Here is a 57,671-nt window from a genome sequence, read left to right as displayed (position 1 = left end):
TCGAATGCGCCCAGGTCGGCGCATAGGTCGCCTTGGTGTTGCTGGCTCGGTATCGCCAGGCGAAGTACACGGTCAAAACCATGACGGGGATGACCACGAGCAGCATCAGCCCGAGCGCGACGAGGATCAGCGTCCTCTCCTGAGCACCGATGTCGCCCTTCGGGGCCATGAGCTGGATGTTGTTGCAAGCGGTCAGCGGGAGAAGCAAGAAAAACAACGTCGCATGCCGAAACCACCGGAAGAGGTCAGTATGCACACCGCCCTTGCCTTCGATGGCGCGAGGCCGCGAAGAGAAGAGCCGTCCTTCCCGGCGGCCGGCGACGATATCGCCCGTACATTTTTCAGACATTATATGCTCTATAACCATACATTTATCGGATTGCTGCGTATGCGGTACCAGCAAAATATCAGGCAATCAACACATACATTCTGTATGTTGTATGGGTGCGACAAACTGCGCGCGTATGGCCGAAAAGCGAACGGGCCGCGTCGCAAGCTTTTCGGGCCTGGCTGCCTGCGAGGATGCACGGACAAAAGCCGGACAATTGAAGCATGGATCATATTGGCGATGGCCCGGCATGGGCGCCATGCCTGACCTGCGGACTTCGACGTCGATGAGAGCGCGCTCCAACCGGTGGGTGCTTGGGTATGCGCTCACAATCGACGCCCCCAGACCGGCTAGGCTTCCATAGAGTCTACGTGATGCTACATAGGCTCGGTTCATTTCCTTGTTATCTTTGCTGGTGCCATCCCAAGAGGTTGGTCAGGCGAGCATTCAATTCTGGAAGGGGCCCGAATGGTTGTTCCAGCGAATAGCAACCGAAGGCTCGGCGCTCCGCGCACACGCAAGGCGGAACTCCTGATTTTTTTGAGCCTTGCCTTTGGAGTTTGGCCTATTCTGGCCGTCGCTTTCGTCGGTGGCTACGGTTTCTTGGTCTGGATCTTCCAGATCATTTTCGGCCCTCCCGGCCTCCGGGGCATTGAAGGCGATGGCCATGGCGACGAGATTGCTTTCGCGGAGACAACTTCTGGGCGGCCACTGTGCCCATCCGGACGGCGCGCTTCGATCTGGTGCGACTGCCGATGCCGCCTCGTTGCCTCTCATAGCAACGATAGGCGAGCGATGTCTGGGAATGAATTGCGTCGCCTGTCAGTGTTGCAGGGACGTCTGCCCTAAACAGGCAATCAATTTTCGCCCGCGCTTGGGCGGGCCGTTCGTTCCGACCATCGATGAGACGATCTGCACCGGGTGCGGCGAGTGCGTTGCGAGTTGTCCGGTCGGTGCAGTGGTGCTGCGAAGCGTCGAAGCGGAGCGTGCCGATGTCTAAGGGCGCACAATGGCACATCTCAAGTGCAGTCGTGATGACCAAACCCGGCTCATTGGAGCCTACACTCGCGTCGCTTGCGCAAATGCCGGGGGTGGAAGTGCATGGCCACGCAAGCGGGAAGATCATCGTTGTCATCGAGGGCGAGGGGCCAAACGTCCTGGGGGACCGGCTTCATCGCATATCGCTGCTCGACGGCGTGATCAGCGCCAACATGGTCTTCGAGCATGTCGAACGGGAGGAGAATCAGGATGTCCGGAGAACTGAGCCGACGTGACATTCTCAAAGCCCAGGCTGCCGGAATTGCCGCGATTGCCGCGGGAATTGCACTCCCTGCTCGCGCACAGCCCGTGCCCGGCGGCGTCGAGGCGTTGCAGATCAAATGGGCGAAAGCACCCTGCCGCTTCTGCGGGACGGGGTGCGGCGTCATGGTCGGCGTCAAGGAAGGGCAGGTCGTTGCAACGCACGGCGACATGCAGGCCGAGGTCAATCGGGGGCTGAACTGCATCAAGGGCTACTTCCTGTCCAAGATCATGTACGGCGAAGATCGGCTTCAGACCCCGCTCTTGCGCAAGCGCAACGGCGCTTACGCCAAGGACGGCGAATTCGAGCCGGTGAGCTGGGATGAGGCGTTCGATGTGATGGCCGCGCAATGCAAGCGGGTCCTGAAGGAGAAGGGGCCAACGGCGGTCGGAATGTTCGGCTCCGGCCAATGGACGATTTTCGAAGGCTATGCGGCGACCAAACTGATGCGCGCGGGCCTTCGATCAAACAACCTAGACCCCAATGCCCGCCATTGCATGGCGTCGGCGGCCTACGCATTCATGCGCACGTTCGGCATGGACGAACCAATGGGCTGCTACGACGATTTCGAGAACGCCGACGCGTTCGTGCTTTGGGGTTCGAACATGGCGGAAATGCACCCGATCCTCTGGACCCGCGTTGCGGATCGCCGCCTTGGGCAACCGCATGTCCGGGTCGCCGTTCTTTCCACATTCACCCACCGGAGCATGGACCTCGCCGACATTCCGATCATTTTTAAGCCCGGCACCGATCTGGTCATCCTGAACTATATCGCCAACCACATCATTCAAACTAATCGCGTCAACCAAGACTTCGTCACCAAGCACACGACGTTTGTGAAGGGTGTCACGGATATCGGCTACGGACTGCGTCCCGATAATCCCCGTGAAACCGGAGCTGCCAATGCGGCCGATCCCGCAAAGACGGAGCCGATCGATTTCGAGCAATTCAAGGCCTTCGTCTCCGACTACACGCTGAAGAAGACCGCCGAGATGACAGGCGTCGATCCGCAGTTTCTCGAGCAGCTTGCTGAGCTATATGCGGACCCCAAGCGCAAAGTCATGTCGCTGTGGACCATGGGCTTCAACCAGCATGTGCGCGGCGTGTGGGCCAACCAGATGGTCTACAACCTTCATCTGCTGACCGGCAAAATCTCCGAGCCGGGCAACAGCCCGTTTTCGCTGACCGGGCAGCCGTCGGCTTGCGGTACGGCGCGAGAGGTAGGGACTTTCGCGCACCGCCTACCTGCAGACATGACCGTCACCAATCCCGAACATCGCGAGCACGCGGAGGAGATCTGGCGGATCCCCCACGGCATCATTCCCGAGAAACCCGGCTACCACGCCGTCCAGCAGGATCGCATGCTCAAGGACGGAAAGCTCAATTTCTATTGGGTGCAGGTCAACAACAACGTGCAGGCTGGTCCTAACACCGCCAACGAGACTTGGCAGGGCTACCGAAACCCGGAAAACTTCATTGTCGTGTCTGATGTCTATCCGACGGTGACGGCAATGAGCGCTGATCTGATCCTTCCCGCGGCGATGTGGGTTGAGAAGGAGGGCGCTTACGGCAATGCGGAACGCCGCACTCATGTCTGGCACCAGCTTGTCCAGGCCCCCGGAGAGGCACGCTCGGACCTGTGGCAGCTTGCAGAATTCTCAAAGCGCTTCACGACCGACGAGGTCTGGCCCGCGGATATCCTCGATGCCAATGCCCAGTATCGCGGGAAGACATTGTTCGACGTCCTGTTTCGCAACGGCCAGGTCGATCAGTTTCCGCTCAGCGAGATCAGTGAGGAATACGACAACAGCGAGGCTAAGGCATTCGGCTTCTACATCCAGAAGGGGTTGTTTGAGGAATACGCGTCGTTCGGTCGTGGGCACGGTCACGACCTCGCACCCTACGACATGTACCACGAGGTCCGCGGATTGCGCTGGCCGGTGGTCAACGGAAAGGAGACGCTCTGGCGCTATCGCGAGGGCTTCGATCCGTACGTCAAGCCGGGCGAGAGTGTGAAGTTCTACGGGAGGCCGGACGGCAAAGCGGTGATCTTCGCCGCTCCTTATGAGCCGCCGGCCGAACCGCCTGATGAGGAATTCGACTTCTGGCTGGTCACAGGGCGCGTGCTTGAGCACTGGCATTCCGGATCCATGACGATGCGAGTGCCCGAACTCTACAAGGCGTTTCCGGGTGCGCGTTGCTTCATGAACGCCGAGGACGCTCGCGCGCGAGGCATCAATCAGGGAGCCGAAGTCAGGATTATTTCGCGGCGGGGTGAGATCCGTTCGCGCGTCGATACTCGAGGCAGAAACCGCATGCCGTCCGGCGTGATCTTCGTTCCCTGGTTCGACGCCAGCCAGCTCATCAACAAGGTCACGCTTGACGCGACCGACCCGATCTCCAAACAGACGGATTTTAAGAAATGCGCGGTCAAGATCCTTCCCGTGGCCTGATCCGAGATTCCGGAGGCCGGCTCTTCGCCCTCGTCGGGCTGGTGTTCGTGGCGACGGCCGCAGGCGGCCAGATGCTGCAGCAGGAGGTGCCCCAACTCGAAGGCCCGACACCATCGATGGCGGTTATCGGGGCCGCGCCGCTTCCCAGGTGGGTTGTCGACGATCAGCGTCGAATGCGAGCATATCCGGATCAGCCGCCGATCATCCCGCACTCGATCGAGGGCTACGAGCTTTCGGTCAATGCCAACAGATGCCTGTCCTGCCATAAGCGGGAATTCACCCAGGACTCCGGGGCGCCGATGATCAGCGTGACCCACTACATGACGCGTGACGGCCAAATGCTCGCGGACGTATCGCCCAGACGGTACTTCTGCACTGCCTGCCATGTGCCACAGGCCGATACCCGCAATCTCGTGGTCAACAAATTCAAGGATATGAGCGAACTGGGCATCAAGCCCGCCGGAAGCGAGTGATCCGATGATTTTGTGGCTCAAGAAGATACTACTCTGGGCCTGGTCGGTCCTGACCACGCCTGCCGCGACCATCGGCCTGGGAGTCCTCACGCTCGGGGGCTTCATCGGAGGCGTCATGTTCTGGGGCGCATTCAATACCGCGCTGGAGCTTACCAATACCGAGAAGTTCTGCGTTTCGTGTCACGAGATGCACGACAACGTCTACCAGGAGCTGACGCGGACCATCCACTTCTCTAACCGCTCCGGCGTGCGGGCGACGTGCCCGGATTGCCATGTGCCGCACAACTGGACAGACAAGATCGCCCGCAAGATGCAGGCGTCGAAAGAGGTGTGGGGAAAGATATTCGGGACTATCGATACGAGACCTGAGTTTCTCGCAAAACGCCTTGAACTTGCGCAGCACGAGTGGGCGCGAATGAAAGCCAACGATAGCCTCGAGTGCCGCAACTGCCATTCGTCAGTCGCGATGGATCTCCAAAAACAAGCACCGCGTTCTGCCGACATTCATTCCCGGTACCTGCTTCCCGGAAAGGCGACGTGTATCGATTGCCACAAGGGTATCGCTCACGAACTTCCGAACATGCAGGGCGTCGATCCAGGCTGGAAGATGCCGCGGGAAGTCGAAGGCAAGGAGATGACCGCTGCCTCGCCGATCGATGATCTCGAAAGGGCGATGGCCGAGGCACATGCTGCCGTCGTCGATGCCGTTCCATGAACCGAACAAAGCATGTGTAGCGGACAGTACCGGATGTGTCCTGCCCAGGGATGCTGCCTGTCACCGCGATACGACGCATCGAGCGCCCGGCGTTCCGAGGCGTCGCCGCGTTCGCCTGCTACGCACGGGTCGTAGCCTTTTATTGCGTCAGCGTTTGTGGCTTCAGGTCGCCTTCAAGCGTCTCATCGGCCGGAAGTGGTCTCCTTTTTCGCGTGAGGGGCTGCTCCACGATCGTGGCCGGGACCGCGACGGCTGTCGCAGCAACGGTGCCGATATTGGTCACCGTCCCGCCGACGACAGCCGTAATGCCTTGAGCCAGCGTGACCTTGGAATCGGTGAGCGTCTGGCCGGTCATCAGGCGCTCGCCGATGAGCTGGACGATCTCCGGGCTTTCGGCGAACTTACCGTGATTAAGGCGATCGCCGGTTTTCACCTTCGTCAGGTCAATGGCAGTGATGCCGGCTCTCTCCAGCTTCGTGCGATAAGGCTCTTCGGCCGGGTTGATGGCACCGAGGCGGGACACGCGTCCAGTGATGAAGCTCGAGATCGCCAGGGCCCTGTCATCCTGGGAGACGAAGATCGTGAACTTCGGCCGCGGCTCTCCCATCTCGACGTACTGCTTGGCAAAGACCTGGATGTCGATGTCTGGCGAGGCAAGGATGACATTGTGGATCTTCGGGTTCACGTGACCATCACGGATGCCCATCTGTCGCAAGGATTCCATGGCAAGCCAGGTCCCCATTGAATGGGCCATGATGGTGATGTCCTTGACATCGGGATCGGCGGCAAGCGTGCGAAGCGCCTGCTCCAAGGCGGTGCGCGAATAATTCGTGCTTTCCTTGTCGTATTCGTAGGCGGTGACCTCCGCTCTCGACGGCCAGGTGAACAGCAGTGGCGTCGCCTGCATCTTGCTGTCGTGCACGATCTGGGCCAGCCGGAAAACCGAATCCTCGTATGTGTTGTTGAAGCCATGGATGAAAACGAGCGCATGCCCGCCGTTCACATGCTGCCGGAACCAGGTACGCCCTTCGGCCACGGTATCTATCTGCTGGACATTGGTCACGGCAAAGTCCGTCGCCGGATTGGGCGGCAGGCGCTGCGGCCATTGCACTGTTCCAGGTTCGCGCTTGGGCGGGATCGAAACCGATATCTGGGTGAGATGCGGCTTCGGGCTTCTCTCGCCGTTGAAGAGCGTCGCAGGATCTCCGGATGGCTCGCGTGTCGTCGCAACCAGCATGTCGACCTTGGACGTCGGCGGGGCGGATGCAGAAAGGGAGATCGGCGTCATAACGCCACTGGGATGTCCGCAACTTGTGAGGAAAACAAGAAAAAGAGCTGCACTGCGCTTTGCCATTCACGCGTTCCCGCAACTAACTCGAGATGGGGCCTCTTTCAAAGCTGGACGCTAACATCCTGTTCCGCCTGACGCCCGTAGAATCTCGTAGCATCTATCGCTGTAGCTGCCGGGTCGTTGCGAAAATGCAACAGAGGCTGCGGCCGCAGTACCATCAGGTTACGCGAAATGGGCGGAGCTATCCTCGATCGCGATGTCACCGCATGCAGGCCCTGATGGATCTCTCCATTCAGAACCGGGTGACGCCGCCATCGACGAAGAGTTCTATATCGCCGGTTGTCCTACATGCATTTGCCGGGCCGCGTCCGAGAACGAGCCGGTCTCAACGACTCTGGATGCGAGGTCGATCGCATCACCTCGCACTACTCTGTAGGAAGCCGCAGCGCACTGCCCTTATGTTCGGTTCTTTGCAACGCCGTTCAGAAAGAGGTCGGCGCACATCCGTGCTCGCGCAGCGATCTCCTCGATGCTTGGTACCGGCTGCTGACCCAGCATGGCGGCGCGCTGAGGTTCCATGATCATCATTCCGCGCAGCATGCCGCAGGCGGCATGCGGATCTTCGAGTACGATCGTGCCGCGATCGACCTGCTGGCGCAGCCAGTTCTCCATCAATGTGTTGGTCCGGACGATCGCCTGCTCGTAGAAGGAGGTCGCAAGCTCCGGAAAGCGGTCTGACTCGCCAATAACGAGCCGCATGATGGTGACGGTGTCGCCGGCAAGCGCCAGCATGCCATAATCCGTCAGCATCCGCTCCAGCGCCTGCCGCAAATCTGCTGTCGCAAGCGTCCTTGCGTCCTGCGCCAGCAGAAACCGGCCGGTGCGAGCGGAGACCAGGTCCGAAAAGAGATCGCCCTTCGTCGGGAAAAGCCGGTAGAGCGTTTTCGTGGAGACGCCTGCCTCCTGTGCTATGTCGGAAATGCACGCTGCCGCATAACCCTTCTCGTGGAACTGCTTGCTTGCAGCCTCGATGATCACGCGCCGCGTGTCATCGTCGCATCGCACCTGCGGCCTGCCGCGGGATCTCTTCACGTCTTCGTTATTTTGGAACATAACCATTTTCCAAATTTTTGTTGACTTCAATTTTATACGGCATATTTTGGAAAACGTCAAATTTCCTATTTCGACACCAGAGGCCGCAGCCCCCATGAGACCGCGACCGGGATCCGGAGAAAGCAATGACCATCCAGAAGCTGCATGCCCTGAACAACAATAGCGTCCCGATCTCTGAAGCCGTCGCGGAAGCCTCTCCGGAAACGCTTGAAACAGGCAAGCCGCTCCGCGTTGCTGAGGCAGCTACTCCGCCCGCCGCCGAGCCGTCCCGCAAGCGGCCGGGCAGGGCGCTATTGCTTGGCGCAAGCGCCCTCGTGCTGGTAGCGGGCGGCGTCTACTACGGCCACGACTATTGGACCGTCGGTCGCTTCCTCGTTTCGACCGACGATGCTTACGTAAAGGCCGACAACAGTACGATCGCCCCCAAGGTATCCGGCTATATCGCCGAGGTGCTCGTCAAGGACAACGAAGCTGTCAAGACCGGCCAACCGCTCGCGCGCATCGATGACCGGGATTTCAGGGCAGCACTTGACCAGGCCAAGGCGGATGTTTCCGCCGCCGCTGCAACGCTCAACGCCAAGCAGGCGGCCCTCGACATCCAACAGTCGACGATCGCCGCTGCCCGCGCCACCGTCGAGGTCGACAAAGCCAACGAGACTTTTGCCGAGCAGAACAACAAGCGCTATGCGAGCCTTGCCAACAACGGTTACGCCCCGGTTCAGACCGCCCAGCAGGCAGCCTCGCAGATTGCGGCGGCACAGGCTACCATCGTGCGCGACAGCGCGGCCCTTGATGCTGCCGTCAAGCAGGTCGATCTCCTGAATGCCGAAGTTTCCCAGGCAAAGGCGGATGTTGCCCGCAGCCAGGCCGTGGAGCGCCAAGCCGAACTCAATCTGTCCTATGCCACGATCGTGGCTCCGGTCGATGGCACCGTCGGCAACCGGACGCTTCGCGTTGGCCAGTATGTCCAGGCGGGCACGCAATTGATGTCCGTTGTCCCGACCAGTGCGGCTTACGTGATTGCCAACTACAAGGAAACGCAACTGACCGACGTGCACGCCGGCCAGCCGGTCGATATCGAAGTCGATATGTTCCCGGGCCGCACCTATCACGGCCATGTCGACAGCATTGCGCCGGCGAGCGGCCAGGAATTCGCCCTGCTGCCGCCTGACAATGCCACCGGCAATTTCACCAAGGTCGTGCAGCGCATCCCGGTAAAGATCGTGCTCGATGGCGACAGTGCCGCCTCCGGCGATCTTCGCCCCGGCATGTCCGTCCAGCCAAGCATCGGCACCAAGACCGATGCCGATCGCAAATAACGCGAGGGCCGGGAGATCGTGTCATGTCCAGCATCGCAACAACCGCCATCGCCGCACCGCAGCCGCGCGCCAGCACCAAGGAATGGATTGCCGTTCTCGCCGGTATGATCGGCGCCTTTATGGCGATCCTCAACATCCAGATCACCAATGCCTCGTTGCTCGACATCGAGGGCGGCATCGGCACCGGCGTCGACAACGGCGCCTGGATCTCGACCTCTTATCTGATCGGCGAGATCGTCGTCATTCCGCTCACTGCCTATTTCAGCAGCGTCTTCTCGTTTCGCCGCTACATCCTGGTGAATTCCGTCCTCTTCCCGCTGTTTTCGATGGCCTGCGCCTTCGCACACGACCTTGGCACAATGATTGTGATGCGCGGCCTGCAGGGATTCGCCGGTGGCGTGTTGATCCCCATGGCCTTCACCATGGTGCTGACCAAGCTGCCGAAGGCCCAGCAGCCGCTCGGCCTTGCGCTCTTTGCGCTGTCCGTCACCTTCGCGCCGGCGATCGGTCCGACGATCGGCGGCTACCTCACCGAAAACTACGGCTGGCAGACGATCTTCTTCATCAATACTATCCCCAGCGCCGTCATGGCGATTGCTCTTGCCTTGACGCTCGACAAGCAGCCGATGCAGCTGCATTTGCTGAAGGAAGGGGACTGGGCGGGCATCGTCACGATGGCGATCGGCCTTTCGGCCCTGCAGACGGTGCTGGAGGAAGGTAACAAGGACGACTGGTTCTCCTCGCCCTTCATCGTCAAACTCAGCATTGTCGCCTTTGTCTTCCTCGCAGCCTTCATCTGGATCGAGCTGAAGGTCGAAAAGCCGTTGGTGAAGCTGCGGTTGCTGAAGCAGCGCAACTTCGGCATCGGCGTGCTCGTCAATGTACTGGTGGGCGTCGCTCTCTTCGGCACTGTCTATATCCTGCCGCAATATCTGGGCCAGGTGCAGCGCTACAATGCTGAGCAGATCGGCAACGTACTTGCCTGGACCGGCCTGCCGCAGCTTCTGCTGATCCCGCTGGTGCCGGTGCTGATGAAGCGCTTCGACGTTCGCTACATCGGCTTCATCGGTATCTCGATCTTCGCGGTGAGCTGCTTCATGAACATCACGCTCTCGGCGGATAATGCCGGCGACCAGTTCTGGATCCCGAACATCGTGCGCGCCATTGGCCAGGCCCTGGTGCTGACCCCGATCACTGCGATCACGACGGCCGGTATTGCGCCGTCCGATGCAGCGGCCGCCTCGGGGCTGACGAACATGCTGCGCAACCTCGGCGGCGCCGTCGGCACGGCAACGCTTGGCACGATCCTGACCAAGCGCGAGCAGTTCCATTCCAATATCATCGGCCAGTCGGTGACGCTGGCTCGCGACGAGGTCCGCGCCCGCCTCGGCCAAACGACCAACTATTTCCTGGCGCACGGCGTCTCCGACCCGGCCGTCGCCACCCAGAAAGCCATCGTCGCCCTGGGCCAAATCGTCAAACGCCAGGCCCTCATCCTTGGCTTCAGCGATACTTTCGCGGTGATCGGCACCGTGCTTGCCATTGCCGCCCTTGCCCTGCTGCTCACCCAAAAGCCAAGTGCAGGCGGGGGCGCTGGCGCCCACTGAGCACCGACGTGCCATGGTTTGACGCGAGGCAGATGAACGGCCTCGCGGATTTCTTTGAATGCACCGAAACAACGGATTACGGACCGCTGAAGCAGGCGGACGCAAGCCGTTGAAGCCGTAACAAAATCCCCGCATCAGCCGGTAGGCTCCCGTGATTCAACGTAGATGTGATCCGCAGAAACATTTGACAGAGGCCGATATCGCCTGTAGTTTTGCGAAATAGGAACATCGTTCCCTATAGCAGAACATCGATGGAATTTTTGGCGGGGCAGGAAAAGCCGGTCGCGCAGATGTTCATTCAACGCGGAGGAAAATGTGAACAAGATGATTCTGAGCGCCGCCCTCGCCGGGTGGATGTCATTGGGCTGTCTGCAGGCAAACGCGGCAGACATGACGACGGTTAACGTCGGAATTGCGAACTCAAGCAGCGACGTCGCCTTCTTCATCGCTGACAAGAAGGGCTACTTCCACGATGAAGGCATCGATGCGAAGTTCATCCCGTTCGATTCTGGAGCAAAGATGGTGGCTCCGTTGGGCGCTGGCCAGCTTGACGTGGCAGGCGGATCGCCTTCAGCCGGCCTCTACAATGCCGTAGCCAGAGGCATCGGCATCAAGATCGTCGCCGACAAGGGCTCGACGCCCCCCGGATACGGCTACCAGCCGCTCTTGATCCGCAAGGACCTTATCGATAGCGGCAAGTTCAAGAGCCTCGCCGACCTCAAGGGCATGAAGGTTGCCGGCAGCGCCAATGGCAGCGCCTCGACCTCCACCATGAACGAAGCACTGAAGAAGGGCGGCCTGAAGCCGGCCGACGTCGAGCGCCTCTTTCTCTCCTTCCCCCAGCATGTGCTGGCGCTCGAAAACAAGGCGGTCGATGCCGCGTTGACGACGGAGCCATCCGCATCGGAGGCGGTGCGCCGCGGAGCTGCCGTGCGCTTCATGGGAGACGATGAAATCTATCCGAACCACCAGCTCGCCGTCGTGCTCTATTCCAGCACTTTCGCGCAGGATCATCATGACGCGGCCGAAGCGTTCATGCGCGCCTATATCCGCGCCGTGCGCGACTACAACAACGCCCTTTCCAACGGCAAGCTCGCCGGCCCGAATGCCGCCGAAGTGATCTCGATCCTGACCGAATACACCTCGATCAAGGATCCGGAGACCTTCCGCACGATCGTGCCGCAGGGCACAAATCCGGATGGCAAGCTGAACCTCGCAAGTCTTCAGACCGATCTTGATTTCTTCAAGTCCGAAGGCGTGATGGAAGGCGGCGATGTCTCGCTCGACAAGGTCGTCGATGCCTCCTTCGCCGAAGACGCCGTCAAGAAGCTCGGCGCCTACCAGCCGCAGAAATAAAGGATAGCGACATGGCGAGATCCCCCCATCTTCGCAGTCTGCCGGAGGCATCCCACGAGACGCAGACGAAAATCCGGCTGCGCAACCTCACGAAATCCTTCGAGACGCCGGCCGGGACCATGACAGCGCTCGACAACGTCTCGCTGGACATCGCCGAAGGCTGCTTCTTCATGATCGTCGGCCCGAGCGGCTGCGGCAAGACCACGTTGCTGCGCATCCTCGCCAATCTGGAAACGGCGACCTCGGGCAGCGTCGAGATCACCGCGCCGGCGCAGAACCGGCCCGGCAACTCCATGGTCTTCCAGGGCGATTCCCTATTTCCCTGGATGACCGTGTGGGACAACGCGTCCTACGGGCTGCGCCTGCGGCACGTTCCGAAGGCGCAGATCAAGGAAGTGGTCGGCCACTATCTGGATCGGACGGGGCTGACCCGCTTCGCGCAAGCCTATCCCCACCAGCTTTCCGGTGGCATGCGCCAGCGCGTATCGATCGCCCGCGCTTTCGCCAACGATCCGGACATCCTCTTGATGGACGAACCGTTCTCGGCGCTGGACGAGCAGAACAAGCTGCTGCTGCAGGAAGAACTGCTGCGCATCTGGGAGGAAACCCGCAAGACGGTTCTCTTCATCACACACAGCGTCGATGAAGCCGTCACTCTCGGCGACCGGGTGATGGTCATGTCGGCCCAGCCCGGCCGCGCCAAGGAGATTGTGGACGTTCCCTTTGAACGCCCACGCTCCGTGCTCGAATTGCGTTCGCGCCCGGCCTACGGCGAATTCGTGTACTCGATCTGGGGTCAGCTGCGCGACGAAGTACAGCGCGCCCGTTCACGCGATCTTGGGGAGACGAAGGCATGAGCATCGCATCTAACATCACGCAGGCCGGCAGCAAGGCCGCCCGCCCGAAGAAGGGGCTTTTTGTCGGCGAAAACCGCGACCGGATGATCAGCATCGCATCACCGCTGGTGCTGCTGCTCGTCTGGCAGATCGCAGCCCAGGTTGGCTTGATCGACCAGCGCTTCTTTCCGGCGCCGTCGAAGATCTTTTCCAGCTTCCTGTCGCTCGTTGCCGACGGTTCGCTCTGGAGCAATACCTGGGCGACGCTGCAGCGGCTCTTCTGGGGCACGCTCGTCGGCGGCATTCCGGCACTGCTCCTCGGCGTGGCGGTCGGTCTGTCGCGGCCGCTGAGGGCCATGGTCGATCCGCTGATCTCGGCCACCTATCCCGTGCCGAAGAGCGCGATCTTCCCGCTGCTTCTGCTGGTCTTCGGGCTCGGCGAAGGCTCGAAGATCGCCATGGTCGCGATCGGCGTCTTCTATCCTGTCCTGATCAACACGGCGACCGGCGTTCTGGAGATCAACAAGATCTTTCTCGACGTGGGGCGCAATTACGGTGCCAACCGCTGGCAGGTGTTCACCACCATCGCATTGCCTGGGGCGGTGCCGCACATCATGAGCGGCATCAAGCTCGGCCTCGGCCTCGGCCTGATGCTGATCGCGATCGCCGAGATGATCGGCTCCAAGAGCGGGCTCGGCTACATGATCTGGAACGCTTGGGAACTGCTCTCCGTCGAGCAGATGTATGTCGGCCTGCTCGTCATCGCTTTCCTGGGCTACGTCATCTCCGTCATCCTGACCGAGTTCGAGCGCAAGCTCGTGCCCTGGAAGAAAACCGCACGATAACCTCCCAAGCCTGACCGCAAGAGCGGCCGCCATCCGGGCGGCCGCAACTGTTCCGGGCACCCGTGCCCCTGTTATCGGACCGCTAACATGACGAAAAACACCGAAGACCGGCATAACCTCGCCCGCGCGATCCTGATGCTTGAGCGCGCCGGCATCATCGACTTCAACGGCCATGCCAGCATGCGCCTGCCGGGCGGCGATGGCATGCTGATCAATTCCGGCGCCTCGGTGCGCAGCGCGCTGACGGCGGACGACATCGTTGCTGTCGACTTCGACGGCCGGCCGATCGACGGTGGTCCCGTGCCGCCGATGGAATTCCACATCCACTCGGAAATCTACCGCCGCCGCCCTGACGTCAACGCCGTCATCCACGCCCATCCGCTTTGGTCGACGCTTTTCAGCTCGACGGGAAAAATGGTCAAGCCTGTCATCATGCAGGCCGCTGTGCTGGGCGAAATCCGGGAATTCCCAACCATCGCCTCGATCAACACCAAGGCGCTGGGCGAGGAACTCGCTACCACGCTCGGCGAACGGCGCGTCGCGCTGTTGAAATCCCATGGCGCGGTCATTGCAGCCGGCAACATCCTCGAGGCCTTCGTGCTCGCCGTCTACCTGGAAGAAAACGCCGAGCGACAGCACCGCGCCGAACAGATCGGCGAGCCGGCAGTTCTCACCAAAGAAGAGGTCGCCGTCATTTCTTCGAACCTCTGGAAACCGCATTTGCTACAGAAGGTGTGGGATTATCACGCTGCAAAACTCGCCCGGGTTGGCCAGTGAGCATCGATATCTTGGCCGGATACTTGCGTGTTTGAAGCGCACCCGCTGCAAGCCTGCCGGCGCTGCTATCGCAGGACGAGCCTCAGCGCCCTCTGTGTCTCTCGTAGCAGCGGCAGATAGCGGGCCGGCATCTCGGCGGCCGGCACGTGGGCTGCCGGAGCGCCGATATTGATCGCCGCGACCGTTTGCCCGCGGTCGTTCTCGACGGGGACGGCAATCGAGCAGAGGCCGATCTCCAGTTCCTGGTCGATGACCGCATAGCCTTGCTCGCGCACGTGCCGGAACTCAGTGAGCAGTTCTTCCACGTCCGTCTTGGTGTTCGGCGTATTGGGCTTGAGGTCGGTGCGGGCGAGGATTGCTCTGGCTTCGGTCTCCGGGAGCGCGGCAAGCAGGACGCGGCCCATCGATGCGCAGAAGGCCGGCAAGCGGCTGCCTGGCGTCAGGTTGATCGACATGACCCGGCGCTGCGAGGCGCGCGCGACGTAGACGATCTCTGTACCATCGAGCACTGAAGCCGAGGCGCTTTGCCCGGCTTTCTCGGACAGTTGATCGAGATGCGGCTGGATAAGGACGGGCAGGGGTGTCGCCGAGAGGTAGGCGTGTCCGAGCCGCAGGATCCTCGGCGTCAGCGTGAAGAACTTGCCGTCGTAGTCGGCATAGCCGAGTTCGGCCAGCGTCAGCAGCGAGCGGCGGGTCGTGGCGCGGTCCAGCCCGGTGAGTTTCGAGGCGTCAGTGATGGACAGGCGCTGGTGCGTCTCGCCAAACGCCTCGATGACCTTCAAGCCGCGAGCGAAGCCGCTGACGAAATCCGTTTCCCGCATCATCGACATTGCACTTTTGATCTGTCCCTACGATGAAATCTCATCATTGTTTTTACTGCAAAATTTCGAACATGTATCTCTTTGTTTTGGGTATTTTGTGCCGATTGGCGTGTCCAGCATAATTTCATGATATTCAGGCTGTCGAGAGATCCTTGGGAATGACCTCAAAGAGGCGATGATCAGCCGCCCTGCGCCGTGGCTGATCGGTGCGATTGTCACGATCCATGCCTTGCTTCTTCAGCAATCCGACCAGCAATCGGCTGAAGGAAATTATGAGGCGTCTAGGCGCTGCGCCTCGCCTGCGCGCACGACGCTCTCGATGAGCGAGTCGCAGATATTAACGAACGGTGCTGGCAATCGCCGTGCGCTGTCTCTCGCTAGTGCGCTGACTAGTTCTTCGCCCTAGGAAATCTGGCCCAGGAAGGTCTTCAAGCGCTCGTTCTTCGGATTGCCGAAGAATTCGTCTGGAGCGCCCACTTCGAGGATCTCGCCGCGGTCCATGAAGATCACCCGGTCGGCGACCTGACGCGCGAAGCCCATTTCATGGGTGACGCAGAGCATGGTCATGCCTTCCTTGGCAAGGTCGATCATCGTGTCGAGCACCTCCTTGACCATTTCCGGGTCAAGCGCCGAAGTCGGCTCGTCGAAGAGCATGATCTTCGGGTTCATGCACAGCGCACGGGCAATCGCCACGCGCTGCTGCTGGCCGCCGGAAAGCTGGGCCGGGTATTTTTCCGCCTGCTCGGGAATGCGCACCCGCTCCAGGAATTTGCGGGCGGTCTTTTCCGCCTCGGCCTTGGAGATGCCGCGCACCTTCATCGGCGCCAGGGTGCAGTTTTCCAGCACCGTCATATGCGGGAAGAGGTTGAACTGCTGGAAGACCATGCCGGTCTCCTGCCGCACGATATCGACATTCTTGCCGCCGGCGGTCAGATCATGGCCGTCGACGACGATCCGGCCCTTCTGGATCGTCTCGAGCTGGTTGATGCAGCGGATCAGCGTCGATTTGCCGGAACCGGAAGGACCGCAGATGACGATCCGCTCCCCCCGGTTGACGGAAAGCTCGACGTCCTTCAGCGCGTGGAAGCCGCCATACCATTTGTCGACGCCTTCCATCCTGACAGCCAGATCGGAAGCTCCCCGCGCGCCTGCTGCGGATGTGTTTGCGCTGATCTCATTCATACGAGGAACTCCTTTCCTATGTATTCCAGCCTTAGTTCTTGGCGTCTTTCACGAACTGCGGGAGTGGCGAACCGAGCCACTTCTCATGGATCTTCTCCAACTCTCCGTCGTTCATGACCTTGACAATGAAGTCGTTGATCGCTGACTGCAGTTCCGGATTGCCCTTACGCATTGCGATGCCCTGCAACTGCTGATTAAAGACGAACTTCTGGTCGAAGCGGCCGGGAGCGGCCTTTTCGATCTGGGCAAAGACCACGTTGGAGACGCCCATCAGCTCGACCTGGCCGGAGAGGAGTGCCTGCACCGCGCTTGCATCGTCGTCGAAACGCTGAATTGTCGCATCCTTCGGCGCGATCTTGGTCAGCGCCGTGTCCTGCGTCGACGCCCGCGCAACGCCGATCGTCTTGCCGGACAGATCTTCGGCCTTGGTGACGTTGGCGTCCTTCACGCCGAAGACGCCGATCGAGATACCAGCGTAGGGGCGGCTGTAGTCGATACTCTTCTTCCGCTCCTCCGTGATACCCAGGCCCGCGATCAGGATGTCGACCTGATTGCTTTGCAGGTACGGGATGCGGTTCGGGCCGCTGACGGGCACGATCTGGATATCGACACCCCATTCCTTGCCGAGCAGCTTGGCGACGTCGGCGTCGTAGCCGTCCGGCTCGTTGTTTGCGTTTGTAAGGCCGAAGGGTGGGAAGTCGACCAGCATGCCGATCTTCAAGGTTCCTGCCTTCTTGATGCTGTCGACGGTCTGCGCCGCCGCCGTCGTTGCCACTGCACCAACGATCAGGCCCGCGCCAATCGCGGCCAACATCATGCGTCTCGAAATGCTCATGCTCCTACCCTTTCGGTTATGCCGGGATACCTCCCTCCGGCGCGGGCCCCTCAACGTTTCGTTGCCAGGGAGAATTGACGTTCCATGCGGCCGGCGAGCAGCGAGAGCGGCCAGCAGAGGACGAAATAGACCGCAGCCACCGTGGAGAAGACCAGGAAGGGGCTGAAGGTCGCGTTGTTGATGATCTGGCCCTGACGGGTCAGCTCGGTGAAGCCGATGATGGCGGCCAGCGACGTGCCCTTGATGAGCTGCACAAGGAAGCCAACCGTCGGCGCGACAGCGATCTTCGTCGCCTGCGGCAGGATCACGTAGCGCATGCGGTTATAATAGCGCAGCCCGAGAGCGGTGGCAGCCTCCCGCTGACCTGATGGCACCGCCTCGATGCAGCCGCGCCAGATTTCACCGAGGAACGCACTGGCATGCAGCGTGAAGGCGAAGGCAGCCGCAATCCAGGGATTGATGCCGAAACCCAGGATATTGAGGCCGAAGAAGACCAGGAAGAGCTGCATCAGCAACGGCGTGCCCTGGAAGATGCGGATGAAGCCGGTCGCAATGAGGCGCGGCCATTTCGTGTCGGAAACGCGCACGAGCGCAATGAACAGGCCGCCGACGCCGCCGCAGGCGAAGGCGATCGCCGACGGTGCGATCGTCCACTGTGCCGCGAGCACGATGATCCAGAGTTCATTGATACCGAAAGGTCTGATCAAAGGCATTGGTCGATCTCCTTATCGGCTCAACGGGTATTTGAATGCCGCCCTCTGGATCACCGCGAAGATCGCGGAGAAGCCGATGGACATAGCGAGGTAAATCAGCGTGACGACGATATAGACCTCGAAGCTCGCAAAGGTCGCCGACTGCAGGTCGTTGCCCGCGGCAGCAAGGTCATCGGCCGAGATCGCCGAGACGACGCTCGAGGTCAGCATCAAGTATATGAACTGGCTGGTGAGCGCCGGATAGACCGTGCGCAGGGCCGGCTTCAATATGATGTAGCGGAAGACCTGCAGCTTCGAGAGGCCGAGGGCTGTGCCTGCCTCCATCTGCCCTTTCTGGATGGATTCGATGCCTGCACGGATGATCTCGGTACCATAGGCGCCAAAATTGACGACGAGCGCCAGAAGCGCTGCGCTGTTTGGCGTGAGCCGCAGGCCGAGCGACGGAAGGCCGAAGAAGATGAAGAAGATCTGCACGAGGAAAGGCGTGTTGCGGATGATCTCGATATAGGCGTTGATCACCCAGCGCAGCGGCGCCACGTTCGACGTCTTGGCCGAGGCGCAGATGATCGAGACGATCAGGCCGAGCAACATCGCCGCGCAGGAGAGCTGAATCGTCAGCCATGCGCCGTAGAGCAGCTTGTCGATGCCCTCCAATACGGGCGCGAAGTTGAAAACGTACATGGACATTCCTCCTGCTCCAAGTCATTCGAAGGGGCACAGCATCCCCGAAGGGCCCGTGTATTTCGGCCCGAGAATGCAGACGCCTCCCTCGCCACCATGCTTTCATCAGCCGGCTCCCATGCAAGCCGGCATCGCTCTTTCCCTCTTGTGCCGAGACACATAAATTGGAACGTTCTAAGTTGCAAGCATCTTTTCTTGTTGTTTTGAGAATCGCCGTAGAGGTTCTTGAATCCGCATGCGGGCGGTCCAGCGGCCTATAACCATGTGAAATAAATAATAAATGTTTGTTAGCACGCTGTTCGCGAGATCTGTTTAATAGGAAACCGATCCGCGAATATCACTTGACAAAGTTGGAACGTTCCAATTATTTTTCCATCATAAGCGACCGGGAAGGAGGGGAATATGGCTAAGGGGCGAGTCACTGTCGTCGACATCGCCGAGGCGGCTGGCGTTTCCAAATCGACCGTCTCGCTGGTTCTGCAAGGCTCGTCTTTGGTCAAGGGTGCGACCCGCGCGAAGGTCCTCGAGGTGATGAGCGAGCTCGGTTACGTGTACAACCGGGGGGCCGCGAATCTTCGTCAGACGAACGCCAGTTCCAGCATCATCGGGGTGGTCGTAAACGACCTTACGAACAACTTCTTCGCGGAACTCGCGGTGGGCGTGGACATGGTCGTGCAGTCGGCAGGCTTTGTTCAGTTCCTCTCAAACACGAGCGAGAGCATCGACCGGCAGCGTGAGGTGATCTCTTCGATGCGCGAGCATGGCATTTCAGGATTGCTTGTCTCGCCGGCCCGCGCGACGGAAGCTGCCGACTTCAAGCCTCTCGTGGCAGCCGGAATTCCGGTCGTCGTCGTCGTGCGAAGCCTTCCCGGAGCGAAGGTTTCCTCGGTGGTTGCGGACAACGCCAACGGCGTGGCGATGGCCGTCAGGCATCTGGTGTCGTTGGGACACAGGCGGATTGCTTTTCTCGGCGGTTTCCCGGACACGGCTGTCTTCGACGAGCGCATGCAGGGATACCGGACGGCCATAAAAGCCAGCGGCATCGAGTTCGATCAGAAACTTGTCGTGCCTGGCCCGCCATCGAGGGCCGGGGGTATCGACGCGATCGGACGTGCCTTGATGATCGACGACCGCCCGACCGCGGCGGTGTGCTTCAACGACGCCGTCGCCTTCGGCGCATGCGACGGGTTGCGCGCCCGCCGGATGGAGCCGGGACAGGACTTCGCCGTGGTTGGATTCGACGATGTCATCGAGGCAAGGTCGGCGGTTCCGGCACTCACCACGATTTCCGTCGATCCGCAGGCCATGGGCAGGCGTGCCGCGCAGCTACTCCTCAAGCAGATTAGCGCAGGCAAGGCCGAACCGGAAAGCGTCGTGACGGCGGTCCGACTTGTCGTCCGCGAGAGCTGCGGTGCGAAGAACGGGCGAACAGCCGCCTGACAGGGCAGACTTCCGTCTCCCAGATGGGGACAGGCCGTGGGCGTCGGTTCAACGTCGCGCGGCTATCCACGTATGAAACCATGCAAACAGGACGAAAAGTTATCCATATGAGCAAGCACCTATCCCCGGCCGAAGCCGCCGAACTGATCCCCGACGGCGCGATCGTATCGGTCTCGTCGTCAAGCGGCCTCGGCTGCCCGGATCTCATGCTCAAGGCGATCGGCGAACGGTTCGACGCCACCGGACACCCTCGGAGCCTCACGACGCTGCATCCGATCGCGGCGGGTGACATGAGCGGCATCAAGGGGGTCGATCACATCGCCAAGAAGGGTCTGCTGGCCAAGATCATCGGTGGGTCCTATCCGTCCGGCCCCTCCAGCGCCGAACCTCCGCTCATCTGGCAGATGATCACTGGCAACGAAATTCCTGCCTACAACATCCCATCCGGCCTTCTGTTCGACATGCATCGCGAAGCCGCCGCGAAGCGTCCCGGCGTGATCACCAAGGTCGGTCTCGACACCTTCGCCGACCCGTCGCGACAGGGCTGCGCAATGAACGAGGCTGCGGCCGGTGAGCCTGTGGTGAAGAAGATCGCGTTCGAAGGCGAGGAATATCTCTACTTCCCCGCCATCGTTCCTCAGGTCGCGATCATTCGCGCGACGACGGCGGACGAGCGCGGAAACCTCACATACGAGCATGAGGGTGCCTATCTCGGCGGGCTCGACCAGGCGCTCGCCGCACGAAACAATGGCGGCATCGTCATCGCGCAGGTCAAGCGCATCACGACTGAGGGCAGTCTCAAGCCTCACGACGTCCGCGTCCCCGGCATGCTTGTCGACTACGTCGTCGTCGATCCGGACCAGAAGCAGACGACCCAGACGCTCTATGATCCGGCCATTTCCGGTGAGATCTTCCGTCCGCTCGACACGTTCCGGGTGCCCGAATTCAACATCCAGAAGGTCGTCGCCCGTCGTGTGGCGCAGGAACTGCAGGCGGGAAGCTGCGTCAACCTCGGCTTCGGCATTTCTGCGAACGTGCCAAGAGTGCTTATCGAGGAGGGCCTGCACGGCGAGGTCACATGGGTGATCGAGCAGGGTGCCGTCGGCGGCGTTCCGCTTCTCGACTTTGCTTTCGGCTGCGCGTCGAATGCCGACGCCTTCATGCCGTCGCCATATCAGTTCACCTATTTCCAGGGTGCAGGGTTCGACGCATCCCTCCTGTCCTTCCTGGAGATTGGCAAGGACGGCTCCGTGAACGTATCCAAGCTCTCCTTCCGTCCGCATGTGACGGCCGGCGCGGGCGGGTTCGTGGACATCACCGCTCGGGCGAAGAAGATCGTGTTCTCCGGCATGTTCAACGCGGGGGCAAAGCTCGGGATCGCCGACGGCAAGCTTGTGATCGAGAAGGAAGGCAAGCTGAAGAAGCTGGTCAACGAGGTCGAGCACGTGACTTTCTCGGGTAGACGCGCCGTCGAGCAGGGCCAGGACGTCACCTATGTCACGGAGCGCTGCGTCATGAAGCTGACGCCCGAGGGTGTCGTCCTCACCGAGATCGCGCCAGGCATCGATCTGCAGACCCACATTCTGGACCAGTCGGAGTTTCCTCTCATCGTTGCCGACGATCTGAAGGAGATGGACGCGAACCTCTTCAAAGAGGCGAATATCGGCCTCTCCCTGCCCGAAAGGGGCGCCCGCGTCCTGGAGGGAGCACGTCAATGAGCGGCACCGTAAAGGTTCACATCGAGGCTCACGTCGCGACCTTGACGGTCTCGCGACCGGAGAAGCTGAACGCTCTCGATCTCGACATGCTTAAGGCGCTCTCGGAAGCGGCCGACGCCGTGGATACCAATCCCGAGGTTCGCGTGGCGATCCTGACGGGAGAGGGAAAGGGTTTCTCCGCGGGCGGCGATATCAAGGCTTGGGGGGCCATGCAGCCGCAGCAGTTCGGCCACGACTGGGTCCGTTACGGACATCGCGTCTTCGAGAGGCTTGCGGTCCTTCGCGTCCCGTTGATCGCCGCCCTCAACGGCCATGCGCTCGGCGGAGGGCTGGAGCTGGCGGGCGTGGCGGACATCCGTATCGCAGAAGAGCAGATCAAGATCGGACTTCCGGAGACGGGTCTCGGCATGGTTCCCGGCTGGTCCGGGACCCAGCGCCTCGTCAAACGCTTCGGCGCCCAAGTCGTGCGCCGGATGGCGCTTGGCGGCGAGATGTTCACCGCCGCCGAGGCCATGCAACTTGGGATCGTCGACGCTGTGACGTCGACGGGCAACGCCGTGGGCGCTGCCACAGAATACGCTCAACGGATCGCGACGAGGGGCCCCGCCGCAATCGAGATTGTGAAGCTTATGATCGCGTCGGCGAGCGGCGAGGACAATGGTTCCGCCGTCGAGGCACTCGGATCGATCCTGGCGGCGAAGACAGGGGATCTCAGGGAGGGCGTCGCTTCGTTCACCGAGAAGCGGCCAGCCAAGTTCGAAGGTGCCTGGTAGCGACCAATCCATCATTCGACCATGGGCGGCGGCAGCCCGTGGTCCTCGGCCTCATTGCGACTTACGGCCTTCCAGCAAGGACTAGAGATCCATGACTATCGATGTTCCTCAACACATCCTGGACGCCCTCACGGACGTCGACATGCCGAAACTTCTTCCGGAAGCCGCAGCCACCGAAACGGTGAATCTCGGCGGGATCGACGTGCCGCTCTATCGAGCCGGTTGCGTCGTGGTCGGATCCGGCGCCGCCGGACTGCGGGCGGCGGTCGAGATGAAGCGTCGCGGCGACGACGTCGTCATCGTGAGCCAGAGCGCCTGGGGAGGAACTTCCGCCTGTTCCGGTTCGGACAAGCAGACCCTCCATACGGCGAACACCGCCGACCAGGGCGACAATTTCAAGGCGATGGCCCGCGCCATCCGAGCGGGCGGCGCCATGGACGAGGACACGGCCTATGTCGAAGCGGTTGGTTCCGCACGCATGATGGCCTCGTTGCAATTCCTTGGCTTGCCGCTCCCGCAGGACCCGCTCGGCGGCACGCTGAGATATCAGACCGACCACGACGAGGTGGGACGAGCCACGAGCTGCGGCCCACGGACGTCTCGCCTCATGGTCAAGGTTCTGGCCGAGGAGGCGATCCGCCTCGACATCCCGTTCTTCAACCATACGACAGCGGCCAAGCTCCTAACGGAGGGCGAAGGCGACGGACGCCGCGTGGTAGGTGTCTTGGCGGTTCGCTTAAACGACCGAACCGAAGCGAATCCCCTCGGGCTTGCACTGTTTGCCTCATCGGTGGTCGTGCTCGCCGCCGGCGGGCCAGGCGAGCTCTATCGCGACAGCGTCTATCCGAACGGTTGCTTCGGTTCGCTGGGCCTCGCGCTCGAGGCGGGCATCGAGCTGGTAAATTTGACGGAAAGCCAGTTCGGTATCGGCACGCGGCGTGAAGGATTCCCGTGGAATCTCTCCGGAACCTACGTGCAGGCCATCCCTCACATCTATTCGGTCGACGCGGACGGAACCGAGCATCATTTCCTTGCAGAATACTATCGCACCACGCAGGAAATGGCGTCGAACATCTTCCGCAAAGGCTATCAATGGCCGTTCCACTCGACGCGAATGCTGGATTTTGGCTCGAGCCTCGTCGACTTGGCGATCTATCGCGAGACGGCCGCCGGCCGACGCGTCTTCATGGATTTCAATCGCAATCTCCTGCCCGTACCAGGCGACCTGCCTTTCGATCTTGGACGGCTTGACGACGATGTGGCGCGGTACCTTGGCAACGCCGGTGCGGGTCAGGATACGCCGATCCAGCGTCTACGAAACATGAACCCGCTCGCGATCGAACTGTACCGCCGCTACAAGGTAGACATCGCCGCAGAACCGCTCGAATTCGCCGTCAACAATCAGCACATGAACGGCGGGATCATGGTCGACGTCTGGGGCCGTAGCAGCCTCGCCGGCTGCTACGCGATCGGAGAGGCCGCGGGAACGCACGGAGTGACGCGCCCCGGCGGCGCCGCCCTCAACGCGGGCCAGGTCTTCGGCACGCGCGCCGCAGAGCACATCGGGGCGAGTGGCAAGGCGAAGACCGCATCGGCCGCCGACATACGAATTCCCGCAGGCGCGGCTCTTTCAGAAGTGCTTTCGGTCGTGAAGCCCGACAGCTCCCTGTCCGTGAGGTCGATCCGGTCCGAGGTCCAGGCTCGGATGAGCGACAAGGCGGGCCTGATCTGCGACGGTGAGAGCGTCTCCGCGGCTCTCGCGGCGGCGAGAAGCCTAAATGACCAAATCCGGCAGAATGGGATCGCCTACGATCGCGCCGCTGAGGCGGGCAGGGCGATCCAATGGCAGCAGATGGCACTCGCTTCGGAGGCGGTTCTGTCGGCTCTCGACCACTTCATCCGGAACGGAGGAGGGAGCCGGGGAGCACGGGCCATCTGCGACCCGAAGGGCGTGTCGGTGCCGCTGACGAGTTCTGGCCCGCTTGAGGAATACCGTTTCCGGAAGGAGCGCGACGCCCATCGCGACGAGCAGATCGTTGTCTGCAGGCGAGGCGACGTCGTCAAGATCGCCGCTCGCGCCAACCGAAAATTCGATGAGAGCGCCAAGTCCTTCTTCGAGCGCGACTGGCCCGCATGGTTGACGGGACAGATCTATGATCTCCAAAAAAACTCTTAGAGATTGCCGGGTAGCATAGGGACCCCCCGCGCGTCACAGGCCTTCCATCGGGAGTTCGGACCCCATGCTACAGGTGGCACGGGGTTGACGCAGCTTACCCCAGAACACCCTTGACCGCTTCCTTCACGGCTGCGACGACCTTGTCGGCCTCTTCCGGTGTAAGGCAGAGCGGCGGGGCAAAGCCCAGAATATCGCCCTGGGGCATGGCCCGCCCGATTACGCCCTGCTTGAGTAGGGCGGCTGCGACCTGAGGGCCGATCTTCTTCGCCGGATCGAAGAGGCGGCGCTCATCGCGATCCTCGACGAATTCGATCGCGCAGAGCATGCCTTCGCCGCGCACCTCTCCGACATGGACATGGCCGCCCAGCGCTTCCCTCATGGCCTTGAGGAAATAGGCGCCTGTCTTGCCGGCATTTTCGACGAGGCCGAGTTCGTCGATCAGTTTCAGATTGGCGACGCCTGCCGCGGCCCCGATCGGATGAGCCGAATAGGTCCAGCCGTGCCCGATTGCGCCGTTCTCGTCCGTGCCCTGTTCCAGAACCTTCCAGACCTTGTCCGAGACGATGGAGCCGGAAAGAGGGGCGTAGGCCGAGGTGAGGCCCTTGGCGATGGTGATGATATCGGCTTCGATACCGTAGTGGTCGGAACCGAACATCGTGCCGAGACGGCCGAAACCGGTGACGACTTCGTCGGCGATCAGCAGGATGTCGTGTTTGCGCAGCACCTTCTGGATTGCATCCCAATATCCCGCCGGCGGGGGAACAATACCTCCCGTGCCGAGGACCGGCTCACCGATGAAGGCTGCGATGGTGTCGGCGCCTTCGCGCTCGATCAACTTTTCCAGTTCCGCCGCACAATGGACCGAAAAATCCGCCTCGCTCATGGCGGCGTCCGGACGGCGGTAATAGTAGGGCGCCTCGGTATGGATCACCTGCGCCAGCGGCAGGTCGAACTTCTTGTGAAAGAGCTCCAGGCCGGTCAATGATCCCGTCATCAGTCCGGAACCATGATAGCCGCGCCAGCGCGAAATGATCTTCTTCTTCTCCGGCCTGCCGAGAATGTTGTTGTAGTACCAGATGAGCTTGACGTTCGTCTCGTTGGCGTCCGATCCGCCGAGCCCGAAATAGACTTTGGACATGTTCTTCGGCGCGCGGTCCAGGATCATCTTGGCGAGCGTGATCGAAGCTTCCGTCGCGTGGCCGACATAGGCATGATAATAGGCGAGTTCTTTCGCCTGCGCCGCGATTGCCTCCGCGATCTCGGTACGGCCGTAGCCGACATTCACACAATAGAGCCCGGCAAAGGCATCGAGCAGGCGGTTGCCGTCGCGATCCTCGATATAGACGCCGGAACCGCCCGTCACGATGCGGTTTGGACTTTCGCCGCGCGCGTGCTGGGCAAGATGGGTCGAGGGATGGAGGAAGTTCTCGCGGTCCCACTTGTCGAGTTGATCGTTGGTCAGCATCGGTCTTTCCTTTCTGTTATGCCCAATCGCGGCAGACATATTTCACGTCCATGAAGGCCTGCATTCCGTGAAGCGCCCCTTCACGGCCGAGTCCGGACTGTTTCATTCCGCCGAACGGGATGGGCGCGCCGGTGACCTTCGTCCGGTTTACGGCGACCATGCCGTATTTCAGGCTCCGGCTCGCCCTGTAGATCCGGCGCGGATCTAGCGTGTGCACATAGGCGACGAGGCCGTATTCGGTATCGTTTGCCCATCGCAATGCCTCGTCCTCGCTGTCGAACGGCGCTATCGCCGCCACCGGACCGAACGTTTCTTCGCGCATGATCAGTGCATCCGGCGGAACATCGACGAGAACGGTCGGCTCGAAGAAGAGCGGACCTTTTCCGTGGCGCTTTCCTCCCGCGAGAAGTCGCGCCCCGCGCCTCAGCGCGTCGGCCACCTGCTCTTCCTGCTTCAGCGCCGCTTTCTCGTTCATCAGCGGGCCGATATCGGGGTCATCGAGACCGGCGCCGACAGTCAGCGCCGATGCGCGATCGGCAAAGCGGCGGCAGAAGTCCTGGTAAACCGACCGCTCGACGAGGAAACGATTGGCGCCCAGGCAATCCTGGCCAGAGGTGGCGAACTTCGCCTTCACGGCCTCGTCAACCGCTCTCTGCATCTCGGCATCGGCAAAGAGGAGGAAGGGCGCATGGCCCCCCAGTTCCAGCACGAGACGTTTCACTGTATCGGCGGAACGCCCATAGAGCAGCCTGCCGATCTCCGTGGACCCGGTGAAGGAAAGCGCGCGCACGCGAGGATCGGCAAGCCATGGTTCGACGACGGTCGCAGCGTGTCCCGTCACGACGTTGAAGACGCCGGCTGGAAATCCCGCCCGCTCGGCAAGCTCGGCAAGGGCGAGCGCCGAATAGGGCGTTTCATGGCTCGGATGCGTAATGACCGTGCATCCTGCGGCAAGGGCTGCGGCGGCTTTCCGGGTCAGCATGGCGGACGGAAAATTCCAGGGCGTGATGAGCGCCGCGACACCGACCGGCTCCAGCCAGACTTCCATCTCGGCATCCGGCAGATGCGAGGTCACGCTGGAGATATCCGGGCGCTTTGCCTGCTCCGCATAGTATTCGACGAAGGATGCAGCGTAGTCGATCTCGCCGCGGGCCTCGGAGATCGGCTTGCCCTGTTCGAGCACCATCAGGCGGGCCAGGTCTTCGCGGTTCTTTAGGATCAGCTCGAACCAGTGCCGCAGGATGCGTGACCGCTCCTGCGGCAGAGCTGCCGCCCAGCCGGCAAAGGCGCGATCAGCCGCGTCGATGGCAGCACGGCTCTTCTCGGCGGAGAGGCTTGCCACATCGCCAAGCCAGCCGCCGCTTGCGGGGTCTGTCACCGCGAACGTCTCGTTGCGAGCGGAAGCCACCCAGTGGCCGCCGATATAGGCGAACTGGCGTATCAACCTTTGGTCGCTGAACCCAGTCAGCAGCGACTTCGGAGCTTCGGCCGGATATGCCATGCTGCACCTCTTCCCATTGATCAGGCTTCATGATCCCTCGAACGAGGCAGCCGAATTGTCTTTTCCAGGCATTGGCGGCAGACGAAATATCTTTATTTGCCACCCTCGATGGCAGCTTCTTCTCTTCCGCTCTCGAACAGGCTGTCGAAAGGCAGCACTCCGCCCTCTTTCACAGGCTTGGTCACGATGTAGGTGTAGTAGCGCGCGACGCCCAACGGCTGCTCCAGGAGGCGATCGATCAGGCGCTGATAGCTGTCGATATCGCGGGTGACGATGTGCAGGAGGTAATCGAAGCCGCCGCCCAGTGCCCAGCAAGCGACGATCTCCTCCTTACTCTTCACTGCTCGCTCGAACGCCTGGAACGCGTCCGAGCGGTGATGCTCGAGCTCGACGGTGACAAAGACGGTGACGCTCGAGACGATGGATTTCAGCGAGATCTCGGCCCTGTAGCTGCTGATCACGCCGGCCTTTTCCAGCCGGCTCAGGCGCTCCCAGCACGGACTCGGGCTCAGATTGATCCTGCTCGCGAGATCCGCCTTCGAAATGCGGGCTTCGCTCGAAAGGATCTTCAGGATTTCGATATCGCGATTGTCGAGTTTCAACATGACGTCACTTGCTGCTCGAACCGGCCGTCTCACACATTCATCACGGTGCCGGCGCCCTGATCCTCGCACCGCCCACAGGCAAAGGTGGCGATTGCGGTATCTTGCGCTCCCGTACCCGTCAGGTCCGAAATCGTCACATCGCTTTCACTCTTGCGTCCAGCGGCTCTTCCGGTCAGCACCGCGCCGAGTTCCGCCGGCGCTCCCGTCGTCCAGAGGCCGGCGGCGATCACGCTGCGCAGTTCGCCGAGCTTCTCGCATTGGCTCACCCGGTCGCAGACATAGAGATCGGCGCTCGCGAGCGCCCTCGGGTCGATCTCGTTCTTTTCCTCCTGGTCGGATCCCATCGCGGTAATGTGCAGGCCGGGATGCAGCCATTCGGCCTTCAATATCGGTTCGCGTGAAGGCGTGGTGGTGATGACGAGCTGGCTTTCGGCAACGAGCCGCGCCGGGTCCGCCTCGGCGCGCGCTTTGATGCCAAGCCGTGCCGCGAGATCGGCCGCGCAGGCCTCTGCTTTCGCTAGCTCTCTGCCCCAGACGATGACGCGCCTGAAGGGACGAACGAAATGCGCCGCTTCGATCTGCAGCCGAGCCTGGACACCGGTGCCCATTACCCCCGCGGTCACGACATCGGCCGGCGCCAGATGGCGTGCCGCAACGGCGCCTGCCGCGGCCGTGCGCACATCGGTGAGGTAGCCGTTGTCCAGCAACAGAGCCTTGACGAGGCCCGTCTTCGCAGAAAGGAGGATCATCAATCCGTTGAGGCTCGGCAGGCCGATTTTCGGATTGTCAAAGAAACCCGGGCTGACCTTGATGGCGAAGCCGTCGAGACCGGGGATATAGGCGGTTTTGACATCGATCTCCCCATTGGCCTGCGGGATCGCCATCGAAAGGATCGGCGGCATGATCACCTCGCCCGTGGCAAGGGCCGCGAATGCCTGCTCAACGATGTCGATGGCGGCAAGATCGAGCGGGACTGCCCTTCGAAGCTCCTTCTCGGCCAGGATCACGATGTCATGCGCCATAAAGCGTGCCTTCCATTAAAACGTCGCCGAGCATCACGTCCTCGCCTGATATGATTTTCGTGAATGTCGGCATGTCGAGATTGCGCCCGGTGACGATGCTGGCGGTTGGTCCTTCCGGCAGAGAAAGCTTCCCGGAAAGCACGGCGGCCAGTCCCACGACGCTTGCGCCTTCGGCCACAAATCGATCCTCGAAATAGAGCACCTGCATGGCCCGGTAGATTTCGGCCTCGTTCACAAGAACCATCTCGTCGATCAGCTCCCGGCAGAGATCGAATGTGTAGCGGTTGTCGAGTCCGATGCCGCCGCCGAGGGAATCGGCAAGGCTCGGCACTTCTTCCACCTCGACCGGCCTTCCGGCGACAAGCGACGCGGCCATCGCAGCGCCTCGATCCATGGAAATGCCGATCACACGGATATCCGGCCGGATCGCCTTGGCGGCAAGCGCAACGCCGGCCGCAAGGCCGCCGCCGGAGAGCGGAACGAGCAACGAGGCGACGTCCGGGCGGTCCTCCAGAATCTCGAGGCCGATCGTGCCCTGGCCGGCGATCACATCGGCGTGGTCGAAGGGCGGCACTTCAATGAAGCCGTCCTCGGCGCACAGGCGTGTGCATTCGGTCTGGGCGTCGTCCTGGCTCCTGCCGACGATGCGGACATCGGCGCCAAGCGCGCGAATACCCTCGACCTTCGCCTGCGGGACGAGGGACGACATGCACACGACAGCCGGGATGCCTCGCTTTTGCGCGGCATAGGCAACGCCCCGGCCGTGATTGCCTGTCGAGCAGCAGGCAACGCCCTTTGCCTCGGCAGGCAAACGCGCGACCGCGTTGGCCGCGCCGCGGATCTTGAAGGCACCGATCGGCTGGGCGATCTCCAGCTTCAACAGAAATTCCCGGCCCGCCTTTCGGGTCATGAAGGGCGAGGGAACGAGAGGCGTGCGCATGGCAATACCGGCGATCCGCGCGCGCGCAGCCAACACATCGGCAAGCGTGATCAGTTCACGACCGCTCATTCACCCCTCCGTCACCGCCCTCAGGAACTGCTGCGTGCGCTCCTTCTGCGGATTGCCGAAGATCTCCGCCGGCGTTCCTTCCTCGTGGATTTTGCCCTTGTCGAAGAAGCATACGCGGTCGGAAATCTCGCGGGCGAAGCGCATCTCGTGGGTCACCATCAGCATCGTGAGATCGTGCTCGGAGGCGAGCCTGCGAATGACGTTCAGCACTTCGCCGACCAGTTCCGGGTCGAGCGCCGACGTCGGTTCGTCGAACAGCATGATGCGGGGCCGCATGGCGAGCGCCCGGGCGATGCCGACGCGCTGCTGTTGCCCGCCGGAAAGCTGGCCCGGGAATTTCTGCGCATGTTCCTTGAGGCCGACAAGCTCCAGCAGCTCTTCAGCCCGCCCCCTGGCCTCGGCCTTGGAAAGGCCCAGCACCACGTGCGGCGCTTCCATGAGGTTTCTGAGGACCGTCATATGCGGGAAGAGATTGAATTGCTGGAAGACCATCCCAAGCTGCTTGCGCATTTCGCGGAGATGGTTCTCTCCGGCCGGGACGAGATCGCCATTCCTGCGCTCGTGCCACAGGGGCTCTCCGCCGACATACACGGTGCCCCCGCTGATCTTTTCCAGCGTCATCAGGATCCTGAGAACGGTCGACTTGCCGGAACCCGACGGACCGATGATCGTCACCTTTTCTCCTGGAGAAACGGTGAAATCGAGATCGTTGATGACGACGAAGTTGCCATAGGCCTTCTTGACCTTGTCGAAAACGATGACTGGCTCGCTCATCTTAACGGGATACCTCCCTTCGGTAGATTAATATCGAGATAGCGCACCAGCGCGGATGCGAAGATGGTCAGGATCAGATAAAGGCCGCCGACCATCGACAGTGGCACCAGATAGTCGAAGGTCTGATCACCGATGATCTTGGCGACGTTCAGCATTTCCAGCACGGTGACCACCGACAGCACCGGCACGTCCTTCATGATCGAAACGAGATAGTTGCCGAGCGCCGGGATGATGCGCGGCACCGCCTGCGGCAGGATGATGTGCGTGAAGGTGCGGCGCGGCGGCAGGTCGAGCGCCTTGGATGCTTCGTGCTGGCCACGATCGATCGCATCGATACCGGCCCGATAGACCTCGGAAGTATAAGCGCTGTACTGAATGCCGAGCGCCAGGGCGCCGGTCATGAAGGCCGGCAGCACGATGCCGTAGTCCGGCAGCACGTAATAGAGAAAGAAGAGCTGGACGAGCAGCGGCGTGTCGCGGATGAACTCCGTGATGAAGGTCGCAGGCCACGAGATGAACCGCGACGGCGCGCCCTTCAGGACGGCCAGCAGGAGGCCGATGACCATGGCGACGAAGAAGCCGAGGATGGAGGCTTCGATCGTTACCAGAAGTCCGTGCAGCAGTATGGGCAGGATGGAGATCGCGAAAGCCAGTTCGCCGTTAGCGGTATCCCATTCGTATCCGAACAGCATGGGCCTACCTCCTGCAGCCGCGCCAGCGGCTGAGCGAGTTTTCCAGGATGCGCATGATCAGCGTCAGCACCAGGGCCATGCCGAAATACATGAATAGAATGATCATGTAGATCGTGGTCGAGTCCTGATAGAAGTTGCGCAGCTGTTCCGCCTTGAAGGCGAGGTCGGCAAGGCTGATGAGGGATACGAGTGCCGTGTCCTTCAGGTTCTGGACGGCAAGGTTGCAGAAACTCGGCATCATCTCCGGTAGCGCCTGCGGCAGGGCCACGCGAAAAAGCGCCTGGCGCGGCGTGAAATTGAGCGCGGTCGCAGCCTCGTACTGGTTGCGGCTGACGGCCTGGATCGCACCGCGCACCACCTCGGCGCCATAGGCGCCGATATTGAGCGCCAGGGCCAGCACCCCCGCTGCGACCGGCGGCAGCCTCAGATCGAGCCCGATCATGTCACCGGCGATCGGGAGCGCGAAATAGAGCCAGAAAAGCTGGACGAGCAGCGATGTGCCGCGGAAGACTTCGATGTAGACGATCGAGAAGCCCTTGACGAACCAGTTAGGCGAGAGCTTTCCGATCCCGAACAGGAAGGAGAATATTCCGCCGAGAATGGTCGAATATACGGTAAGTTCGATAGTGACCTTGGCGCCCTGGGCAAGCGGGCCAAGATATTCCGTCCAATGCATCCGCGGCTTTCCCCATTATTATCGGGCGACATGCCGGCACCCTAGAGCGGGATGATTTCAGGTCGAACCGACCTGAAAACTGAATCCGGCATCCCGCTCTAAACAGGATCGGCCGGAGCTTTGCCATTTTCGCCCCGGCCAGTGGCCGTCGTAATCCGGTGTGATCCGCTTGATCACATTGCGCAGAGGTCTTTGGTCGTCTTGGCGGACGAGCCTTCGATATCGGCGGGCGTGAAGCCATAGCCGGTAAGGATCTTCTTCCAGTCGTCGGTCTTCTTGAAGGCTTCGAGCTCCTTGTTGAAGGCCTCGACAAGATCCTTGGAGTCTGAATTGAAGTTGAAGCCGCCCCAGCTGCGAACTTCCTTGCCGTCGACGACCGGATCCTTGAAATCGTCCACGATCGCGACCTTGTCGCTCTTGGCTGCCAGTTCGCTGGCCGTCAGCCCCGTCGCGGCATAGGCGTCGGCGCGACCGGTCGAGACGGTCGAGATCGCATCGGAGTTTGCTGCGATGGTGACGATGTTGCCTTCCGGCACGCCGAGCGACTGCATCATGTGAAGCTGGTCGGCGCCGGCCATGACCGCGACCTTCATGCCTTCCTTGGCAAAGTCGGAATAGGTCTTCACGCCCTTCGGATTGCCGGCCGGCACGAGCAGACCCTCACCGTAGGATGTGTTCGGCTCGGAATAGACGACCTTCTGGCAGCGCTCGGGGCGGATCGCCATTTCGCTAGCGGTCATGTCGAAGCGATTGGCCTGGAGCCCCGGAATGAGCGATGAGAAATTCGTGACCACCCACTGGATATTGTCGGCCGCGATGCCGAGCTTGCCGAGAACGGCTGTGGCGACATCAGGTCCGGCACCCTTCGCAGCACCGCTCGGGTCCATGAAGCCATAGGGAATTTCGTTGGCGACCGCAACGCGGATGTAGCCGCGGTCCTTGATCTCCTGCAGCGTGACCGCGCCTGCCGCGCTGGCGCCGAAGGCCACGAGAATTGCGGTGGCCGCAGCCGCCCCAAGCATTTTCCGATTCATGATTTGCTCCCATTTTCTGTTTGTTGATCCCACGCGAATTTTTATTATGTTGTACACAACAGCATCCTGATCGCGGGAATGTCAATATTTTTCTTGCTATTTTTTGGGATTTGTAGCCTCAATTAAGATACCTTGTACACAAATACAGCATCTGCACGAATAAACGTCACTCCCGGAGGAACCATGATCGTCAAGCGCTTGCCCTTTTCCCAGGATGAGTTTTTCCGCCGTCTGGCAAAGACCCGCGCGGCCATGGAGAAGAAGGGGATCGATGTTCTCTTCGTGGAGGATCCCTCCAACATGGCCTGGCTGACCGGTTACGACGGCTGGTCCTTCTACGTGCATCAGGGCGTCATCGTGTTCCACGACGAGGACCCCATCTGGTGGGGCCGCAGGCAGGACGCCAACGGCGCCTATCGCACCGTCTGGATGGCCGATGACCGCGTCACCTTCTACGCCGACAATTACGTGCAGTCGACCGAGCGCCACCCCATGCAGGCGCTGGCGGCAATCCTGCGGGACAAGGGCTACGGCAACAGACGCATCGGCCTCGAACTTGAGAACTATTATTTCTCCGCCAAGGCCTACCTGACTTTGCGGGAAGAACTGCCGGACGCGGATCTCGTCGACGCGACCGCGCTCGTCAACTGGCAGCGGAACGTCAAGAGCGGCGAGGAAATCGCCTTCATGCGCAAGGCAGCACGCATTTCCGAAAAGATCGTGGACGGTATTGCGGAGCGCATGCGGCCGGGCCTGAAGAAGAACGAGCTGGTCGCCGACATCCTTGGCGACGCCGTGCGCGGCACCGGCGACGCTTGGGGTGACTATGCGGCGATCGTGCCCTTGCTTCCAAGCGGCAGCGACGCCGCCGCACCGCACCTGACATGGGACGATCGGGAAACCGAAACGGGAACCGCGACCTTCTTCGAAATCGCCGGCTGCTACCGTCGCTATCACGCACCTTTCTGCCGGACCGTTTTTCTCGGCAAGCCGCCCGCCTTCCTGCTCGAGGCAGAGAAGGCCCTTGTCGAGGGTCTCGAAGCCGGTCTGGAGGCCGCGCGCGCCGGCAACCGGGCCTGCGACATCGCCAAGGCGCTTGCCGCGCCGCTCGAGCGTGCGGGCATCGAGCGCGGCGCCCGCTGCGGCTATCCGGTCGGCCTCTCCTACCCGCCGGACTGGGGCGAGCGCACGATCTCGTTGCGCGAGGAGGATCAGTCCGTACTCGAACCGGGCATGACCTTCCATTTCATGCCGGGCCTCTGGATGCAGGACTGGGGCATGGAAATCACCGAGACCATCCTGATCCGCGAAAATGGCGCCGCGGAATGCCTCTGCAACAGACCGCGCAAGCTGATCGTCAAGGACTGATAGAATGCTCATTTCCGAGACGCGCTCGATCCTTGCCGATCTCGTCGCCTTTCCGACTGTCTCGTCCGACAGCAACCTCGCGCTGATCGCTTACGCCGCGGACCGCCTGAACGATTGCGGGGCGCGTGTCTCCGTGATGCGCGACCAGAGCGGAACGAAGGCGAACCTCTTCGCCTCCATCGGGCCGGAATGCGATGGCGGCATCGTGCTATCAGGCCATACCGACGTCGTGCCGGCGGACGGGGACGAGTGGCAATCAGACCCGTTCTCGCTGCGCGAGGCGGATGGGCGTCTTTACGGCCGCGGCACCTGCGACATGAAGGGGTTCATCGCCGCAGCACTCGCCATAGCGCCGGACTATGCGAGCCTCGATCTCAGGAGGCCGGTTCACTTCGCCTTTACCTTCGATGAGGAAGTGGGCTGCCTTGGCGGCCAGGAGCTGGCTGCCGAACTCAGGCGCATCGAGATCAAGCCCTCGGTCGCCATCATCGGCGAGCCGACCGAGATGCGCATCATCGAAGGGCACAAGGGCTGCTATGAATACACGACCGAATTCACCGGACTGGAGGGGCACGCTTCCAATCCCGATCTCGGCGTGAATGCCATTGAATACGCGGTTCGCTATATTGGCCGGCTGCTGGAGATCGGCAAAGAGCTTCGGGAGGCGGTTCCGGCGAGCCCCTTCACCCCGCCATGGACGACGCTGCAGGCCGGCCGCATCCAAGGCGGCACGGCCCGCAATGTGATCGCCGGTCATTGCGCCGTCGAATGGGAGATGCGGCCGATCCGCCGGGCGGATGTTGACTATGTCAAAAGCCATATAAGGGCCTATTGTGAGGAAGTCCTGCTTCCCTCCATGCGTTCGGTCTGTCCCTCGGCGTCCATCCACACGCATGTGGTGGGCGAGATCGACGGCCTCGAGCCGACGACGGAAAACGAGGCCCGGGCGATCGTCTCCGCGCTAACCGGCGCAACGACCGCGGATGTCGTTTCCTTCGGCACGGAGGCTGGGCTCTTCCAGCAGCTCGGCATCTCTACCGTGGTCTGTGGACCGGGTTCCATCGCCCAGGCCCACAAGCCAGACGAATTTGTAAGCCTCGATCAGTTGAAGGCCTGTCTGGATATGCTAAGCGGACTGAAGCAGAGGCTCATCACTTGATGTAAGGGACGATGAGACCCGACAAAGGATCCATCGTCCATGCGTGAATATGAGACGGACAACGATTACGAGATGGCTAGAGCGGCGAAGTCCGGCGGCGGTGACGAAACGCAGGTGAACGCCTCGCGCGAACGCTTTCAGCGCATCTATACGCTGCTCAGAAATCGTATCTGCCTTCTTGACTATCCGCCGGGAACACGGCTTAGCGAAGAAGCGCTCGCCGCCGAATTCGGCATCAGCCGGACGCCGCTCAGGCGCGTGCTCGGCTGGCTCGAATCCCAGGGTCTCCTGCGATCCGTGCATGGCGTGGGCACGATAGTGACGGATGTGGAAATCGACGCATTCGTCCAAGTCTATCAGCTTCGCATGGAACTTGCCGAACTGGTCGGAAAACTGTCACCCGTTCCGCCGACGCCCGAAACGATTGGGCTATTCCGTGAACTCGAACGCCGTGGAAGCGAACTGCAGCAGAAGCCCGATCCACGCGCCTTCGCCCAGCTCAATATCGATTTCTTCCACGGCCTGATGCGGCTGACCGAGAACGAACCGTTGCGCGAAATCTCCGAACGCCTCTACTATCAGACCGCTCGGATCTGGCTCAAATCGATTTCCCAAATGAACCTCGCACAAGAGGTGGCAATCTTTGCCCGCGAAATCGCCGAGGTTCGTACCGCCGTCGAGATCGGCGATGTCAGCGCCGCGAGCCACATTCGCCGCTCGCACATCTCCATGAGCTTCGTGCGCCTCAGCAACACGAAACCCGAGACGGCAACGCAAGCTTGAGTCTCGCGCCACGCCGTTAGTTCCATAAATCATCGTTATGCCGCCGGAATCGAATTCACAGGTCTGCGGTGGAGTCCCTTTCAAGAGCGACTACGTCGCTTCGCTGCTACTTTCCACATCTCCGGCTGGTTTAGCTGAATAGGGTCTCAAATTGCATTGGGCGATCCGCCAGTGGAAGAATGCGCATAGAGCACGTCTCCATCGTAACCGATCGTGAAATCAGGGATGGAATATGTGCCGTCGTTATTGGCCCGAATTAACGTGCCGCTCACGCTCGTGTGGTTGGTCAAGTAGCGGACATTGTTCGAAATAATGTCCTTCAGACGGCCAGTTAGCGCGTCTATTTTATTCCGATAGGCTTCATCCGTCTGATATTGCTCTGTTTTCGACGCGGCAATGAAGTTATTGAGGCCACTCGTCCACATGATCAGGTCGTTGGCACGTTTCGGTGCTTCGTCGCGGACGACCGCCTCCTTCATAGCCTGGTTTTGCGGGCTGGCCGCGATGTCTTTGATGGCATTTTCTTCGTATCCTCCGCTTTCAGCGATCAATTCTTGAAAATGTCGATAGGCGGGATTGTTCTTCTCTATATCCTTTTGAGATTTACCAGGATGTTCCCAAAGATTTGCAGACACGTCACTCGCTGGTGCACCGGATTCTTGTGTAGCCGAATCAGGAAGATTCTCGCGGCCTGAAGTAAAGTTGCCGGCGGGATCGTAGATGAAGTCATCTACATTTCCGTCGCCGGGGATTAGATTTACCGAAGGTCCGCCCGTCGTGTTTATCGGCTTCGCCTGATGCGCTGCCAAGGCTTCCGGTCTGTGAATTGCCAAAGCCAAAGCCGGATTTCCGTAAACTGAGGGATTTAAGCTCACCATCTAAACCTCTATGGAAGAACGGTCCCTTTGGGCCGTAAACGGGATTAACCGCAGTTCCTGCGGCTTGAATGCACGATTTCGCATCTTAGGAATCATGCACCCTCAGGATGTGTATTGGAGGCGGCTTGCACGTAGCTGGCGGGTGGGTTCGAGGATCAGCGATGGCGCTCCATGGCCGTGACAGCCTTGCGAACGATCTCGCCGGACTGTTCTGCGCCCTGCCGGGTATATGTCACCAGCTCGCCTGCTTCCTGAGCTCGTGAACGCGGGCACCGTCGAACGGCCACCGACCACGATCCGGTCAGAGCCACGGACTAACCACCCACGAGCGTGTCGGCATGTTCAGCGGGAAGAGGCGGACCCGCTACTGAAGTCAGGGTAAATTGAAAGACCGCGCCGCGAGGGCTGTCTGCCTCAGCCCACAATCGACCTCCATGCGCTTCGACGATCGAACGGCAGATCGACAGACCGAGGCCCATGCCGCCAGGCTTGGTCGTGTAGAAGGGACTGAAAATCAGTTCGAGCAACTCCGGTCCCAGGCCGGGGCCTGTATCAGCCACGGCCACGCACAGGCAGTTGGCGCCGTCCTTCATCGTCCGAACCCGCAGCTCTCGTGAACCGTCGATCATGGTGCCCATGGCTTCGGTAGCGTTGATGACCAGATTCAGGATCACCTGCTGCAGTTGCACCCGGTCGCCCTGCAGGAGCGGCAGGCGATCGGCGAACTGCCTGTCCACCTTTATCCCGTTCTTGGTGATTTCGCTCCGGGCAAGGCTGATCACCTCGTCAATTGTTTCATTGATGTCGACCACGTCTTGCTGTGGTGGGGCTTTCTTGATCTGCCCGCGTATGCGGCTAATGACCTCGCCAGCCCGCCTGCCGTCCCTGGCGATCCGATCAAGCGCCTGGCGGACTTCTGCGAGATCCGGCTGCTCCATGTCCATCCAGCGCAATGCAGCCTGGGCATTGGTGACGGTTGCAGCGATCGGCTGATTGACCTCATGGGCGATCGAGGCGGTAAGCTGCCCCATGGTCGCGACCCGGTTGGCATGTGCCAGCTCCATCTGCATGTCGCGATACCGCTGCTCGCTGGCCCGGGCCTCCGCTTCGGCGCGCTTGAGCTCGGTGAGGTCGAGTACGAATATGACCGCCTTGCTGCGCGCCTCGTCGAAGGCGGCACTGGCGATCAGCACTGGCACCCGGCTGCCGTCTTTACGGATATATTCCTTTTCGAACGGGTCGCAGCTCCCCCTGGCGCGGATATCGGCCGCCGCCCGCTCGCCGACGGATCGCCACTCGGGGGGCGTCAGCTTCGTCCAGCGGATATGTCCCGCTGCAAGATCCTCGCGGTCGTAGCCCACGCACTTCAGGAACGCGTCGTTGGCCTCGATGATCTCGCCTTCCAGAGTCATGATCAAAATCCCGATGATATTGGCATCGACCAGGCGCCGGATCTTGGCCTCGCGCTCCTCGAGGTCACGATAGAGGCGGCTATTTTCCAACGAAATCGCCGCCTCCGACGCAAGCAGCTTGAGGACCGCCATGCGGGCCGGCGTGAAGACGCGCGGCGCTAGATTGTTCTCGAGATAGAGCAGCGCAACCATCCGGCCTTGCTTGATCAGCGGCAGGCAAAGCACCGAGCGGGGCTTGTTGTCGCGGATGTACGCATCATTGAAGTCGTTTTCTGCTGCCGCATCGTCGAGGATTACGGGTTCTCCGGTCCGGGCGACGAAATTAGCGATTGCTCCCGGCATGGGGGCCGTGCTCGGCTCGGGACGGAGATGGACGGCGACATCGCCGCCGGTCGTTTCCGCCTCGGCCTCGACCCGGAGCTCGCCTCCTCTCGGAAAGATCAGCAGGCCACGCCCGGCTCCAGCGTTTTCGAGAGCCGTGCGCATCAGCGTATCAATCAGCTTCTCCAGCACGATCTCACCCGATATCGCTTGCGATACCTTGATCACCGTCGCGAGATCGAGTTGTTCGACGGGTGTCCCGATCGTACTCGTCGGAAGTGGAACGGCCTGTGGCTCCGCGAGTTGAGGGTAGAATTGATCCAGTTGGCGGACCTTGCCGATTGCTCCCCAGCGCAGGTATCCATACCGGGAATTCCGTAGATACAGCTGGGCGATATCCTCGAAGTCATGACCTGCGTAGAAGCGCGCAGCCAATTCATGGGCGAGCGCTTCGTTGTGGACGAAGCCGTTTGCGCGGGCCGAGCGGATGGCCTGTTCGTAGAGCCGCATGGCGTCGAGCGTGCGGCCTTCGATGCGGGCGATCTCGGCACCGATCAAGGCAGCGCGGTTCTCGAAGTTTTCCGGGCAGTTCTCCGCCCAGACCTGCAATTGTTTGTGATGGGCAGCGAGAGCCTCGGCATGCTGCCGGCTTTGGCCAGCCGTGGCAGAGCCACAGAACGCAGCATGGGACAACGCACTGTAGAAGTGATACTCAGCCACTTCAAAGAAAGACGGAGATGTCCAAAGCAGCCGTTGCGCCCTTGATGAAGCGTCAATGGCGGCGGCATAGTCGCCGGCAAAGAGGCGCGCCTGCAGCTTTCTGATCCAGTACCAGCACTCGGGGAGCGCCAGGCGCGAGTCACTCGCCAAATGGCGTTCGAAACCGAGCTCATTAAATTGCTCACTATCAAAGGAGCCGAACTTCGGCGTCAATCCGCGAAGCGTCCGGACAAGCCCAAGTTGGGCCTTGATAATGTCGATGACGAGACCAAACCGCGCCTTCTTCGCAAACGCAAAACCATGCTCTGCTTCGAGTTCTACCTCGGCGAGCGGGTCACCCGCCGCGAGAAGATTCGTGTTCAGGTTGTTGCAGGTATAAGCCGCAAACGTGAGATCGCCTATCTTGTTCGCGGCGTCGAAAGCGCGACGCACCAAATCGCGGCCGGTCTTGACGTGTCTCGTCCATGGCATGACGAGATTTCCGAAGGACATATAGGTACGCGCCTGAAAACGTTGCAATCCACGCTTTTCCACCAGGTCGTAGCCGAGTTGGCCGAAGCGGAATCCGGCCTCATAGTTACCGAAGTGCGGTCCAGCAATCATGCCAAGCCAGACGTAGGCGAAGCATGATCCATCGCTGTTACCATGCTCGAGACTGAGATTGACCATCCGGCAGATGACGAGTGAAACCAGATTATCATCGGTGAACAGTGCCGGCGTCACGACCTCGGTCAGAACATCGAGAGTGGCTAGAGCGTCTGCGTCATTCATCAAAGGCCCGTCGATGAGGCTCTCTATTGACCGGCTTCCGAGCTGCGACCAGATTCGATCGTACTCGCGACGCACTTCCTCTCTCGTCGGATGCGGTAACCATTGGGTGCCGACCCGTTGGAGGTATTCAAGACAGACCTCCACGCCGCTGTCGCTCTGGTCCAAAGTCGTGTAAAGCGTCAGGCGCAAACGTGCGACGGCAGCGATATCATGCACGTCTCTGGAAAGCCGTGCCAGCATCGAAAGCCGAGTGTTCGCCGCTGCCAAATCAGCCGTCAGCAATTCGCACTCGGCCATGTGGAATTCAACAGCAAAGAAGAGTGGGTAGTTGCGTTTCCGGCTCGCCTCGGACAGCAGCATTTCGCCGACCGCAAGATACTTCAACGCCGAGGTATAGGCTGTCGCCGCCTTGGCGCGCTTGCCCGCAATCAGGTTGAGCTCAGCCAGTTGCTCACGTTCATCCTGCGACGAAATCAAAGGCGCGCCTCGGTTAAGCTGATTGACGATCTCGAAGATCGCCTCCTCACGCTGCTCGGGAGGCGTATGCGCTGCCAGTTGCCTGCCGATCCGCAGATGGGCCTCGGCCCGTAAGCCTTCCGGGATCAGCGAGTAAGCCGCCTCCTGTACCCGGTCATGGATGAACCTATAGAATCCTTCCTGTTGCTTAACCAGCTCGGCGCGGACGGCCGCCCATAGGTCCGAATGAACCCGCGCCTCCGCGGTGCCAGAAACCAGGGACAGCGTCCTGATGGCCGCGACGTTTCCGAGACAAGCGAGTTGTTGCATCGCTCCCTGTGTTTCAACGGGCAGACGGTTCAACTTGCCCACCATGAGGTCCGCCACGTTATCGGTGTATCCCCTGGCGCGAATGCGTTCGATGTCCCACGACCAGCGCGCCGGCTTGTGGTCGAAGGTGAGCAGTCCCTCGTCGGCGAGGGCCGAAACGAACTGGATGGCGAAAAATGGATTGCCGGCCGTCTTGTCGTGCACCAGCCGCGCAAGGGGGAGAGCCCCCTCCGGCGTGCCGCAAACGGCATCCGCGATCAGTTGCGCCAAGTCCCTCTGGCGAAGAGGCGCAAGAGCAATGTCATGGACGATGGCTCCCGCTTGCCGAATAGCTTTGAGCTTGCGCCGCAGCGGATGCGTGGTTTCGACTTCATTGCTCCGATAAGCACCAATCAGCAGCAGATGCTGCACATCCGGCTGCGCCAGCAGATGTTCGACGAGATCCAGCGTCGCTGCATCCAGCCATTGCAAATCGTCGAGGAACAGCGCGAGCGGATGCTCGGACCGGGCGAATACGCCGATAAAGCGCCGGAATACCAGCTGGAAGCGGCCTTGGGCGTCCTGGGGTGGAAGATCAGGTATTGGGGGCTGCTCTCCAATGATGAGTCGCAACTCGGGGACCACATCGATCATGAGCTGTCCGTTCGGGCCCAACGCCTCCAGAAAAGCATCGCGCCAGCCGCCCAACTCAGCTTCGCTTTCTCCCAAAAGCGGATGGATGAGGCTCTGAAACGCCTGCGCCAACGTCGAATACGGGATGTCGCGTTTATACTGGTCGAACTTGCCCGCGGCGAATAGGCCACGCGGCGGTACCAAGCTGCTGTGCAGTTCATGGACGACGGAGGACTTGCCAATGCCGGAATAGCCGGAGATCAGTACCAGCTCCGGAGCGCCGCCCTTGACGACACGGTCGAAGGCGGCGAGCAGCGTCGCGACCTCCCGCTCGCGGCCGTAGAGCCTTTCGGGGATCAGGAGCCGATCCGGCGTGTCGTACTGGCGCAGTGGAAAGGCGTCGACCCGCCCCTGAGCTTCCCACTGCGTCAGGCAGCGTCGAAGATCCTGCTCGACCCCGGCGGCAGTCTGGTAGCGCTCCTCGGCCGTTTTGGCGAGCAGCTTCACGACGATCGCTGAGATCATGGTGGGTACCGTCTTGCACCGCTCAGCGGGCGGGACCGGCGTCCTGGCGATATGGCAGTGTACCCATTCCATCGGATCGGCGGCCGTGAAGGGCAGATTGCCCGTAAGCATCTGGTAGAAGGTCACGCCGAGTGAGTAGAGGTCGCTTCGGGAGTCGACCGACCGGTTCATGCGTCCTGTCTGCTCGGGCGCGATGTAAGCCAGGGTTCCGCTGATGGACTCGGGAGGTTTCGGCGCCTGCTCCTCGCGGCGCAGGCGCGAGGCGATGCCGAAGCCAGTCAGCCGCACCTCTCCGCCCGCGCCGGCGAGCAGGATGTTCGCCGGCTTGATGTCCTTGTGAACGAGACCTTGCTGGTGGACCTGACACACGGCCGCGGCGATATTGACGGCCAGGCGCAGGAACTCTCCCATCTCCATCGGAGCACCGAGCAGCCGGTCGAGCGGCTCGCTGCCGGGGTCCTCGATCACCAGCACGGCCCGACCGTGTTCACGCACGAGCTCCAGCGGCCGCGCCGCCCATGCGCTGTCCAGTTCGTCCTTCAATCCATATTCGTGAGCGAGACGATCGAGACTGGCGGGCGTCGGATGCTCCGCGGCGGGCAGCACCGCGAGCACGGGCTTACGTGTCCCGTCAGGGTCGAGATGCCACCCCCGGCAGAAGACGCGTTCGCCGTCTTCCCATAGAAGCTGGAAACTGCCGTCATCTTCAGTGCCGAACCGAAAAGTTGGGGTCATCTGCAGGACTTTCACCGCCAGGCCCAGCTCTCCTGGCAAACTGGCCGCAACATTCGTCTCCAGTTCGTCCACCCAAGTTGGCCAGAGCCGGGATGTTAGCACATCACCGCCCTTTTTCCTTTAAGTCGCCGTGAAAAATTATGATGGATGAAGGGGTTTGCAGGGCAGCCCAGTTACCGATTTTGTCTGGATGGAACCTGCGCTTTTGCCTCGATGAAGTGCATTTCGGCGGCTTCGGTCTTTCCTGGGCTCCTCCGAAACAGCGCTCTGGAGCTGGAGTGCTGTGGCGCGTAGGGACAGAATTGCGGAGGTTGACAGTCGCGGGATTCGAAACTGGCGCAAGGCGGGAGCCGTGATCATCGGCCGCACGAACACAGCGGCGATGCGTGGCGGAAGCGGCAAGGGCGTTCCTTTGTGGGCGTTGGCCGCTGCCGCTTCGCAAAAACCAGGACCGCTGCGCTCAAAGCTCGCGCAGGGCGTTGAACTGGTCGACATAGCCCGATCCGTCGATCCGTACCGCGACAACAGTCGTCTTGCCGGTCTTAAGGGCGACCTTGAGGGCGTCCTGAAGGCCGTTTTCCGTGTCGACGGTCACGCCGTCCGCACCGAAACCCTGGGCGAGCTTTTCCCAGTCGCATCCGCCGACCGAAATGCCGTATTTTGGGATCTTTTTGATCTCCTGCTTGACCCGGATGAGGCCGATCTCCTGGTCGTCGAGCACGACGACGATGATCGGCAGGTTTTCGCGCACGGCCGTCTGCAGTTCGGCAATCGCCATGAGGAAGCCGCCGTCGCCGGTGAACGCGACCACCGGCCTGTCCGGATAGGCAAGTCGAGCGCCGAGCGCTCCCGGCACGGCATATCCCATCGAGCCGAGGCCGTTGGAAGTCAGGAATTCGCGCGGGCCGTAGGATTGCCATTTCTGGACGATCAGCAGGCGGCTTGCGCCGGCGTCGCAGGTTGCGATCGTGTCACGGGGCAGGACCGCCCGGGCGACCTCCATGGCACGCTGCGGCGACAAACCCTTGCTCGGCGTGTTCAGGGCGTCGATAACGTCCTGACGGAAGGTCGCAGCCGCCTTTTCGCCCCAGTTTCCGCCTGCCGAACTGAGCTCGGTCAGTCCCTTGAGAAGCCCTTTCAATTCGCCAACGACTTCGACCTCCGCCGGCACCAGCGCATCGAGCGACGGGATGTTGGCGATGGAGACGACGGGAATGTTGTAAGGCCAGGGCATCGGCTGCAGTTCGATACCGTCAAGCCCGATCGTGATGATGAGATCGGCCGCACTGACGAGCTTGCGCTCGATGATGCCGCCGATGATGCAGCCGGCTCTCAAGGGATGATCTTCGGCAATGACGCCCTTGCACTTCGAGGTCACCAGAACCGGCGCGCCGAGTTGTTCGGCATAGCGCACCACCTCCTCGGATGCCCGATCCCACAGGACGCCCAGCCCGGCGAGGATGATCGGCTTGCGGGCCTGCGCGATCCGCTGCGCGAGCGGGCGCAGCGCCAAGGGATCCGGCTCGGGCTGAAGCGTGTTCGGCATCAGCGGCGGCGGCACGGCAAGCGGCTTTGCTTCCTTGGTCGTCTCGTCGTGGGGGAAATCGAATTGAACGGGGCCGGGTGCCACGGCTGTCGCCGTCCGCATGGCGCGCCGCAGCTGCTGGTGGATGATCCGCGCATCGATCGTCGTTCCCCACTTCATCAGCGGCCCATAGACGGCTCGCTGATCGAGGCGTTGCCGCAGTCCGATCTCATGGGCAGGGTTGCCGTAGCGGTCGGTGATCATGATCAGCGGCGCCCGATCGAGCGCGGCATAGGCCGCACCGTTGACCATGTTCGTCGAGCCCGGTCCTCTCGTCGAGAGGCACACGCCTGGCGAACCGGTGATTTCCCCCCAGGTGGAGGCCAGTATGGCTCCGGCTGTCTCCTGCTTCATCAGGATGAAGCGCATGTCGCGCTGGCGGGCCGCATCCATGAGCTCCACGGACTCGCCGCCCGGATGGCCCACGATGAAGGGGGTTCCTGCTTCTTTGAAGGCGTCAGCCATCACTTCGACGGTTGTCGGCATGATTATCTCCTCGATTTGAATAGTTCCGCCATCACGGCGCGTTGTTCGTTTAGGTTGAAAGGCTCAGGAAACGCGCCAATAGACGCCTTTCGGCTCGAGATAGGTGCGCATGCCAAGGCGTCCTTTCTCGCGATTGAGGCCGCTTTGCTTGAAGCCGCCGAAAGGAACCGAGATCGACATTTCCTTGTAGGTGTTGATCCATACCGTGCCTGCCCGGATGGCACGCGCCACCCGCCAGGCCTTGGCGAAGTCGCTGGTCCAGAGACCCGCTGCCAGGCCGAAATCCGTTTCGTTGGCGTTACTGACGAGCTCTGCCTCGTTCGCAAACGGCAGAACGACTGCGACGGGGCCGAAGATTTCCTCCTGGCAGACCCGTGCCTGATTGCTGACGCCGGTGATCAGGGTCGCCGGATAGTAGGCACCGCCGGCCAAGGCTTCCGAAGCGGGAATATCGCCGCCGACCACCACCCTTCCGCCCTCTGCGCGGGCGCTGTCGACGGCTTTGGCGACATTGTCGCGATGCGCGAAGCTGACCATCGGTCCCATGCGGGCCGCGGCATCGTCCGGCGGTCCGAGGCGGTAGTCCTGCGCCTCGCGATACAATTGGTCGAGGAAGCTGTCGAAGATGGACGCCTCGACAAAGATACGGGAGCCGGCGATGCAGGATTGTCCGCCGCCAGAAAAAATCCCGTCCGAAACCGTCTTCGCGGCCTTGGCGACATCGGCGTCGGCAAAGACGATATGCGGCGACTTTCCGCCGAGTTCGAGCACGACCGGCCGCAGGCGCCGTCCGGCGTTCTCGGCGATGGCACGCCCCGATGCCGTACCGCCGGTAAAGCTGATCATATCGATGTCGTCATGATCGACGAGCGCGCGACCGACATCTGCGGCGCCGGTGACGACGTTGACCACACCTGCCGGAAAACCGGCTTCCACGAACAGCCGTGCGTAGGAGAGCGCGACCTGCGGAGTGACCTCGGACGGCTTGAGGACGACGGTGTTGCCAGCGGCGAGGATCGGGGCAAGCTTCTGTGCCTCGAGCGTCAACGGCGAATTCCATGGCGTGATGGCTGCCACGACACCGACCGGCTCGTAGACGGTCATCGTCATGCTGGGGCCACGCTGCGTGTTGACTTCGCTTTCGAACGTCTCGCAGACGGCGGCATAATATTGAAATGTTGATGCCGCACTTTCGGCCTGTGCACGACATTCCGCGAACGTCTTGCCGTTGTCCCGCATCTGCGTCCGCGCAAGGTCATCGGCGTTAGTGCGCACGAGGTCGCCCATGCGATAAAGGAGCCGCGCTCTCTCATGGGCCTTCAGATTGGCCCAGGAAGGGTGGACAAGCGCCCTGCGGGCCGCCGCCACCGCCTCGTTGATGTCGGACGCATCGGCACCCGCTATTTCTCCGGCTACGCTTCCGTCGGCTGGATTGATCGAGAGGAAGGGTTTGCCGGCGCCTTGGCGCCATTGATTGTCGATCAGGAAAGGGCAAGGGGTCATGATGGCGAACTCTTTTCCGGTCTCAGGCTTGAACATCGAAGGTCGCGGCGCGCCTCTCCGGCGCGACGATGAGCTCCAGCGGGGACAGTTCCTTGCCGGTCAGGTAGAGTTCGGCGTTCCGCACCGCACGCTCGGCGACCGGCTTGAAGTTGTCGACGGTGCCACCTGCCGTGTGCGGCGTCAGGATGGTCTGGTTCAGGGCGAGCAACGGACTGCCCGAAGGTGGCTCTGTGGTGAAGGTGTCGATTGCCGCCATGGCGGGTTTGCCGCCAGACAGCGCGTCGTGCAGTGCCGTCTCATCGACGATGCCGCCGCGGGCGCAGTTGATCAGCACGCTTCCCGGTTTCATCGCCGCAAGCCGCTCGGCGTTGATAAGGTGTCGGGTCTCCGCGTTCAGCGGCAGATGCAATGAGACAATATCGGATTGCGACAGCACCTCTGCGAACGAAAGCCATTCCACCCGAAGCTCGCTCTCGACATCCTTCGGTGCATGGATCGGATCGTAATAGACGATCCGCACATCGAAACCGGTGAGAAGCTTCGCGACTGCCCGGCCGATCGCGCCGAAGCCGACGAGACCGACTGTCTTCTGGTGCATCTGCCGGCTGATGGCACGCGCCGCCTCGCGGTTCCAGTCGCCTCCGCGTGTTTCGCGGTCAAGCTGCGGCAGCCGCCTGTAGGCCGCCAGCATGAGCAGTAGCGTGTGTTCGGCAACGGGAATCGAATTTCCGGCCTGCAATCTGGCAACGCCGATGCCCCGGCTGAGGCAAAGCTTGAGATCGATCGAATCGAGGCCCGCGCCCAGTTTCTGGATGAAGCGCAACTTTGGCGCTTCGGCCAGCAACTCCGGCGGCAGCGGGGCCGTCATCTGGAAGAGGACATCCGCGTCGCGCACCGCCTTGCGGCATTCTTCGAAACTCTCGTCGGCAGCGACGTTCATGCGCCAGCCTTCCGGCATGGCGTCCGCTATTGTTTCGATGATCTTCGGATGAAATGGATCGAGGACTGCAATTGTTGGGCGGATCATGTCCCTGTCACCTTCGATGCGGGTAGGCCTGTTAGCCGTGTTGCAATCACCATCACCGGGTTGGGGATAAATAACCAATCATATAATTGCGGCATGTCATAAACTGAGGTTATGATGCATCTGGTGCCAGCAGGGAGGAACGCCATGAGTGAAGCGCTTGAACGATCGTCGACGATGAATCTGCGGCAGCTCGAGGTATTTCATGCCATCATGGTAACGGGGTCCGTAACGGCGGCCGCCGATCTGCTCAATGTCAGCCAGCCCGCGATCAGCGCGATCCTCAAACATTGCGAAAGCCGGCTGAAGCTGAAGCTTTTTGAACGGACGGGCGGCCGCCTCAGGCCGACGAGGGAAGCCGAAGCACTTTTTCCGGATGTCGCTGCGGTGTTCGGACGGCTCGACGCCATCGGACGCCTGACGAACGATCTGGTTGGAGGCCGGATCGGCTCGCTCTCGATCGCCGCGGCGTTTCCGATCGCCAATGGGTATCTGGCGGAAAGCGTCGCGTCATTCGCCGCAAGCCGGCCAAACGTCACATGCTCGCTGCAGTCGCTGACCTCGCCGCAGGTTCTCGACCGCGTCATCAATCGCGAGGTCGAGCTCGGCGTCGTCCACGAACCCGTTGTGAGCCAGATGGTCGATACGGAGGTGCTGATGAGCTGGAGCCTCGGCTGCGTCGTGCCCGACACCCATCCGCTGGCCCGCCAGTCGGAGGTGCACATCCGTGATGTCGAACCTTATCCGATCATCACCTACCTGCCGCAGATCGTCTTCCGGCCCTATATCGATCGTGCATTCAGCGACGCGGATATCGCCCCCTTCGTTACGATGCAGGTCAGCATCGCCCTGACCGGCATCGTCCTTGCGCGGTTCGGCGCGGGCGTGGCGATCGTTGATACGATGCTGGTCGACACGCTTGGAATTCCCGGCGTGGTCACCCTCCCGCTCGTTCCCCAGATCCAGGCGAAAACGTTGCTCATCAGCGCAAAGACGGCGCCGCGGTCGCTTGTCATGAATGACTTCGTGGATCACCTGAAGCGATCGCTCCACATGTCGAGGCATGGCTGATATTGTTCAGCAATATCGATTTCAGACCTGATTTCATCTGCGTCGGGGTTTTATTGAAACCAGATCCCCTGCTTTTTGGTTATAATTACCTGCACTAAACTTCTTTGACCTCCCACCGGCACCTCCCCTAACCCTAGAGAGCATTTCGGGAGGCGGGAATGGAAGCGAAGGTGCCGAGCGACGAAGAAAAAGGCAGGCTAGACCAGGCCCGGAACCCGCACGCGCCTTCGATTTCGCAACGATTGGCCTATTTTGCCAAGGGCCTCGATTTTCAATCGATTCCCGCAGAAGCTGTATCGGCCGCCAAGCTTTTGATCCTGGACGCCGTCGGCATCGCCTATGCGTCCTCTACCTATGGATTTGCTGCAACGACGCTCTCCGCTCTGACGCAATTCGGTAGCGGCCAATCCGCGGTGATTGGTTTTCGCGAGCGGCTTTCGTTGCGCGACGCCGCGACGATGAACGGGGTGCTGTCTCACGGGCTCGACTACGACGACACGCATCTGATGGGCGTCATCCATGCAACATCCAGCTGCTTTCCGACGGCGCTTGCGGTGGCAGCCGATCTCGACCGTTCGGGCAAGGAGCTCCTGACGGCCTACGTCATTGCCATGGAGACGTCTGCGCGGATCGGCATGGTTGCAAAGGGCGAGTTGAACCAGGTCGGCTTTCACCCAACGGGAGTGGTCGCCGCATTCGGAACGGCGATTGCTGCCTCCTGGCTGCACAGGCTCGACGTGGAACGGCTCATCATGGCGCAGGGCATCGTGCTCAGCATGGCGTCGGGAACGCGGGAATACAGCCTGGAGGGAGCAGGTACCAAGCGGCTTCATCCCGGATGGGCAGCGGTCTGCGGGATCACGGCGGCCAAGCTCGCGGCCGTCGGTGTCACCGGGCCGACCCTTGCCTATGAAGGACAATTCGGTCTCTTCAACACGCATCTCGGCGTCAACGGCGCGGCGATCGATCTTCCGGCGGCGACGTCGGGTCTTGGCGAGACATGGGAAGTCACCCGTGTCGCGATCAAGCCGTTTCCGGCCTGTCAGCTCAGCATCGCATGCATCGATGCCGCCATTGCGATCAACCACGCCCATCATTTCCGCCCGGAAGATATCGTTCGTATCGAAACGGCTATTCCGCCGCATGCGGTGAAGATCGTCTGCGAGCCTCTCGAGCAGAGACGGCATCCGCATTCGAGCTATGCGGCGCAGTTCAGCCTCCCCTTCGTGGTTGCCTGCGGTCTGATCCATGGAAGGCTCGGATTGCCCGAACTCGAGCTTTATGCCGATCCGACCATCGTCGCGCTGGCCGAGAAGGTGGAATACCGCGTCGATCACGACACCGCCTATCCGCGCTATTTCTCCGGCGAGGTTCGGGTCACGCTGCGAGACGGCCAGGTTTTCGAATGGCGGGAAGACATCAATCGGGGTGCCGCGGAGCGCCCCGTCGGTTCCGACGAAATCATCCGGAAGTTCATGGACAACGCGACATTGCGCCTGTCGCGGCGCGAGGCTGAGCGCATCCGCGATCTGGTCCTCGCGCTCGACGATCAGCCTAGCGCGCGGATATTCGCGGACGCACTCGCAGCACCTGCAAACAGAAAATCATAAGGGGAGAAGGTTGGAATGCGTTTGAGCAAAAAGATAACAGGCATATTCGCTACCGCGGTAGTCAGCCTGGCGATTGGTGCCGGCGCCGTATCCGCCGAGGAGCCGAGCTACCCGACGCGTCCGGTCAAGGTCGTCGTCGGCTTTGCGCCCGGCGGTGGAACGGATACGGTCGCGCGTTTTGTCGCCGAGGCGCTCGGAAAGCTGTGGAAGCAGAGCGTCGTGGTGGAAAACCGGCCCGGCGCCGGCGGTCAGATCGCTGAAGGCTACGCCGCGAAGGCGAATGGCGACGGTTACACGCTGCTTGCAGACTCCGCCAGCCTGACGATCAACCCCGCGCTTCGCAAATCGCTGCCTTACAAAATGAGCGACTTCGTTCCGATCTCGCTGATGAGCTCGTCGCCCTATGTCCTCGTCATCAATCCGCAGGTGCAGGCCAAGTCGGTCAAGGAACTGATCGCGCTTGCCAAGCAGAAGCCCGGCGAGCTGAGTTACGCGTCTGCAGGCGTCGGCAGTTCGCTGCATCTTGCCGGCGAACTCTTCAAGAGCATGGCGGGTGTCGACATCGTCCACGTTCCCTACCAGGGAGCGGATGGCATCACCGATCTCATTTCCGGGCGGGTTCAGATGGCCTTTGCCGGATTGCCGCAGGCATTGCCGCAGATCAAGGCCGGCAAGCTCGTTGCGCTGGGCGTCTCGACGCCGACGCGGTCACCGCTTCTGCCCGATGTGCCGACCATTGCGGAGGCCGGCGTTCCGGGTTTCGAGGTCATCTCGTGGTACGGCCTGCTTGCCCCGGCCAAGACCCCTAAGCCGATCGTGGACAAGATCAGCGCCGATGTCGCGACGGTACTCAAGGACAAGGACATCAAGGATCGCTTTCTGGCGCTCGGCCTCGAACCGGTAGGGACCAGCTCGGATGAATTCGCGGGCCACATCAAATCCGAAGTCGAGAAGTGGGACGGGGTCGTCAAGAAAGCGGGCATCACCGCCGACTAGGACGCAGGAAAAGGGAGGATATGAGATGACGACAGGCAAGGCAGCAATCGAATACCGCTCAGGAAAGCGGAGGTTTTCAGCAGGACATATGCGCTTCGTGGCAGCGGCTCTGAGCGCCCTGATGGCAGCGCCGCTCGCATTGGGGCAGGCGCGGCCGGCAACGGCCGCGGACGATTATCCATCGAAGGCAATCCGCATCGTTGTTCCTTTCGCGCCGGGCGGAGGCGGCGACATCGTCGTCCGGCTGATATCGCAGAAGCTGACGGAACGCACGCATCAATCCGTCGTCGTCGACAACCGCTCCGGTGCCGGCGGCGATCTGGGAACGGCGCTTGTCGCCAAGGCAAAACCGGATGGCTACACGCTTGTCATGGCGAACGTTGCGCCGATGGCGATCAATGTCACGCTGGACAAGCATCTGCCTTACGATCCGCGCAAGGACTTCGCGCCGGTCTCCCTGATCGCAAGCTTTCCGAATGTGCTGGTGGTGAAACCCTCGCTGGGCGTCACGACCTTCCAGCAGCTTGTCGATATGGCCCGCAAGAACCCCGGAAAGCTTACATTCGCTTCGGCGGGCACCGGCAGCACGACGCATCTGGCAGCCGAACTGCTGAAATCGGCAGGGCATCTGGATCTTGTTCACGTTCCTTATCGCGGCGGCGGGCCGGCCGCCGAAGCAACGATCAGCGGGGACGTTTCGATGTATTTCGCAAGTCTTCCGGCAGCGCTTTCCTACATGAAGAACGGCCAGCTTCTCGGCCTCGCCGTGACGAGTTCCAAGCGCTGGAATACTGCGCAGCAGATACCGACAGTCGCCGAAAACGGCTTTCCCGGTTTCGAGGCGGTGACATGGATCGGCATTGCGGCGCCAGCCGGCACGCCGGACGTGGTCGTCACGAAGCTGAACAGTCTCCTGGGGGAGATCATGCATGACCCGCAGGTGGCCGCGAAGGTGCGTGAACTCGGGGCCGAACCCCTGACGGACACGCCGCAGGAATTTGCCGACTACATCAAATCCGAAGTCGATAAATGGGCGGATGTCGTCCGCATTTCCGGAGCAACCCTTGAATGAGGAATGCGATGTCGCCTTCATTGTCCGGTTCGGCCACCTCGGCCGAACCGATCCGCCTGGTGATCGGTTTTTCACCCGGCAGCGCGTCCGATACGCTCGCCCAGATCGTGGCGCCGGAACTCAAGCGCGTCACCGGGCGGCCGATCGAGATCGAACGCCTGCCCGGAGAGGACGGAGCGATCGCCGGGCGCGCCCTTATGGGCCGCCCGGCCGATGGCGGACATCTGATGATCGTGACGCTCGGAACGCATGCCCTGCTGCCGAATATAAGACAATGCGGTTACGACCCGATCACGGATTTCAGTCCGATCGCCTGTCTGGCACGTGCGCCCCTCGTCCTCGGGGTAAGCCAGTCTCTGGCGACGGTCAGCCTGACCGCCTTCGTCGATTATGCCAGATCGGCTAGGAGACGCATAAGGTTCGGCGTCTCTGCGGCGGTAGGCGCGCCGCGGCTTGGCGCCGAACTGTTCCGCGAGCAGTCAGGTCTTGATATCGAGGTGGTGATCTATGCGCACACCCGCACGCTCTATGACGATCTCGTCGCAGGCAGGATCGAGGCAAGCTTCAACAATCCCATGACGATGCTGCCGCTGTGCGCAGCAGGCAAGGTGACCGCCCTGGCGGCAACCGGCGCGGTTCGGTGCCCTGCCGCCCCGCAGGTTCCGACGATGCGCGAATGCGGCTTCCCGGATTTTCAGGTCGAAAACTGGGTCGGTCTCGTGGCGCCGGCGAGGTTGCCGCGAGAGACGGCCATCGCCCTGAACCAGGCCGTCCGCGATGTGCTTGCGGACGACCGGATCCGGCAGTCCTTCAACGAACAGGGCATGACCGGACCGCTCGAAAGCGCCGACGAGTTCGGCCGCTACATGCGCGATGAGGTCGTTCGCTGGGCGCCGATGGCCCGCGTTCTGGCCGGCAATTAAGGAGGAGCCAATGACCATCAATCGAAAGGAACTCGCGGCCGGCGTCATTTTCATCGCCTTCGGCGCGTTCTTCGCCCTCATGGCGCTGGAGACGCTTTCGATCGGCAACGCCTTCCGCATGGGGCCGGGCTATTTCCCACTGATCCTGGCAGGCTTGCTGGTACTGCTCGGCATCGGTGTCGCGATCCAGGGCATCACGATCGAGAAGACGCCATTCGGAAGCGTGTCATGGCGCGGCGTGATCCTGATCCTGGCGGCGCCGATCTTTTTCGGCGTCACGATCGAAAATCTCGGCCTGCTTGGATCGGTGTTCTTCAGCTGCCTGATCGCGACCGTCGCCAGCAGAAAGCTGAGCATCCTGCGCGCAATCGCGGTCAGCGTGCTGCTCACCGTCTTTTGCGTGGCGCTGTTCGGCTACGCGCTGACGCTGAACATTCCGATATTCGGGCCATGGCTCGGCGGGGGAGACTGAGATGGACCTGATTTCACATCTTGCCACCGGCTTTGCCGTGGCGCTGACGCCCGAAAACCTTCTGTACTGCTTCATCGGCACGATGATCGGCACGGCGATCGGCGTATTGCCGGGGATCGGCCCGGTGGCGACAATCGCCATGCTGCTCCCCCTGACGTTTTCGCTTTCGCCGATCTCATCGTTGATCATGCTGTCCGGCATCTATTACGGCGCGCAGTACGGGGGATCGACGACAGCAATTCTCCTTAACCTTCCCGGCGAATCGGCTTCCGCGGTCACCACGATCGACGGTTACCAGATGGCGCGGCGCGGGCGGGCGGGTCCGGCGCTCGCCTCCGCCGCCCTGGGCTCGTTTTTCGCCGGATGCGTTTCGACGGTGCTGATTGCCGTCTTCGCGCTCCCCTTGACGCAACTCGCCCTGGAATTCGGCCCAGCCGAATATTTTTCGCTGATGGTGCTCGGTCTGATTTCCTCGGTGGCGCTTGCGCACGGCTCGATCCTGAAGGCCATCGCGATGATCGTACTCGGTCTCCTGCTCGGCCTCGTCGGCACCGACATCTACAGCGGGGCGCCGAGATTTACGCTGGGCATTCTCGAAATGTCGGACGGTATCGACTTCGTCGCGGTTGCCGTCGGTCTCTTCGGCCTCGCCGAGATTCTGCGCAACCTCGAAGACGAAGGCGAAGAGCGCTCGTTTGTCACCACCGCCATCACCGGCCTCTGGCCGACACGCGACGATTTCCGGCGCATGTTAGGCCCCGTCGTTCGCGGCACGGCCATCGGCTCAATTCTCGGCATATTGCCGGGCGGCGGCGCGTTGCTGTCGTCCTTTGCCGCCTACACGATCGAAAAGAAGGTGTCGAGAAATTCGGCGGAATTCGGCAAGGGAGCGATCGAAGGCGTGGCGGCGCCCGAAAGCGCGAACAATGCCGGCTCGCAGACCTCGTTCATTCCGATGCTGACGCTCGGAATACCTTCCAATCCCGTGATGGCATTGATGATCGGCGCCATGATCATCCAGGGCATCGTTCCCGGGCCGAATGTCGCCACCGATAATCCGGAACTTTTCTGGGGCATCATCGCCTCGATGTGGATCGGCAACGCCATGCTGCTGCTGCTGAACCTGCCATTGCTCGGCATCTGGGTGAAATTGCTGAAAGTGCCGTACTACGTCATGTTTCCGGCGATTATCGCCTTCTGCTGCATCGGCGTTTACAGCGTCGAGAGTAACGCCTTCACGCTCTATGAGGTGGCCTTCTTCGGCGCGCTTGGATATCTGATGGCAAAGCTTGACTGCGAGCCGGCGCCGCTCGTCCTCGGCTTCATCATCGGCCCGATGGTCGAGGAGCACCTTCGCCGCGCGATGATCCTTTCCCGCGGCGATCCGATGATCTTTGTCGAACGGCCGATCAGCGCCGGGCTTCTGATCGCCGCCGCCGCCACTCTCGTGATCGTCTGCCTTCCGAGCATTTCGAAGCGCCGCGATGAGGTTTTCGTGGAGGAATAAGGCTGCGGGACGGGGGCGTAACCGGCGGCTTCCGACCTCTTCCGGGGGCGCCGGTCTTCTCTTGTGATCAACGACCGAGGCGGTCAGAAACCGTAAAGCCTTGCCGGATTGTCGACCAGTATCTGGTTCCGAACCGCCTCATCCGGAATCCATTCACCCAGAAGGTCGACGAGATCGCCGTCGTTGGGCATGGCGTTACCAACCCTCGGATGCGGCCAGTCGGATCCCCAAAGAGTGCGGTCCGGCTTGGTGTCGACAAGTGCGTGGATAAAGGGTGTCACGTCCCGATAGGGAAACTTCTGCGCGGACATTCGCATCGGTGCGGAGAGCTTGATCCAGCAACGTCCGTTGCGGACAAGACGATGCAGCGACTGGAACGCATCCGCCTCGACACCTTCAGCAACAGGAGCCTGGCCGAGGTGATCGATGACGATATCGGTCGGCAGGCGAAGCAGCGTCTTTTCCAGCCTCGGCAGATCATGGGGCCGTAGATAAAACTGCAGATGCCAGCCGAAAGCCGCGATCCGTTCGGCGAGGGCAGGGGCAAGGTCGTCGACGTTTCCGTGCTCGTAGTAAAGATTGAGCCTGCAGCCGCGAATGCCCAGGTCATGCATGCGCTCAAGCTCACTGTGGGCGATGTCCGGTTCGATGACGGCGACGCCGCGCAGCCGCGCGCGTGTCCGCTCCAGGCCATCGAGCATCGCTGCATTATCCGTGCCGTAAACGCTTGGCTGGACAAGAACGCCGCGCTCTATCCCAAGAGTGTCGAGCAGGGCGAGATATTCCTCCAGACTTGCGTCGGGAGGCGTGTAGCTCCGGTTCGGATCATAGCCATATCTGTCCTGCGGCCCGAAAATATGGGCATGGCAGTCGCAGGCCTGAGCGGGCAGCCTCAGACGCGGCGTTCGAGTGTTGGGGTCGGGACCCGGAATTGTGGGTTCGAAGAGCTTCTTGCCGGAAACGGTCATGATCCCAACCCTTCGCCGCAACACTGGGCTATTCGCCCGACAGTTTTTCGGCCAGATCTTTTGCGCTGCCCCCGCCATCGAGCCGCATTACCGCATCGCGAATCTCGTCGGCCCGGCTTCGCGGGACGATCGCAGCCATGTTGTCGTAATATTTCTTGTCGATCTCGGCAGGCAGGACGGGCCGATCCGCCGATCCGCGATTGATCGCCTCGTCGTGAACGAGGCGCTGGCCGCTCTTCAGCACGATGGTCATCCTGCAGGGAAAATGTCGCGGATAGTCGGTTTCGTGATCGACGCGGTAATCCACACGGTCGGCAAGCTGAAGCAATTCCGGCTTTTCATAGAGCTCGAGTTCCGCGGGCGAAAGCCTGCCATAGCTAAGAGCGGCAGAGACCAAGAACGGTATGCTGAATTGCGCCGAATAGCTCGAATGCGGGCGTCGTCGTTTCTCAAGCGGTTCCAGCATGATGGCGACCGCATGCGGCGGGATCGCCACCTCGACCGACTCGATTTCTGCCGGATCGATCTCGTGGCGCGCCCTGAGCACGAGGGCGGCATCGATGCAGGATATGCCGAACTGGCCGGAAGGATAAGGTTTCACCGCGACCTGAGTGACTTCCCACCTCTTGCCGAGAGCCGATGTCGCATAGGACAGGTCCACAGCCGCCATTTTCGCGCCGAGATGGGTGGCATACAGCCCGAACTTTCCCTCATAAGCCCGCGTCGGGGCCACAAAACCCGACTTCGCGAGCGAGGCCGAGGTGATGCCCGAAACCCCCGCCCAGCCCGGATGCAGACGTTTGGTCCAGGCACCTTCGCTGCTGTATTCTCGCGTGCCGGACGCCATGCTGAGG

General features: G+C 61.3%; 49 protein-coding genes and 1 pseudogene (2 of these 50 running past the window's edge). 26 read left to right on the top strand and 24 right to left on the bottom strand.

The window, feature by feature from the left end; genetic code table 11:
- Window positions 1-349, bottom strand: the start of a protein-coding gene (gene cyoA, locus HGP14_RS22550; protein ID WP_168832117.1) for a ubiquinol oxidase subunit II. The gene continues 674 nt to the left of window position 1, outside the view; the window shows 349 of its 1,023 coding nt (coding positions 1-349); the start codon lies at window positions 347-349; the stop codon falls past the left edge of the window.
- A gap of 447 nt (window positions 350-796) precedes the next feature.
- Here cyoA and napE point away from each other — a divergent pair.
- The 6 genes and pseudogenes from napE to HGP14_RS22520 form a co-directional block, all read left to right on the top strand.
- Window positions 797-970 (top strand): annotated as a pseudogene (gene napE / locus HGP14_RS22545) (periplasmic nitrate reductase, NapE protein); the annotation flags it as partial.
- A 19-nt stretch (window positions 971-989) separates the two neighbouring features.
- Window positions 990-1,328: a 4Fe-4S dicluster domain-containing protein gene (locus tag HGP14_RS36480; RefSeq protein ID WP_312862171.1), complete on the top strand. Its 339-nt coding sequence runs from the start codon at window positions 990-992 to the stop codon at window positions 1,326-1,328.
- Complete coding sequence (locus tag HGP14_RS22535; RefSeq protein WP_205927281.1) at window positions 1,321-1,602, top strand: chaperone NapD; 282 nt, start codon at window positions 1,321-1,323, stop codon at window positions 1,600-1,602. Before HGP14_RS36480 ends, HGP14_RS22535 begins: the two co-directional genes overlap by 8 nt.
- Entirely contained in the window at window positions 1,577-4,081 is a 2,505-nt protein-coding gene (gene napA, locus HGP14_RS22530) for a periplasmic nitrate reductase subunit alpha (protein WP_168832115.1), read from the top strand. The genes HGP14_RS22535 and napA overlap by 26 nt, the downstream gene beginning before the upstream one ends.
- On the top strand, window positions 4,051-4,554 hold the full coding sequence (locus HGP14_RS22525; protein ID WP_168832114.1) for a nitrate reductase cytochrome c-type subunit: 504 nt from the start codon (window positions 4,051-4,053) through the stop codon (window positions 4,552-4,554). Before napA ends, HGP14_RS22525 begins: the two co-directional genes overlap by 31 nt.
- A 4-nt stretch (window positions 4,555-4,558) precedes the next feature.
- Window positions 4,559-5,269, top strand: coding sequence for a NapC/NirT family cytochrome c (locus HGP14_RS22520; RefSeq protein WP_168832113.1), 711 nt, complete (start codon window positions 4,559-4,561; stop codon window positions 5,267-5,269).
- 139 nt (window positions 5,270-5,408) lie between these two features.
- On the opposite strand, the gene HGP14_RS22515 is transcribed toward HGP14_RS22520, so the two are convergent.
- Together HGP14_RS22515 and HGP14_RS22510 are read right to left on the bottom strand one after the other, a co-directional pair.
- Entirely contained in the window at window positions 5,409-6,623 is a 1,215-nt protein-coding gene (locus HGP14_RS22515) for an alpha/beta hydrolase (protein WP_168832112.1), read from the bottom strand.
- Between the two features lie 393 nt (window positions 6,624-7,016).
- On the bottom strand, window positions 7,017-7,673 hold the full coding sequence (locus HGP14_RS22510; protein WP_168832111.1) for a TetR/AcrR family transcriptional regulator: 657 nt from the start codon (window positions 7,671-7,673) through the stop codon (window positions 7,017-7,019).
- 125 nt (window positions 7,674-7,798) lie between these two features.
- Between HGP14_RS22510 and HGP14_RS22505 the strand changes: the two genes are divergently transcribed.
- From HGP14_RS22505 to HGP14_RS22480, 6 genes are all read left to right on the top strand, one after another.
- Window positions 7,799-8,992: an HlyD family secretion protein gene (locus HGP14_RS22505; protein WP_168832110.1), complete on the top strand. Its 1,194-nt coding sequence runs from the start codon at window positions 7,799-7,801 to the stop codon at window positions 8,990-8,992.
- 23 nt (window positions 8,993-9,015) lie between these two features.
- A complete protein-coding gene (locus HGP14_RS22500; RefSeq protein WP_168832109.1) occupies window positions 9,016-10,599 on the top strand; it encodes a DHA2 family efflux MFS transporter permease subunit in 1,584 nt (527 codons plus the stop codon).
- A 324-nt stretch (window positions 10,600-10,923) separates the two neighbouring features.
- Window positions 10,924-11,955, top strand: coding sequence for an ABC transporter substrate-binding protein (locus HGP14_RS22495; protein WP_168832190.1), 1,032 nt, complete (start codon window positions 10,924-10,926; stop codon window positions 11,953-11,955).
- Between the two features lie 11 nt (window positions 11,956-11,966).
- On the top strand, window positions 11,967-12,812 hold the full coding sequence (locus HGP14_RS22490) for an ABC transporter ATP-binding protein (RefSeq protein WP_168832108.1): 846 nt from the start codon (window positions 11,967-11,969) through the stop codon (window positions 12,810-12,812).
- Window positions 12,809-13,636, top strand: a complete 828-nt coding sequence (locus tag HGP14_RS22485) for an ABC transporter permease (protein WP_168832107.1) — start codon at window positions 12,809-12,811, stop codon at window positions 13,634-13,636. The genes HGP14_RS22490 and HGP14_RS22485 overlap by 4 nt, the downstream gene beginning before the upstream one ends.
- 87 nt (window positions 13,637-13,723) lie before the next feature.
- Window positions 13,724-14,413: a class II aldolase/adducin family protein gene (locus HGP14_RS22480; RefSeq protein ID WP_168832106.1), complete on the top strand. Its 690-nt coding sequence runs from the start codon at window positions 13,724-13,726 to the stop codon at window positions 14,411-14,413.
- Window positions 14,414-14,478: 65 nt separating this feature from the next.
- Here the strand turns inward: HGP14_RS22480 and HGP14_RS22475 are convergent, their stop codons facing one another.
- The 5 genes from HGP14_RS22475 to HGP14_RS22455 form a co-directional block, all read right to left on the bottom strand.
- Window positions 14,479-15,234, bottom strand: a complete 756-nt coding sequence (locus HGP14_RS22475; protein ID WP_168832189.1) for an IclR family transcriptional regulator — start codon at window positions 15,232-15,234, stop codon at window positions 14,479-14,481.
- A gap of 402 nt (window positions 15,235-15,636) precedes the next feature.
- Window positions 15,637-16,416 (bottom strand): amino acid ABC transporter ATP-binding protein, encoded by a 780-nt coding sequence (locus tag HGP14_RS22470; RefSeq protein ID WP_168832105.1) that lies wholly within the window; start codon window positions 16,414-16,416, stop codon window positions 15,637-15,639.
- 31 nt (window positions 16,417-16,447) lie between these two features.
- Window positions 16,448-17,251, bottom strand: coding sequence for a transporter substrate-binding domain-containing protein (locus HGP14_RS22465; RefSeq protein ID WP_168832104.1), 804 nt, complete (start codon window positions 17,249-17,251; stop codon window positions 16,448-16,450).
- A 50-nt stretch (window positions 17,252-17,301) separates the two neighbouring features.
- Window positions 17,302-17,958: an amino acid ABC transporter permease gene (locus HGP14_RS22460; protein ID WP_168832188.1), complete on the bottom strand. Its 657-nt coding sequence runs from the start codon at window positions 17,956-17,958 to the stop codon at window positions 17,302-17,304.
- A gap of 18 nt (window positions 17,959-17,976) precedes the next feature.
- Window positions 17,977-18,645, bottom strand: coding sequence for an amino acid ABC transporter permease (locus HGP14_RS22455; RefSeq protein WP_168832103.1), 669 nt, complete (start codon window positions 18,643-18,645; stop codon window positions 17,977-17,979).
- Window positions 18,646-19,047: 402 nt separating this feature from the next.
- On the opposite strand from HGP14_RS22455, the gene HGP14_RS22450 reads away from it, so the two are divergent.
- The 4 genes from HGP14_RS22450 (at window position 19,048) to HGP14_RS22435 (ending at window position 24,752) form a co-directional block, all read left to right on the top strand.
- On the top strand, window positions 19,048-20,085 hold the full coding sequence (locus HGP14_RS22450; protein WP_168832102.1) for a LacI family DNA-binding transcriptional regulator: 1,038 nt from the start codon (window positions 19,048-19,050) through the stop codon (window positions 20,083-20,085).
- 107 nt (window positions 20,086-20,192) lie between these two features.
- Window positions 20,193-21,803 (top strand): acyl CoA:acetate/3-ketoacid CoA transferase, encoded by a 1,611-nt coding sequence (locus tag HGP14_RS22445; RefSeq protein ID WP_168832101.1) that lies wholly within the window; start codon window positions 20,193-20,195, stop codon window positions 21,801-21,803.
- The gene (locus HGP14_RS22440; RefSeq protein WP_168832100.1) at window positions 21,800-22,576 is read left to right on the top strand and encodes an enoyl-CoA hydratase/isomerase family protein; all 777 of its coding nucleotides are present in this window, start codon (window positions 21,800-21,802) and stop codon (window positions 22,574-22,576) included. Before HGP14_RS22445 ends, HGP14_RS22440 begins: the two co-directional genes overlap by 4 nt.
- 91 nt (window positions 22,577-22,667) lie before the next feature.
- Complete coding sequence (locus HGP14_RS22435; protein ID WP_168832099.1) at window positions 22,668-24,752, top strand: FAD-binding protein; 2,085 nt, start codon at window positions 22,668-22,670, stop codon at window positions 24,750-24,752.
- 94 nt (window positions 24,753-24,846) lie between these two features.
- Here HGP14_RS22435 and HGP14_RS22430 read toward each other — a convergent pair whose 3' ends face one another.
- The 9 genes from HGP14_RS22430 to ehuB all read right to left on the bottom strand — a co-directional run bounded on the left by HGP14_RS22430 (window position 24,847) and on the right by ehuB (window position 33,530).
- A complete protein-coding gene (locus tag HGP14_RS22430) occupies window positions 24,847-26,217 on the bottom strand; it encodes an aspartate aminotransferase family protein (RefSeq protein ID WP_168832098.1) in 1,371 nt (456 codons plus the stop codon).
- A gap of 16 nt (window positions 26,218-26,233) precedes the next feature.
- Window positions 26,234-27,718 carry an NAD-dependent succinate-semialdehyde dehydrogenase gene (locus HGP14_RS22425; RefSeq protein ID WP_168832097.1) on the bottom strand — a complete coding sequence of 495 codons (1,485 nt, stop codon included), beginning with the start codon at window positions 27,716-27,718 and terminating at the stop codon, window positions 26,234-26,236.
- A 92-nt stretch (window positions 27,719-27,810) separates the two neighbouring features.
- Window positions 27,811-28,323, bottom strand: coding sequence for an Lrp/AsnC family transcriptional regulator (locus tag HGP14_RS22420; RefSeq protein WP_168832096.1), 513 nt, complete (start codon window positions 28,321-28,323; stop codon window positions 27,811-27,813).
- 29 nt (window positions 28,324-28,352) lie between these two features.
- Window positions 28,353-29,345 carry a cyclodeaminase gene (locus HGP14_RS22415; protein WP_168832095.1) on the bottom strand — a complete coding sequence of 331 codons (993 nt, stop codon included), beginning with the start codon at window positions 29,343-29,345 and terminating at the stop codon, window positions 28,353-28,355.
- Window positions 29,335-30,354, bottom strand: coding sequence for a hydroxyectoine utilization dehydratase EutB (gene eutB, locus HGP14_RS22410; protein WP_168832094.1), 1,020 nt, complete (start codon window positions 30,352-30,354; stop codon window positions 29,335-29,337). The genes HGP14_RS22415 and eutB overlap by 11 nt, the downstream gene beginning before the upstream one ends.
- Window positions 30,355-31,128, bottom strand: a complete 774-nt coding sequence (ehuA, locus tag HGP14_RS22405) for an ectoine/hydroxyectoine ABC transporter ATP-binding protein EhuA (RefSeq protein ID WP_168832093.1) — start codon at window positions 31,126-31,128, stop codon at window positions 30,355-30,357.
- Entirely contained in the window at window positions 31,125-31,820 is a 696-nt protein-coding gene (gene ehuD, locus HGP14_RS22400) for an ectoine/hydroxyectoine ABC transporter permease subunit EhuD (RefSeq protein ID WP_168832092.1), read from the bottom strand. The genes ehuA and ehuD overlap by 4 nt, the downstream gene beginning before the upstream one ends.
- Before the next feature lie 4 nt (window positions 31,821-31,824).
- The gene (ehuC, locus tag HGP14_RS22395) at window positions 31,825-32,496 is read right to left on the bottom strand and encodes an ectoine/hydroxyectoine ABC transporter permease subunit EhuC (RefSeq protein ID WP_168832091.1); all 672 of its coding nucleotides are present in this window, start codon (window positions 32,494-32,496) and stop codon (window positions 31,825-31,827) included.
- Window positions 32,497-32,669: 173 nt separating this feature from the next.
- Window positions 32,670-33,530: an ectoine/hydroxyectoine ABC transporter substrate-binding protein EhuB gene (gene ehuB, locus HGP14_RS22390; protein ID WP_168832090.1), complete on the bottom strand. Its 861-nt coding sequence runs from the start codon at window positions 33,528-33,530 to the stop codon at window positions 32,670-32,672.
- Between the two features lie 183 nt (window positions 33,531-33,713).
- On the opposite strand from ehuB, the gene HGP14_RS22385 reads away from it, so the two are divergent.
- From HGP14_RS22385 to HGP14_RS22375, 3 genes are read left to right on the top strand one after another with little or no spacing between them, the layout of a single operon-like run.
- The gene (locus HGP14_RS22385; protein ID WP_168832089.1) at window positions 33,714-34,898 is read left to right on the top strand and encodes a M24 family metallopeptidase; all 1,185 of its coding nucleotides are present in this window, start codon (window positions 33,714-33,716) and stop codon (window positions 34,896-34,898) included.
- 4 nt (window positions 34,899-34,902) lie between these two features.
- Window positions 34,903-36,057, top strand: a complete 1,155-nt coding sequence (gene argE / locus HGP14_RS22380; RefSeq protein WP_168832088.1) for an acetylornithine deacetylase — start codon at window positions 34,903-34,905, stop codon at window positions 36,055-36,057.
- A 39-nt stretch (window positions 36,058-36,096) separates the two neighbouring features.
- Window positions 36,097-36,840 (top strand): GntR family transcriptional regulator, encoded by a 744-nt coding sequence (locus tag HGP14_RS22375; RefSeq protein ID WP_246704534.1) that lies wholly within the window; start codon window positions 36,097-36,099, stop codon window positions 36,838-36,840.
- 146 nt (window positions 36,841-36,986) lie between these two features.
- Here the strand turns inward: HGP14_RS22375 and HGP14_RS22370 are convergent, their stop codons facing one another.
- From HGP14_RS22370 to HGP14_RS22350, 5 genes are all read right to left on the bottom strand, one after another.
- Window positions 36,987-37,718, bottom strand: coding sequence for a hypothetical protein (locus tag HGP14_RS22370; RefSeq protein WP_168832087.1), 732 nt, complete (start codon window positions 37,716-37,718; stop codon window positions 36,987-36,989).
- Window positions 37,719-38,032: 314 nt separating this feature from the next.
- Entirely contained in the window at window positions 38,033-43,600 is a 5,568-nt protein-coding gene (locus HGP14_RS22365) for an ATP-binding sensor histidine kinase (protein ID WP_168832086.1), read from the bottom strand.
- 460 nt (window positions 43,601-44,060) lie between these two features.
- Complete coding sequence (locus tag HGP14_RS22360) at window positions 44,061-45,671, bottom strand: thiamine pyrophosphate-binding protein (protein ID WP_168832085.1); 1,611 nt, start codon at window positions 45,669-45,671, stop codon at window positions 44,061-44,063.
- Between the two features lie 63 nt (window positions 45,672-45,734).
- Window positions 45,735-47,174, bottom strand: coding sequence for an aldehyde dehydrogenase (locus HGP14_RS22355; protein ID WP_168832084.1), 1,440 nt, complete (start codon window positions 47,172-47,174; stop codon window positions 45,735-45,737).
- Between the two features lie 22 nt (window positions 47,175-47,196).
- Window positions 47,197-48,201, bottom strand: coding sequence for a 2-hydroxyacid dehydrogenase (locus HGP14_RS22350; RefSeq protein WP_168832083.1), 1,005 nt, complete (start codon window positions 48,199-48,201; stop codon window positions 47,197-47,199).
- Between the two features lie 144 nt (window positions 48,202-48,345).
- Here HGP14_RS22350 and HGP14_RS22345 point away from each other — a divergent pair, with 144 nt between their 5' ends.
- From HGP14_RS22345 to HGP14_RS22315, 7 genes are all read left to right on the top strand, one after another.
- Window positions 48,346-49,269 carry a LysR family transcriptional regulator gene (locus HGP14_RS22345; protein ID WP_168832082.1) on the top strand — a complete coding sequence of 308 codons (924 nt, stop codon included), beginning with the start codon at window positions 48,346-48,348 and terminating at the stop codon, window positions 49,267-49,269.
- Window positions 49,270-49,427: 158 nt separating this feature from the next.
- Window positions 49,428-50,879 (top strand): MmgE/PrpD family protein, encoded by a 1,452-nt coding sequence (locus HGP14_RS22340; protein ID WP_168832081.1) that lies wholly within the window; start codon window positions 49,428-49,430, stop codon window positions 50,877-50,879.
- 15 nt (window positions 50,880-50,894) lie between these two features.
- Complete coding sequence (locus HGP14_RS22335) at window positions 50,895-51,875, top strand: tripartite tricarboxylate transporter substrate binding protein (protein WP_168832080.1); 981 nt, start codon at window positions 50,895-50,897, stop codon at window positions 51,873-51,875.
- A 25-nt stretch (window positions 51,876-51,900) separates the two neighbouring features.
- Window positions 51,901-52,947, top strand: coding sequence for a Bug family tripartite tricarboxylate transporter substrate binding protein (locus tag HGP14_RS22330; protein WP_168832079.1), 1,047 nt, complete (start codon window positions 51,901-51,903; stop codon window positions 52,945-52,947).
- An 8-nt stretch (window positions 52,948-52,955) separates the two neighbouring features.
- The gene (locus HGP14_RS22325) at window positions 52,956-53,870 is read left to right on the top strand and encodes a Bug family tripartite tricarboxylate transporter substrate binding protein (protein ID WP_168832078.1); all 915 of its coding nucleotides are present in this window, start codon (window positions 52,956-52,958) and stop codon (window positions 53,868-53,870) included.
- Between the two features lie 10 nt (window positions 53,871-53,880).
- A complete protein-coding gene (locus HGP14_RS22320) occupies window positions 53,881-54,342 on the top strand; it encodes a tripartite tricarboxylate transporter TctB family protein (protein ID WP_168832077.1) in 462 nt (153 codons plus the stop codon).
- Window position 54,343: 1 nt separating this feature from the next.
- Entirely contained in the window at window positions 54,344-55,849 is a 1,506-nt protein-coding gene (locus HGP14_RS22315; RefSeq protein WP_168832076.1) for a tripartite tricarboxylate transporter permease, read from the top strand.
- A gap of 83 nt (window positions 55,850-55,932) precedes the next feature.
- Here HGP14_RS22315 and HGP14_RS22310 read toward each other — a convergent pair whose 3' ends face one another.
- Together HGP14_RS22310 and HGP14_RS22305 are read right to left on the bottom strand one after the other, a co-directional pair.
- The gene (locus HGP14_RS22310; protein WP_168832075.1) at window positions 55,933-56,817 is read right to left on the bottom strand and encodes an amidohydrolase; all 885 of its coding nucleotides are present in this window, start codon (window positions 56,815-56,817) and stop codon (window positions 55,933-55,935) included.
- A gap of 28 nt (window positions 56,818-56,845) precedes the next feature.
- Window positions 56,846-57,671, bottom strand: partial view of an MmgE/PrpD family protein gene (locus HGP14_RS22305; protein WP_168832074.1) — the 3' portion only. 581 nt of this gene lie beyond the right edge of the window; 826 of the gene's 1,407 nt are visible here — the last part of the coding sequence; its start codon lies off the right edge, out of view; its stop codon occupies window positions 56,846-56,848.

This window comes from Rhizobium sp. P32RR-XVIII, from assembly GCF_012641395.1.
Classification (GTDB): Bacteria; Pseudomonadota; Alphaproteobacteria; order Rhizobiales; family Rhizobiaceae; genus Rhizobium.
Note: the sequence above shows the minus strand (reverse complement) of the source record. Positions and strands in the feature narration are given on the sequence as shown.

Bases quoted from the DNA above. Each gene is read 5' to 3' on its own strand.
- HGP14_RS22505 (WP_168832110.1), top strand. From the start codon at position 7,799: ATGACCATCCAGAAGCTGCATGCCCTGAACAACAATAGCGTCCCGATC.
- HGP14_RS22365 (WP_168832086.1), bottom strand. From the start codon at position 43,600: ATGACCCCAACTTTTCGGTTCGGCACTGAAGATGACGGCAGTTTCCAG.
- HGP14_RS22485 (WP_168832107.1), top strand. From the start codon at position 12,809: ATGAGCATCGCATCTAACATCACGCAGGCCGGCAGCAAGGCCGCCCGC.
- HGP14_RS22445 (WP_168832101.1), top strand. From the start codon at position 20,193: ATGAGCAAGCACCTATCCCCGGCCGAAGCCGCCGAACTGATCCCCGAC.
- HGP14_RS22465 (WP_168832104.1), bottom strand. From the start codon at position 17,251: ATGAGCATTTCGAGACGCATGATGTTGGCCGCGATTGGCGCGGGCCTG.
- HGP14_RS22415 (WP_168832095.1), bottom strand. From the start codon at position 29,345: ATGGCGCATGACATCGTGATCCTGGCCGAGAAGGAGCTTCGAAGGGCA.
- HGP14_RS22360 (WP_168832085.1), bottom strand. From the start codon at position 45,671: ATGCCGACAACCGTCGAAGTGATGGCTGACGCCTTCAAAGAAGCAGGA.
- HGP14_RS36480 (WP_312862171.1), top strand. From the start codon at position 990: ATGGCCATGGCGACGAGATTGCTTTCGCGGAGACAACTTCTGGGCGGC.
- argE (WP_168832088.1), top strand. From the start codon at position 34,903: ATGCTCATTTCCGAGACGCGCTCGATCCTTGCCGATCTCGTCGCCTTT.
- HGP14_RS22340 (WP_168832081.1), top strand. From the start codon at position 49,428: ATGGAAGCGAAGGTGCCGAGCGACGAAGAAAAAGGCAGGCTAGACCAG.
- HGP14_RS22440 (WP_168832100.1), top strand. From the start codon at position 21,800: ATGAGCGGCACCGTAAAGGTTCACATCGAGGCTCACGTCGCGACCTTG.
- ehuC (WP_168832091.1), bottom strand. From the start codon at position 32,496: ATGCATTGGACGGAATATCTTGGCCCGCTTGCCCAGGGCGCCAAGGTC.
- HGP14_RS22425 (WP_168832097.1), bottom strand. From the start codon at position 27,718: ATGGCATATCCGGCCGAAGCTCCGAAGTCGCTGCTGACTGGGTTCAGC.
- HGP14_RS22480 (WP_168832106.1), top strand. From the start codon at position 13,724: ATGACGAAAAACACCGAAGACCGGCATAACCTCGCCCGCGCGATCCTG.
- HGP14_RS22335 (WP_168832080.1), top strand. From the start codon at position 50,895: ATGCGTTTGAGCAAAAAGATAACAGGCATATTCGCTACCGCGGTAGTC.
- HGP14_RS22315 (WP_168832076.1), top strand. From the start codon at position 54,344: ATGGACCTGATTTCACATCTTGCCACCGGCTTTGCCGTGGCGCTGACG.
- HGP14_RS22345 (WP_168832082.1), top strand. From the start codon at position 48,346: ATGAGTGAAGCGCTTGAACGATCGTCGACGATGAATCTGCGGCAGCTC.
- HGP14_RS22455 (WP_168832103.1), bottom strand. From the start codon at position 18,645: ATGTACGTTTTCAACTTCGCGCCCGTATTGGAGGGCATCGACAAGCTG.
- HGP14_RS22355 (WP_168832084.1), bottom strand. From the start codon at position 47,174: ATGACCCCTTGCCCTTTCCTGATCGACAATCAATGGCGCCAAGGCGCC.
- HGP14_RS22385 (WP_168832089.1), top strand. From the start codon at position 33,714: ATGATCGTCAAGCGCTTGCCCTTTTCCCAGGATGAGTTTTTCCGCCGT.
- HGP14_RS22490 (WP_168832108.1), top strand. From the start codon at position 11,967: ATGGCGAGATCCCCCCATCTTCGCAGTCTGCCGGAGGCATCCCACGAG.
- ehuB (WP_168832090.1), bottom strand. From the start codon at position 33,530: ATGAATCGGAAAATGCTTGGGGCGGCTGCGGCCACCGCAATTCTCGTG.
- HGP14_RS22510 (WP_168832111.1), bottom strand. From the start codon at position 7,673: ATGTTCCAAAATAACGAAGACGTGAAGAGATCCCGCGGCAGGCCGCAG.
- HGP14_RS22515 (WP_168832112.1), bottom strand. From the start codon at position 6,623: ATGGCAAAGCGCAGTGCAGCTCTTTTTCTTGTTTTCCTCACAAGTTGC.
- HGP14_RS22310 (WP_168832075.1), bottom strand. From the start codon at position 56,817: ATGACCGTTTCCGGCAAGAAGCTCTTCGAACCCACAATTCCGGGTCCC.
- eutB (WP_168832094.1), bottom strand. From the start codon at position 30,354: ATGAGCGGTCGTGAACTGATCACGCTTGCCGATGTGTTGGCTGCGCGC.
- HGP14_RS22535 (WP_205927281.1), top strand. From the start codon at position 1,321: ATGTCTAAGGGCGCACAATGGCACATCTCAAGTGCAGTCGTGATGACC.
- HGP14_RS22430 (WP_168832098.1), bottom strand. From the start codon at position 26,217: ATGCTGACCAACGATCAACTCGACAAGTGGGACCGCGAGAACTTCCTC.
- HGP14_RS22350 (WP_168832083.1), bottom strand. From the start codon at position 48,201: ATGATCCGCCCAACAATTGCAGTCCTCGATCCATTTCATCCGAAGATC.
- ehuA (WP_168832093.1), bottom strand. From the start codon at position 31,128: ATGAGCGAGCCAGTCATCGTTTTCGACAAGGTCAAGAAGGCCTATGGC.
- HGP14_RS22495 (WP_168832190.1), top strand. From the start codon at position 10,924: ATGATTCTGAGCGCCGCCCTCGCCGGGTGGATGTCATTGGGCTGTCTG.
- HGP14_RS22470 (WP_168832105.1), bottom strand. From the start codon at position 16,416: ATGAATGAGATCAGCGCAAACACATCCGCAGCAGGCGCGCGGGGAGCT.
- HGP14_RS22520 (WP_168832113.1), top strand. From the start codon at position 4,559: ATGATTTTGTGGCTCAAGAAGATACTACTCTGGGCCTGGTCGGTCCTG.
- HGP14_RS22525 (WP_168832114.1), top strand. From the start codon at position 4,051: ATGCGCGGTCAAGATCCTTCCCGTGGCCTGATCCGAGATTCCGGAGGC.
- napA (WP_168832115.1), top strand. From the start codon at position 1,577: ATGTCCGGAGAACTGAGCCGACGTGACATTCTCAAAGCCCAGGCTGCC.
- HGP14_RS22330 (WP_168832079.1), top strand. From the start codon at position 51,901: ATGACGACAGGCAAGGCAGCAATCGAATACCGCTCAGGAAAGCGGAGG.
- HGP14_RS22500 (WP_168832109.1), top strand. From the start codon at position 9,016: ATGTCCAGCATCGCAACAACCGCCATCGCCGCACCGCAGCCGCGCGCC.
- HGP14_RS22420 (WP_168832096.1), bottom strand. From the start codon at position 28,323: ATGTTGAAACTCGACAATCGCGATATCGAAATCCTGAAGATCCTTTCG.
- HGP14_RS22320 (WP_168832077.1), top strand. From the start codon at position 53,881: ATGACCATCAATCGAAAGGAACTCGCGGCCGGCGTCATTTTCATCGCC.
- HGP14_RS22375 (WP_246704534.1), top strand. From the start codon at position 36,097: ATGCGTGAATATGAGACGGACAACGATTACGAGATGGCTAGAGCGGCG.
- HGP14_RS22475 (WP_168832189.1), bottom strand. From the start codon at position 15,234: ATGCGGGAAACGGATTTCGTCAGCGGCTTCGCTCGCGGCTTGAAGGTC.
- HGP14_RS22435 (WP_168832099.1), top strand. From the start codon at position 22,668: ATGACTATCGATGTTCCTCAACACATCCTGGACGCCCTCACGGACGTC.
- ehuD (WP_168832092.1), bottom strand. From the start codon at position 31,820: ATGCTGTTCGGATACGAATGGGATACCGCTAACGGCGAACTGGCTTTC.
- HGP14_RS22450 (WP_168832102.1), top strand. From the start codon at position 19,048: ATGGCTAAGGGGCGAGTCACTGTCGTCGACATCGCCGAGGCGGCTGGC.
- HGP14_RS22325 (WP_168832078.1), top strand. From the start codon at position 52,956: ATGTCGCCTTCATTGTCCGGTTCGGCCACCTCGGCCGAACCGATCCGC.
- HGP14_RS22370 (WP_168832087.1), bottom strand. From the start codon at position 37,718: ATGGTGAGCTTAAATCCCTCAGTTTACGGAAATCCGGCTTTGGCTTTG.